Origin of the sequence: Mesorhizobium sp. B2-6-2 (assembly GCF_006440615.1) — a bacterium.
Classification (GTDB): Bacteria; Pseudomonadota; Alphaproteobacteria; order Rhizobiales; family Rhizobiaceae; genus Mesorhizobium.
This window is the reverse complement of the sequence record NZ_VFUG01000004.1, coordinates 1-57671: the sequence shown is the minus strand read 5'-3', so window position 1 is coordinate 57671 and position 57671 is coordinate 1. Positions and strand designations below refer to the sequence as shown.

Annotated in this window: 48 protein-coding genes (1 of these 48 running past the window's edge); 30 read left to right on the top strand and 18 right to left on the bottom strand. The window is 62.4% G+C overall.

What is annotated here, in order from left to right:
* Window positions 1-25, bottom strand: partial view of a response regulator transcription factor gene (locus tag FJ419_RS10825; RefSeq protein ID WP_140630533.1) — the start only. It extends 647 nt beyond the left edge of the window; only the first 25 of its 672 coding nucleotides appear in the window; the start codon lies at window positions 23-25; its stop codon lies beyond the left edge, outside the window.
* Window positions 26-674: 649 nt separating this feature from the next.
* Here FJ419_RS10825 and FJ419_RS10820 point away from each other — a divergent pair.
* From FJ419_RS10820 to FJ419_RS10795, 6 genes are all read left to right on the top strand, one after another.
* Window positions 675-1397, top strand: a complete 723-nt coding sequence (locus FJ419_RS10820; protein WP_140691225.1) for an NDP-sugar synthase — start codon at window positions 675-677, stop codon at window positions 1395-1397.
* Window positions 1398-1447: 50 nt separating this feature from the next.
* Window positions 1448-2584, top strand: a complete 1137-nt coding sequence (locus FJ419_RS10815) for a DegT/DnrJ/EryC1/StrS aminotransferase family protein (RefSeq protein WP_140545351.1) — start codon at window positions 1448-1450, stop codon at window positions 2582-2584.
* The gene (locus FJ419_RS10810; RefSeq protein WP_140691222.1) at window positions 2581-3255 is read left to right on the top strand and encodes a sugar transferase; all 675 of its coding nucleotides are present in this window, start codon (window positions 2581-2583) and stop codon (window positions 3253-3255) included. Before FJ419_RS10815 ends, FJ419_RS10810 begins: the two co-directional genes overlap by 4 nt.
* Window positions 3256-3323: 68 nt before the next feature.
* Window positions 3324-4328 carry an SDR family NAD(P)-dependent oxidoreductase gene (locus FJ419_RS10805; RefSeq protein ID WP_140545349.1) on the top strand — a complete coding sequence of 335 codons (1005 nt, stop codon included), beginning with the start codon at window positions 3324-3326 and terminating at the stop codon, window positions 4326-4328.
* Entirely contained in the window at window positions 4325-5566 is a 1242-nt protein-coding gene (locus FJ419_RS10800; RefSeq protein ID WP_140691217.1) for a hypothetical protein, read from the top strand. The genes FJ419_RS10805 and FJ419_RS10800 overlap by 4 nt, the downstream gene beginning before the upstream one ends.
* Window positions 5567-5581: 15 nt before the next feature.
* Window positions 5582-6844 (top strand): polysaccharide biosynthesis/export family protein, encoded by a 1263-nt coding sequence (locus tag FJ419_RS10795; protein ID WP_140691214.1) that lies wholly within the window; start codon window positions 5582-5584, stop codon window positions 6842-6844.
* Between the two features lie 21 nt (window positions 6845-6865).
* Here the strand turns inward: FJ419_RS10795 and FJ419_RS10790 are convergent, their stop codons facing one another.
* The 8 genes from FJ419_RS10790 to FJ419_RS10755 all read right to left on the bottom strand — a co-directional run bounded on the left by FJ419_RS10790 (window position 6866) and on the right by FJ419_RS10755 (window position 18635).
* Window positions 6866-8221: an HlyD family type I secretion periplasmic adaptor subunit gene (locus tag FJ419_RS10790; RefSeq protein ID WP_246679176.1), complete on the bottom strand. Its 1356-nt coding sequence runs from the start codon at window positions 8219-8221 to the stop codon at window positions 6866-6868.
* 11 nt (window positions 8222-8232) lie between these two features.
* Entirely contained in the window at window positions 8233-9927 is a 1695-nt protein-coding gene (locus FJ419_RS10785) for a type I secretion system permease/ATPase (protein ID WP_140692405.1), read from the bottom strand.
* 336 nt (window positions 9928-10263) lie between these two features.
* Window positions 10264-10977: a class I SAM-dependent methyltransferase gene (locus FJ419_RS10780; protein ID WP_140692402.1), complete on the bottom strand. Its 714-nt coding sequence runs from the start codon at window positions 10975-10977 to the stop codon at window positions 10264-10266.
* Between the two features lie 47 nt (window positions 10978-11024).
* The gene (locus FJ419_RS10775; RefSeq protein WP_140691210.1) at window positions 11025-11291 is read right to left on the bottom strand and encodes an acyl carrier protein; all 267 of its coding nucleotides are present in this window, start codon (window positions 11289-11291) and stop codon (window positions 11025-11027) included.
* Between the two features lie 54 nt (window positions 11292-11345).
* Window positions 11346-12899 carry an AMP-binding protein gene (locus FJ419_RS10770; RefSeq protein WP_181170667.1) on the bottom strand — a complete coding sequence of 518 codons (1554 nt, stop codon included), beginning with the start codon at window positions 12897-12899 and terminating at the stop codon, window positions 11346-11348.
* Window positions 12896-14914 carry an asparagine synthase (glutamine-hydrolyzing) gene (asnB, locus tag FJ419_RS10765; RefSeq protein WP_140691205.1) on the bottom strand — a complete coding sequence of 673 codons (2019 nt, stop codon included), beginning with the start codon at window positions 14912-14914 and terminating at the stop codon, window positions 12896-12898. Before asnB ends, FJ419_RS10770 begins: the two co-directional genes overlap by 4 nt.
* Before the next feature lie 2 nt (window positions 14915-14916).
* On the bottom strand, window positions 14917-15900 hold the full coding sequence (gene nadE, locus FJ419_RS10760) for an NAD(+) synthase (RefSeq protein ID WP_181170666.1): 984 nt from the start codon (window positions 15898-15900) through the stop codon (window positions 14917-14919).
* Window positions 15897-18635, bottom strand: a complete 2739-nt coding sequence (locus FJ419_RS10755; protein WP_181170665.1) for an AMP-binding protein — start codon at window positions 18633-18635, stop codon at window positions 15897-15899. The genes nadE and FJ419_RS10755 overlap by 4 nt, the downstream gene beginning before the upstream one ends.
* Before the next feature lie 1116 nt (window positions 18636-19751).
* Between FJ419_RS10755 and FJ419_RS10745 the strand changes: the two genes are divergently transcribed.
* Window positions 19752-19934: a DUF768 domain-containing protein gene (locus FJ419_RS10745; RefSeq protein WP_140545337.1), complete on the top strand. Its 183-nt coding sequence runs from the start codon at window positions 19752-19754 to the stop codon at window positions 19932-19934.
* A gap of 92 nt (window positions 19935-20026) precedes the next feature.
* Here the strand turns inward: FJ419_RS10745 and FJ419_RS10740 are convergent, their stop codons facing one another.
* Together FJ419_RS10740 and FJ419_RS10735 are read right to left on the bottom strand one after the other, a co-directional pair.
* Entirely contained in the window at window positions 20027-21358 is a 1332-nt protein-coding gene (locus FJ419_RS10740; protein WP_140628899.1) for a UDP-glucose/GDP-mannose dehydrogenase family protein, read from the bottom strand.
* 1145 nt (window positions 21359-22503) lie between these two features.
* On the bottom strand, window positions 22504-23289 hold the full coding sequence (locus FJ419_RS10735; RefSeq protein ID WP_140691199.1) for an SDR family oxidoreductase: 786 nt from the start codon (window positions 23287-23289) through the stop codon (window positions 22504-22506).
* 168 nt (window positions 23290-23457) lie between these two features.
* Here FJ419_RS10735 and uxuA point away from each other — a divergent pair, with 168 nt between their 5' ends.
* The 4 genes from uxuA (at window position 23458) to FJ419_RS10710 (ending at window position 28424) form a co-directional block, all read left to right on the top strand.
* Window positions 23458-24642 carry a mannonate dehydratase gene (gene uxuA, locus FJ419_RS10725; RefSeq protein WP_140691196.1) on the top strand — a complete coding sequence of 395 codons (1185 nt, stop codon included), beginning with the start codon at window positions 23458-23460 and terminating at the stop codon, window positions 24640-24642.
* A gap of 193 nt (window positions 24643-24835) precedes the next feature.
* Window positions 24836-25876 (top strand): proline racemase family protein, encoded by a 1041-nt coding sequence (locus tag FJ419_RS10720; protein WP_140691193.1) that lies wholly within the window; start codon window positions 24836-24838, stop codon window positions 25874-25876.
* Window positions 25877-26098: 222 nt separating this feature from the next.
* A complete protein-coding gene (gene ftsZ, locus FJ419_RS10715) occupies window positions 26099-27091 on the top strand; it encodes a cell division protein FtsZ (protein WP_140691185.1) in 993 nt (330 codons plus the stop codon).
* Window positions 27092-27362: 271 nt separating this feature from the next.
* Window positions 27363-28424, top strand: coding sequence for a maleylacetate reductase (locus tag FJ419_RS10710; protein ID WP_140691182.1), 1062 nt, complete (start codon window positions 27363-27365; stop codon window positions 28422-28424).
* A gap of 35 nt (window positions 28425-28459) precedes the next feature.
* Here FJ419_RS10710 and FJ419_RS10705 read toward each other — a convergent pair whose 3' ends face one another.
* Entirely contained in the window at window positions 28460-29956 is a 1497-nt protein-coding gene (locus FJ419_RS10705) for an aldehyde dehydrogenase family protein (protein ID WP_140691178.1), read from the bottom strand.
* Window positions 29957-30171: 215 nt separating this feature from the next.
* On the opposite strand from FJ419_RS10705, the gene fghA reads away from it, so the two are divergent.
* The gene (fghA, locus tag FJ419_RS10700) at window positions 30172-31005 is read left to right on the top strand and encodes an S-formylglutathione hydrolase (RefSeq protein ID WP_140691175.1); all 834 of its coding nucleotides are present in this window, start codon (window positions 30172-30174) and stop codon (window positions 31003-31005) included.
* A gap of 1 nt (window position 31006) precedes the next feature.
* Here the strand turns inward: fghA and FJ419_RS10695 are convergent, their stop codons facing one another.
* Window positions 31007-32119 (bottom strand): NAD(P)/FAD-dependent oxidoreductase, encoded by a 1113-nt coding sequence (locus FJ419_RS10695; RefSeq protein WP_140691173.1) that lies wholly within the window; start codon window positions 32117-32119, stop codon window positions 31007-31009.
* A 193-nt stretch (window positions 32120-32312) separates the two neighbouring features.
* On the opposite strand from FJ419_RS10695, the gene FJ419_RS10690 reads away from it, so the two are divergent.
* From FJ419_RS10690 to FJ419_RS10680, 3 genes are all read left to right on the top strand, one after another.
* A complete protein-coding gene (locus FJ419_RS10690) occupies window positions 32313-33689 on the top strand; it encodes an aspartate aminotransferase family protein (protein WP_140691170.1) in 1377 nt (458 codons plus the stop codon).
* A 140-nt stretch (window positions 33690-33829) separates the two neighbouring features.
* On the top strand, window positions 33830-34282 hold the full coding sequence (locus FJ419_RS10685) for a DUF2231 domain-containing protein (protein WP_140546089.1): 453 nt from the start codon (window positions 33830-33832) through the stop codon (window positions 34280-34282).
* Between the two features lie 40 nt (window positions 34283-34322).
* A complete protein-coding gene (locus FJ419_RS10680) occupies window positions 34323-35615 on the top strand; it encodes a sorbosone dehydrogenase family protein (protein ID WP_246679190.1) in 1293 nt (430 codons plus the stop codon).
* A gap of 23 nt (window positions 35616-35638) precedes the next feature.
* Here the strand turns inward: FJ419_RS10680 and FJ419_RS10675 are convergent, their stop codons facing one another.
* On the bottom strand, window positions 35639-36844 hold the full coding sequence (locus tag FJ419_RS10675; protein WP_140691165.1) for an ROK family transcriptional regulator: 1206 nt from the start codon (window positions 36842-36844) through the stop codon (window positions 35639-35641).
* Window positions 36845-37057: 213 nt separating this feature from the next.
* Here FJ419_RS10675 and FJ419_RS10670 point away from each other — a divergent pair, with 213 nt between their 5' ends.
* The 4 genes from FJ419_RS10670 to otsB all read left to right on the top strand — a co-directional run bounded on the left by FJ419_RS10670 (window position 37058) and on the right by otsB (window position 43150).
* The gene (locus tag FJ419_RS10670; protein ID WP_140691162.1) at window positions 37058-38116 is read left to right on the top strand and encodes a glycosyltransferase family 4 protein; all 1059 of its coding nucleotides are present in this window, start codon (window positions 37058-37060) and stop codon (window positions 38114-38116) included.
* A gap of 153 nt (window positions 38117-38269) precedes the next feature.
* Window positions 38270-40432 (top strand): amylo-alpha-1,6-glucosidase, encoded by a 2163-nt coding sequence (locus tag FJ419_RS10665; protein ID WP_140546085.1) that lies wholly within the window; start codon window positions 38270-38272, stop codon window positions 40430-40432.
* Between the two features lie 148 nt (window positions 40433-40580).
* On the top strand, window positions 40581-42371 hold the full coding sequence (locus FJ419_RS10660; protein WP_140691159.1) for a trehalose-6-phosphate synthase: 1791 nt from the start codon (window positions 40581-40583) through the stop codon (window positions 42369-42371).
* Entirely contained in the window at window positions 42368-43150 is a 783-nt protein-coding gene (gene otsB / locus FJ419_RS10655; protein ID WP_140691156.1) for a trehalose-phosphatase, read from the top strand. The genes FJ419_RS10660 and otsB overlap by 4 nt, the downstream gene beginning before the upstream one ends.
* A gap of 355 nt (window positions 43151-43505) precedes the next feature.
* Here otsB and FJ419_RS10650 read toward each other — a convergent pair whose 3' ends face one another.
* On the bottom strand, window positions 43506-44537 hold the full coding sequence (locus FJ419_RS10650; RefSeq protein ID WP_140546494.1) for a hydroxyacid dehydrogenase: 1032 nt from the start codon (window positions 44535-44537) through the stop codon (window positions 43506-43508).
* 145 nt (window positions 44538-44682) lie between these two features.
* On the opposite strand from FJ419_RS10650, the gene FJ419_RS10645 reads away from it, so the two are divergent.
* From FJ419_RS10645 to pobA, 11 genes are all read left to right on the top strand, one after another.
* A complete protein-coding gene (locus FJ419_RS10645) occupies window positions 44683-45759 on the top strand; it encodes a LacI family DNA-binding transcriptional regulator (RefSeq protein WP_140691153.1) in 1077 nt (358 codons plus the stop codon).
* A gap of 60 nt (window positions 45760-45819) precedes the next feature.
* Window positions 45820-46809 carry a substrate-binding domain-containing protein gene (locus FJ419_RS10640; RefSeq protein WP_140691150.1) on the top strand — a complete coding sequence of 330 codons (990 nt, stop codon included), beginning with the start codon at window positions 45820-45822 and terminating at the stop codon, window positions 46807-46809.
* A gap of 144 nt (window positions 46810-46953) precedes the next feature.
* Complete coding sequence (locus FJ419_RS10635; protein ID WP_095769797.1) at window positions 46954-47940, top strand: ABC transporter permease; 987 nt, start codon at window positions 46954-46956, stop codon at window positions 47938-47940.
* Window positions 47937-48713: an ATP-binding cassette domain-containing protein gene (locus FJ419_RS10630; protein ID WP_140691147.1), complete on the top strand. Its 777-nt coding sequence runs from the start codon at window positions 47937-47939 to the stop codon at window positions 48711-48713. The genes FJ419_RS10635 and FJ419_RS10630 overlap by 4 nt, the downstream gene beginning before the upstream one ends.
* 1 nt (window position 48714) lies before the next feature.
* The gene (locus FJ419_RS10625; RefSeq protein ID WP_140692389.1) at window positions 48715-49569 is read left to right on the top strand and encodes a sugar phosphate isomerase/epimerase family protein; all 855 of its coding nucleotides are present in this window, start codon (window positions 48715-48717) and stop codon (window positions 49567-49569) included.
* Window positions 49570-49668: 99 nt separating this feature from the next.
* Window positions 49669-50481 (top strand): 3-oxoadipate enol-lactonase, encoded by an 813-nt coding sequence (gene pcaD / locus FJ419_RS10620; protein WP_140691145.1) that lies wholly within the window; start codon window positions 49669-49671, stop codon window positions 50479-50481.
* The gene (gene pcaC / locus FJ419_RS10615; RefSeq protein ID WP_140691142.1) at window positions 50474-50872 is read left to right on the top strand and encodes a 4-carboxymuconolactone decarboxylase; all 399 of its coding nucleotides are present in this window, start codon (window positions 50474-50476) and stop codon (window positions 50870-50872) included. Before pcaD ends, pcaC begins: the two co-directional genes overlap by 8 nt.
* Window positions 50865-51617, top strand: coding sequence for a protocatechuate 3,4-dioxygenase subunit beta (pcaH, locus tag FJ419_RS10610; protein WP_140691139.1), 753 nt, complete (start codon window positions 50865-50867; stop codon window positions 51615-51617). The genes pcaC and pcaH overlap by 8 nt, the downstream gene beginning before the upstream one ends.
* Window positions 51617-52231 (top strand): protocatechuate 3,4-dioxygenase subunit alpha, encoded by a 615-nt coding sequence (gene pcaG / locus FJ419_RS10605; RefSeq protein WP_140691136.1) that lies wholly within the window; start codon window positions 51617-51619, stop codon window positions 52229-52231. Before pcaH ends, pcaG begins: the two co-directional genes overlap by 1 nt.
* Window positions 52232-52242: 11 nt before the next feature.
* Window positions 52243-53295 (top strand): 3-carboxy-cis,cis-muconate cycloisomerase, encoded by a 1053-nt coding sequence (locus tag FJ419_RS10600; RefSeq protein WP_140691133.1) that lies wholly within the window; start codon window positions 52243-52245, stop codon window positions 53293-53295.
* Window positions 53295-54467, top strand: coding sequence for a 4-hydroxybenzoate 3-monooxygenase (pobA, locus tag FJ419_RS10595; protein ID WP_140691130.1), 1173 nt, complete (start codon window positions 53295-53297; stop codon window positions 54465-54467). Before FJ419_RS10600 ends, pobA begins: the two co-directional genes overlap by 1 nt.
* A gap of 13 nt (window positions 54468-54480) precedes the next feature.
* Here pobA and pcaF read toward each other — a convergent pair whose 3' ends face one another.
* Genes pcaF through FJ419_RS10580 form a run of 3 tightly spaced genes read right to left on the bottom strand, consistent with a single transcriptional unit; the run spans window position 54481 to window position 57344 of the window.
* Window positions 54481-55686, bottom strand: coding sequence for a 3-oxoadipyl-CoA thiolase (gene pcaF, locus FJ419_RS10590; protein ID WP_140691127.1), 1206 nt, complete (start codon window positions 55684-55686; stop codon window positions 54481-54483).
* Complete coding sequence (locus FJ419_RS10585; RefSeq protein ID WP_140691124.1) at window positions 55687-56490, bottom strand: CoA-transferase subunit beta; 804 nt, start codon at window positions 56488-56490, stop codon at window positions 55687-55689. It abuts the gene before it with no gap.
* On the bottom strand, window positions 56487-57344 hold the full coding sequence (locus FJ419_RS10580; RefSeq protein ID WP_140691121.1) for a CoA transferase subunit A: 858 nt from the start codon (window positions 57342-57344) through the stop codon (window positions 56487-56489). The genes FJ419_RS10585 and FJ419_RS10580 overlap by 4 nt, the downstream gene beginning before the upstream one ends.
* Between the last annotated feature and the right edge of the window lie 327 nt (window positions 57345-57671).

Genomic DNA, 57671 nt, shown 5'->3' with positions numbered 1-57671 from the left:
CGTCCGCAATGACGACTCGATACATTTGCATTCCACCCCAACGCAGGCCCTACAAAGCGGGCCCTGAAACGCCTAATGCGGCTAAACGATCAATCGGGGAACGGCCTTGGCGGTGGCCAACCACTCGTCGAACGCCCAGAAATCCGCATCACTTGCGCGCCGTACCGCTAATATATTCCTCTATGGCGGAAAAATCTCTTTCTTTTTTCCGAGGACCGTTCAATCGGCCAGAATCGCACCGTCTCTGCCTTTGTCAGAACGCTAATGTCGCGATCATGCGTGTCTATGGCCAATTACCAAAATTCCATGTGGCATCAGCTGTTTGAGCGGTAGCGAGACGTAAATTCCAGCAGGTGGATTCTGAGGTCCGCACTGGGGCATTTGAAGGTCTCGTGGCTAAGCAATTTTGCAGATGCAGGTCGGCATATTCGGCGCCATCGTGCCTCGCGGCGGACGGGGGCGGACCGGCCTAGTCGCTGAACCTGCGGAGGCAATGGATTGGTGCCATTCGATTGCACGACGACATCCTTCGAACGCTCACATACCGTTCCCCATAAGATGCTCGGGACGGACACGTAGCGACTTTTCTATCCGACCCACCCTGGTCGAAAGAGGTCTGAACGCGTCTACCCAGGCACCAACCATTGACGCGGCGATGAACTATGGAGGATCGGATGAAAGCGGTTATTCAATGCGGTGGGATGGGAACACGACTTCGTCCCTTTACGTCGGTGTTGCCGAAGCCGCTGATGCCAATTGGTGCCCGGCCCGTGCTCGAGCTGCTTCTCAAGTGGCTGCGACGCAATGGCATTGAAGAGGTCTACATCACGACTGGGTATCTCGGCCATCTCATCCGCAGCGTGTGCGGCGATGGTTCGCAATGGAATCTGAAAATACGGTACACTCAGGAGATGGAGCCGCTGGGCACCATCGGGCCACTGTCGCTTATCCGAGATGAACTGACCGAACCCTTTATCGTGCTGAACGGCGACGTTCTCACCGATCTTAGCCTCAGCCGATTCACAGCTGCCCACCGCAAGCACAAGGATCCGGTGACCATCGCTACCGCCAACCGTCTTATCAAGATGGATTTCGGCGTCATCGACGAAGTCGACGATGCAGTGCAGATGTTCCGCGAGAAGCCGACGCTTTCTCATCTCGTCAGCATGGGCATCTACTGCATGAATCCGGATGTTCTGAATTTTATTCCCTCCGGCATTCCATTCGGATTCGACGACTTGATGCTGCAGATGATGCAGCAAGGCACGGTCGTCCATGTCTACAAGCATGAGGGACTCTGGCTCGATATCGGCCGCGTCGACGATTTCCAGAATGCTCAAGCCATTTCCTGGGAAGAGCAGTCGGCTTCGATCGAAGTCGCGGCAGCGGCTGCCTGACAAACAGCGAGAAACTCAAACACGAATGATGATTTGGGAGTGAGGTCACCATGCTCTTGGTCAGTGCCCCGATTTTGGGTGTTCCGGAGAAGGCGGCTCTATCAAAGGTCATTGATAGCAGCTGGTTGACCATGGGCGAGCAGGTTCGATTGTTCGAAGAGTCGTTTGCCCGCATGCATGGCGCGGACGATTGCGTTGCGGTGAGTTCCTGTACTGCGGCGCTTCATCTCATTTTGCACGGACTGGGCATTGGCCCGGGCGATGAGGTGCTGGTTCCGTCGCTAACTTTCGTGGCAACCGCGAACTCAGTGCTCTATGTCGGTGCAACTCCCGTCTTTGTCGACATTGAATCGGCCGACTTGCCGTTGATGTCGCTGGCGGAAGCCGAGGCCCGATGCACGCCGCGAACGAAGGCCATTATTCTCGTTCACTTCGCCGGGTATCTGGCCAATCGAGAACAATGGCAAAGGTTCGCCCGTGTACGGGGGCTGCACATCATTGAAGACGCGGCGCATGCTCCTGGCTTGAGAGAAGTAGGGACCTTCGGCGTTGCCGCGGCCTTCAGCTTCTACGGCAACAAGAACATGACAACCGCCGAGGGCGGCGCCGTAATCGCCCAAGATCACGAACTGCTCGAAAGGATTCGCCAAGCGCGCGGGCACGGGATGACAACCGGCACACACCAGCGGCTGAACAGCCGCACGCCGCAGTATGACGTCACCATGCTTGGGTTCAATTACCGTATGGACGAGATGCGGGCCGCAATCGGACTTGTCCAGTTAGGAAACCTGCAAGAATGGAACGAAGTAAGGCGTATCCTCGTCGTCCTTTATCGGCGACTCATTGCAACACACTGCCCGGCAATAGCCGTTCCATTCAGTGAATCGCGGAGGTCGGCGCACCACATCATGCCGATACTTTTGCCGCGATACGCCGACAGGCAAGCCGTTATCGACGAACTGCGCAACCAGGGAATCCAAACAACGATCCACTATCCGCCCGTGCACCGGATGACGTTGTACCGCGAGCTTTTTCCCGGGACCCAATTGCCGCGAACAGAAGACTTTGCCCAGCGGGAATTGACGATTCCACTTCACCCGCAGATGACCTCAGCGGTGGTCGAAGCGGTAGTGGAGGCACTGGCAACTGCGGTGAGCGGCTGTACTAAAGCGGGAACGGCCGCATGAATGCGACAGATCAATCCCTCCACCGACACTTCGTTGCAGTCTCGGCCCATGGGTCTGTGCGGCGTTTGATCGACATTGCTATTGCGAGCGTTGCTGCGGTCTTGTTTGCGCCCCTGATGCTGCTGATCGCCATCGCCCTTCTGGCCGAGGGCGGTAGGCCCGTTTTGTTTGCACAAACCCGCTTGGGCGCCGGGGCTCAGCCTTTTCGCATGTACAAGTTCCGCAAGTTCGACGTGCGATGCGATCCCCACGGCCTCGCGCTGACGGTCGCCGACGACAAGCGCATGACAACGATAGGGCGCGTGCTCGCCGCGACAAAGTTCGATGAACTCCCGCAACTGTGGAATGTGATCATAGGCGACATGGCAATCATTGGGCCGCGACCGGAGAGCCTGGCGTTCGCCGATTGTTTCCACGGCGGCGCCGAGGCTGTTTTGCAGTACAAGCCTGGCTTACTCGGTCCGAGCCAGGTTCTCTTCCGCAACGAAGCGAATTTCTATCCGAAGTTCACGGATCCGGTGCTGTACTATCGCGAAACCTTGTTTCCCGCCAAGGCCAGGATCGACCTTTCCTATTATCCGCAGCGAACTCTGGTGGCTGACGCCGTCTGGATGGCCCGCGGTTTTCTAGCCGTTGTCGGCCGGGTACCGCCGTCGCCGATCGCGACTTAGGCGCAGTCGGGCTGACACTCCGGTGAGTGTCACCGTCAGAGTGGACATGGCAAGAGGGACGATTGGTCATGGACTACAAAGGCAAAAAGGTACTGGTCACGGGCGCCGATGGATTTATCGGATCGCATCTCACCGAGGCGCTGGTCCGCAACGGAGCGGATGTCACAGCATTGGCGCTCTACAATTCGTTCGACAGTCACGGCTGGCTTGACGATTTGCCGGACAACATCCGAGGCCACCTGAAATCCGTGCGTGGCGACGTGCGCGACAGCGCGTTCCTGAACAGGATCATGCGCGGCCAAGCTGTGGTTTTTCATCTGGCTGCCCTAATCGCGATTCCATATTCGTACGCGGCTGCCCAGTCATACGTAGAAACCAATGTCATGGGTACGATGAATGTTCTCGAGGCAGCGCGTCAGTGGGACACGGAACGTGTCGTGCACACCTCGACTAGCGAGGTTTACGGCACGGCGCTGACCATGCCTATCAAGGAATCTCATCCGCTGCAGGGCCAGTCGCCATATTCGGCATCCAAGATCGGGGCCGACATGATGGCCGAAGCCTATGCCAGGTCATTTGATGTTCCCGTCGTAACTCTGCGGCCATTCAACACCTACGGCCCACGCCAGAGCGAGAGGGCGATAGTGCCGACCATAATCAGGCAGGCCCTCGACAAGAACTGCTCGGCTATCATGGTCGGGGATACGAGCCCTATCCGCGATCTAACCTTTGTCGAAGACACGGCCGCGGCATTCCTGACCGCAGGCGTGGCGGAACTCAAATTCGGCCATGCCTACAATGCCGGAAGCCAGCGTGCCGCGACGATCGCGGAGGTCCTGGACCTGGTGGTCGAGTTGAGCGGATCGAAGAAGCCTGTCTATCGAGATGAAAGCCGCTTGCGCCCACAGAACTCCGAGGTTCGCGCGCTGCTTGCAGACTCGACGCAATTCGAAACGCAGACCGGATGGCGAGCCCGTACCAATCTGCGAGATGGGTTGGAGCGCACCATATCATGGTGGAAAGCGCGTCTCAGCGAGGGGCGGGTGCGCCGGGAAATGGGCTACATGACATGACTTGTCGTCGCCGACTAGCGTTGTCGATGATCTTCGCTGTCGCGTGCCTTGGTCCGCATGCTGCCGCAAGCCAGGCGAGCAATACGTCAACGCACTTTGTTGCGACGCCGGCGATGCAGTTGCCGGACTATCTGCGTCCTACGGTCGATCCCGCGTTTGGGGAAACATTCACCCGGATCACAAAATCCGGGCCGCTTGGAAATGGGGTCGCGTGTATAAAAGATTATTGCAGCCACCGTTATTCCAGCGCCCAAGCCTGGAATGCGGACCAGAGCCTTCTCGTTATAACCAACGGCTGCAACGGAATGTGCTTTTTCGACGGACACACATTCCTACCGCTGCTGATGCGCGATCGATCGGGCGAATGTGAGTGGCATCCCCAAAATGCGGATCTGATGATCTGCGTTGGAGGCCAGCGAATATCGACCTGGGCGCCGCGGAGCAATCACGAGGATGTGCTGTTCGATTCAAAGGACTATCGGGATCTGCACTTCGGACCAGGCAAAGGCAACCCGAGCCGAGACGGTAACCGCCTGGCAGTGCGTGCACTTCGATCGGACGGTGCCGAGGTCGTCTTCGCGTACGATCTCAAGCAGCATAGCAAGTTTGCCGATATCGCACTTGGGCAGCTTGCTGGGGTCAATGAGAACTGTTCGATCTCTCCTCTGGGCGAAAATATTCTCTGCATCCAGGCACTGGCGGACGGCACCGAACAGGCGTTTATTTTTTCGATCGACGGCGCTCCAGGCCAGCAGTGGACAGAGCATCATCGGCCGGGGCATGGCGACATGACGGTCGACGCCGATGGGAGCGAGATCTACGTCGGCATCAGCAAATCCTATCCGGACAGCTATCAGGTGATCAAACGCCGGCTGTCTGACGGGAAAGTAACTGCGCTTATGAAATACGGCGAGGCCTCGCATGCTTCCCTGCGTGCTTTGAACAAACCTGGCTGGGTGTTCCTGAGCTACGGCGGCGACCCGAATGAGGTTTCGGCCCGTCCGGAAATGGCACCCTATGCACGAGAGGTTATCGCGCTGCGCCTCGATGGCAGCGGAGAGGTTCGGCGCATAGCGCAAACGCGCAGCGTTGATTTCGACTACCGCAGCGAGACCCATGCCTCGCCGTCGCCCGATGGCTCGCAGGTAATCTGGTCCAGCAACTGGGGTGTGCCCGGCGGACCTGTTTATGACTTCGTCACCCGCGTCGACTGGTCGGAAGAGGCGAAGTCGAACTGAATGGAGATGTCACCGATGGCATTCATGAACCGAAATCTTCTTGCAGCGATAGGTGTGCTGGCTGCGGTTGATGCTGCCTCCGCTGCGGACGCACGGCCAGCCTACCATCTCTCCCCCGGCGACATCGTCGAAATAGGAATCTCTTCGATACCGGAACGAACTCAACGTGCGGTAATCCAGATGGACGGCACGATCGCGCTTCCCCAAGTCGGGAAGATATCAATCGGCGGTCTGACGCCTGCCGAACTGCAGGCCCGCATGGAAACGATCTTGCCTACCAAGATATTTCACCAGCGTTTGCCCGATGGGCGAGAGCAGATGATCGTTGTCCAACCTGGCGACGTGACCGCGATAGTCGCGGAATATCGTCCGATCTACGTGACTGGCGAGGTGCTCACTCCCGGCCAGCAGGCATATCGGCCTCTCATGACGGTGAGACAGGCGATTGCGGTGTCTGGCGGTCTCAGCCTTTTGCGCTCACGCGTAAATCAGACTGGTCCCGACCCGGTTGATCTGCAGCGCGACTATGAATCGCTTTGGGGGGAATACACCCGCGACTACTACCACAGTGCTCGCATTCGCGCCGAACTGCAGGATCAGCCAAGTTTCGATACCAAGCCCCCCCAAGGGTCACCATTGTCTGCCGCCTTCAGCTCGGCCATTGCCGACGCCGAGGGAGAGGCGCTGAAGATCTCTCTCGACAACTTCCAGCAGGAGCAAAGCTACGTTGATCAGGGCGCAAAGGATGCCGCGGCGCAGATCGACGTTCTGACCAAGCGCCAGCAGGTCGAGAGCGACGGGGTCAAGGCGGATGAGGATGATCTGGCTCGGGTGACGAAATTGTTTCAGGCGGGCAATCTGACCAACGCCAGGCTGTCTGACGTCAGGCGCTCCGCGCTTCTCTCTTCCAATGGGCAGCTTCAGACATCGGTCGAGCTCATGCGGGCGCGACGTCAGCAGGAAGATTATCTCAGGCAACGCGAGCGCAATGAAAACCTGCGAAGGATCGGTTTGCTGACCGAGTTGAAGGATACCGATGTCCGTCTTGCCGACACCACCGCAAGGCTCCACGCCACTAGCCAGAAATTACAGCCCGCTGGCGCGACCGCTCTGCCGTTGCCGGTAAGCGGAGAAGCCATTCAGACCCAGATCACCATCGTGCGTAAGATTGGTGAAGAATGGCGCAAACAACTCGTCGAAGAAGATTCAGAAGTGTTTCCGGGAGATACGATCGAGGTGAGGTTCAGCAGCGATCTAGGACGTGCAGCAAGCCAGTAGGGGGCCGCGTTTGCGGTCCCGCTATTGTTTGAAGGCCCGGGAAATCTGATCGGTCAATGGCTTAAGCAAATACGACCAGACGCTGCGCTCGTTGGTGCTTATGTGAACTTCGGCAGGCATGCCTGGTTTTAGGATTTTCTCACCCTTCAGGCAGGTGGCCTGGTTGTCGACGTGGATGCGAGCCGAAAAATAGGAAAGCTGGCGTTCCTGATCCTTGATCAAATCTGCAGAGATACGCTTCACCGAACCCTCGCAGACAGGTGTCGTTCCGACGTCGAAAGAGGGAAAGCGGATTGACACCCGCTGCCCGGGCTGGACATCATCCATCCGGGTCGGCGGAATGAGCGCATCCACAACAAGGTTGTCGGTATCGGGTACAACCACCATGAGCACCTCTCCCGGTCCAATTACGCCTCCGACGGTATGGATAGAGGATTCCTGTACCGTGCCGGTCTGGGGAGATCGGATATCCGTCCTTGCCAGCTCGTCGTCCGCCACTATCTTGCGCTCTTCGAGTTCTGTGCGCTTCGCTTCGTTTTCGCGGAGCTCGCTTGTCACGTCGCTGCGCATCTGCTCGTCGAGCTGAAGCACCTGCAAGTCCGTTTCACTGATGTGGGCTTGCACCTCAGCGATTGCTGCAACAAGTCGCCCCGACTCACCGCGAGAACGAGCCTCTTCCAGGCTGACATTGCTCAGTCGCTCCTTGGACACCAATTTCTTGGAGTAAAGAGCTTGGACGTCGGCAAGGCTGTGGGTAAGGAGATCCAAGGAGTCGTTCGTCGCGGCAAGCTGAGCCTTGAGACCGTCAATCTGATGTCGGAGTTGCATCGAGCGGCTCTGCAACTGCGCCTTTTGGCCAGCCAATGCCGTAGCCCGGCTTTCAAACAAGGCACGTTCTCCGTTGACAAGAGCAGCCACCCGCGGGTCGCTCATCCTCACACGCAGACTGGGTGGAACCTGCATTTCCGGCAGTCCTTGCCGCTCTGCCTCGAGCCTGGCCAGACGGATGGTTACCCGGTCGAGATCTTCACTGACGATCTGCAGGTTTGAGCGTGTGAGCGTGTCGTCAAGCCTGACCAACACGGCGCCGGCACGCACATGATCACCATCCTGGGCGAAGATCCCGCCGATGGTGCCGCCGGTCCGATGTTGGACCTTCTTTACACTGCTTTCGACCACAACGGTCGCCGGCGCGATCACAGCGCCGGCGATCTTGGTTAATCCCAACCAGGTCCCTCCACCAACGATCAGAAAGGCGGTGGTTGCCACGCCCAGAACCAGATTGGCACGGATGCCATCCGGATCGTTGGTCAGCCTGGTTCCGAGCCAACGACTTGCGTCGTCGACACGAGCATAGGAAATCGTCGCGTCAGACACGGAATAAGACCTCAAGCGTTGCCTGCATTTTTTTGCAGCGGAACGACTGCTGGATGGGGGAAGGGGCGGACGACATTCGAGAGAACATCTTCTCGCGGGCCAAATGCGTGGACCATCCCGTTCGACATGACCAATACCTGGTCAATATTGACGAGCGCAGAGGGGCGATGCGCCACGACGATCACGATACCGCCACGCTGGCGCACCGCCAGGATCGCTCCCGCCAACGCAACATCGCCGTCTGAATCCAAGTTGGAATTCGGTTCGTCGAGCACGACAAGAAACGGATCGCCATAAAGTGCCCTGGCCAGTCCGACTAGCTGCCTCTGCCCGGCCGACAGGGCCGTTCCGCCTTCGCCGATTCGTGTTTGGAATCCCTGAGGCAATCGCATGATCATCTTGTCGACACCCGCCGCTCGAGCGGCTGCCATGACGCCTTTTGGGTCGCTCTGGCCACCAAACCTCGAGATGTTGTCGGCAACCGTTCCATCGAACAGTTCGACATCCTGCGGCAAATAGCCGATATGAGCACCGAGCAGTTCCGAACTCCACTGATCGAGAGCAGCCTCGTCCAATCGAACGGTTCCCCGAATTGGCTTCCATACTCCGACCAGGGCACGCACCAGCGTTGTCTTCCCGGAACCGCTAGGGCCGACGACCGCCATCCCAGCGCCGCTCGCCAGGCGAAAGCTTACATTGAGAACCGTGGGCCGTTGTGCGCCTGGGGGGGCTATCGTCAACTCCTCGACCGAGAGCTGCCCCTGCGGGCTGGGAAGCTCCATGGGAGCGCTTTGGCTACCGAAAGCATCCAGCGCTGCAGTCAAGTCGGAATAGCTTCGGCGCGCGGCCAGAAATCCTCTCCAGTTTGCGATCGCGGCGTCGACCGGCGCCAAAGAGCGGCCAAGCAATATCGAAGATGCGATGATCACACCCGGGGAAGCGTCCCCCCCGATCACCAGATAAGCGCCCAGCCCGAGCACACTCGATTGCAAGGCCATCCTGAGTGTCTTCGACAATGATCCAGTTCCGCCCACGATGTCGGAGAGCCGTTCCTGGTTCTTGAGATAGGCATGGCTGACTTCTTCCCAGCGTCGGCCAAGCCTGGCGGAGAGACCCATCGCCTGAACGACTTCCGCGTTGCGGCGGCCTGCATCTGCAAGGATGCGTTGCGCGACCAGTGTTTCGGAAGTTCGGGCTGCGGGGCCACGGCCGGCAATTTCTGCGACCACGGTCAAAAGCACGACAACAACGGCGCCGACGGTTGCCAGTAGCCCAAGGGAAGGGTGCAACAGGTAGATGACCACCATATAAAACGGCATCCACGGGGCGTCGAAAAAAACGGTCGGCCCCAGGCCGGAGAGAAAGCCGCGCAACTGATCCAAGTCGCGAAGCGGCTGCACCCGGTTCGCCTCCTGCCCGGCGACCAGGGGTACCGACAGCGATATGGTGAAGGCCTTGTGCTGCAGATTTCTGTACAGGCGATTGCCGATTCGAACCAGCAAGCGAAGCCGCACGAAATCGAGCAGCCCGTATATGGCGTAGAGGCCCAGCATGCCGACCGTAAATCCCACGAGCGTCGGAACGCTCTGCGAGGGAAGCACACGGTCATACACCTGCAGCATGTAGACGGAGCCGGTCAGGGCTAGAATGTTTATCACCGCCGAAAAGAGACCAATGCCAACCAGCCCGGACCAACAACCCGACATGGCTGAGAGCAAATGTTGCGTACGATGTTCCCTCACGACGCGCGATCTCTCACTCGAGATTGCCGCACGGCCTCGTGGACGCTGTCAGCGTAGGACAAGATCTTACCTTTCGTTGTGACCCGCCCACCCCGAACATTACATCAAGCTAACATTCGTCAAATTTTATCAAAATGCAGCAAAATCGTGACGCTCAGACGCTAAATCGTGAATCGCCACGAACAAGCTGGGGATAACCGGCCCTGGAAAGCGGGCGTTTATTGATCATTTGAAGGTCGACGCGGTTTGCCCTTTGTCTAATCACGTTTTGATGTCTGTTGGATGAGGAAAGTGACCCGATCAGACATTCGACGCGCGTGGTTCATCGGGGTTCTTCATATGGGCGACAACCACACGGCCCTCGCCAGCTTCGTTCGAGATCGTGCCAATATTCTCGTAAGCCTTTGCGCGGTTGAGCAGACTCACGACTTGCCGGTCCTGGCCAAGGCCAACCTCGAACAGCAGCATGCCACCTGGACGCAGGTATTGCGGCGCGTCTCTTATCACCCGCATGTGGATGCTCAGGCCGTAAGGGCCAGCCGCAAACGCCTCGCGCGGCTCGAGCTCTGTCAAATGAGAGCGGTCGCCCTCGAGCCGCTTTTCCGAGATGTATGGCGGGTTGCAGACGATCACGTCGATCCTGCCGACAAGTTCCGGGCCGGAGAAAGGCTCAAACAGGTCGCCCTGCAGCACCGAAACACGGTCTGCCAGTCCATGATGGTCGACGTTGCGGCGTGCGGCTTTGACGCACCCATCAGTTAAGTCGCTCGCCCAGATCCGAGCGGTGGGGGCATAGTGCGCTATGGCGCATGCCAGATTTCCGGCGCCGCAGCACATGTCGATAATGCGGGGTTCGGCAGTCCTCAACTGATCCAAGGCGTCGAGGGCGGCTTTGCCCAGCAGTTCCGTCTCCGGGCGCGGCACAAGCGCGCCAGATGCCACGAGCAACTCCAGCCCCATGAAGATGGTGCGCCCTTTGCTGTAGGCATCCTCGACGCTGATTTCTTGGCGCACGACAAACCCCGCTTTTTCCAATGCTGTCGTTCGGGAGACAGCTATGATCAGTTCTTTTTTCGGATGACGTATTGTGCAATCCCTTGGATGGAATCGAGGTTCTCAGGCAGAAGCTCGCTGTCTTCGACGATAATGCCAAAGGTTTCCTCAATGAATCCGATGACCTCCAGGACTCCCGTCGAGTCGACGATACCTTGGTCGAGCAGGGACGTGTTGTTTTCCAGAGCCTCAGCGTCGGCAACATAGAAGTTGGACGCCAGGAATCCTCGAATTTTCTCGCTGTAAGTCTCTATCCTGTCTTCGCTGGACAACATTTTGCTTCCCCGATTAAAACAAGAAAATTGACATCAAGTCTCGTGAAAAACGGCTCATGCTAAAGCCGTCTTCTTAAGTTTTCCCGTATCTGTCATTGGCAGGCTGGATACAATAACAATTGATTTTGGCACCATGAAATTTTCCAGCCGCCTTTGACATTCCTTCTGCAGTTGTTTCTCGTCGATGGACCTCCCTTGCTCCATCACGACGAACGCCTTCACCGCCTGGCCAAGAAGTTCGTCCGGAACGCCTATCACTGCGGCCTCCCGCACCCCTGGAATGCCAACAAGCGCGTTCTCAACCTCTTTGGGCGCGACCTTCTCGCCACGGGATTTGATGATCTCATCGCTACGACCTACGAAATAAAGGTACCCTTCCGCGTCGATCCGGCAGTAGTCGCCGGTGTAGAGGACCTGTTCACCGGGCAGAGGACCAGGTTTAAGCTTCCTTGCGGTCGCCTCCGGCTTGCCCCAGTAGCCCTTCATCACGGTCGCGCCCCGGATGACGAGCTGGCCGACGACGTCGGGGCCGACCCGCTTGTCGTCGTCGTCGACGATCCACATTTCCGTGTTCGGGATGGCTATCCCGACGCTCGACGGCTTTCGCTCGAGGTCCTCCGGCGGCAGGTAGGTGCAGCGCTTGCACTCGGTGAGCCCGTACATTGAATAGATGCGCGCGCTCGGAAAAAGGTCCTGGAGCATGAAAATATGCTTCAACGGCAGGGCGGCCGCGGTATTCGTAACGTAGCGAATGCTCGAAAAATCCTGGTCCTTCAGCGATTTGAGCTCCGAGAGCGCCGCAAAAATAGTAGGCACGCCCGGGAAGCCTGTAACCCGCTCTTGCTTGACCAGTCCGAGGATCTGCGCTGCAAAAGCAAACGAGCGTTCAAGCACCAGACGGGCGCCAGTGCGGAACGCCATGATCATCTGGTACAGGCCGTAGTCGAATGCCAAGGGCAGGACATTCAGGATCACTTCGTCCTCGCCGAGCTCAAGGTACGATGCGATCGAGGTGCAAGCCGCCATCATGTTTGTGTGCGTCAGCATCACGCCCTTGGGCTCGCCGGTAGAACCTGACGTGTAGATTATGGCGGCGAGATCAATGTCGATGCATCGGCGCGCCGGTGCCGCCCTGTTGCCGGCAATCGCAACGTCCCAGCGAACCGCATGGGGCAGTTGCATCAACTCGGCGTCATCTATAGGCCCGGAGACAATCATCCGGCGCAGTGACGGACAGTTGCGGGCCGGCTCGCTGAAGACCGAGGTCAGATGGTTGTCCGTTATCAGCGCGGCCGGCAGGCAGTCGTTGAGCAGGTAAAGAAGCTTGTCGCTCTTGGTCAGCGGATTGACGATGCACACCACGGCGTTCGCTTTGAGCACGGCCCAGAAGCTGACGACCGTCTCGACGGTGTTGTCGGCGAAGATCATCACGCGATCGCCGCGCGTCACTCCGGCGTCCGCCAGGTGTTGCGCAACGCTGTTGGCACGGGTCTCGATCTCGGCATAGGTCACGCGTTGCCCGCCACAGACCAGCGCCACCTTGTCACCCAGCCGGTCGGCCGAGTGCCTGAGATAGTCGTGCAACAGCGGTATGGCTCCATGCATCATGCCAACACCTCTTCCTTAATCTCATGGTCAACGTCGACGCTGAGCTCGATCTTCTGCCTGCCGATGGGGCGGCTTGCGATAAACTGCTGGTGAAGAAGCTGGGTGGAGAGCACGCCCACCAGCGCCATGTTGTCGGAATTGGAAAGATCTTGGTCCACGGTCCTGGCTCGGCACTTGCCCAGCAGGCGCGCGACCGACTCCGCATCGAAGACGTTTGCCTCGCGCAACGCTCTTTCCGAAAGTGCCTCGTGCACATAGGCTGGTGCATTGTCGGCAACGAAGCATTGGGCATTCGGCGCCCTGTAGGGCTGTTTCTTGCGGGCGATGATTTCCGGCGGCAGGATCGGCTCGGCCACCCGCTTCAGCACGTGCTTCTCGTCCAGAACGCGCAGCTTGTATTTGGCTGGAAGCGAGTTCGCGAGTTTTACAACGTCATCGTCGAGGAACGGGAAGCGCCCTTCGACAGAGTTGCCCATCAGCATTCGGTCTCCCTGCGAGGAGAGCAGATAGCCGGACATCAAAGTCTGGATTTCGATATACTGGTCTTGTGCCAGAGCGTCCCAGCGCGAAAATTCGGCGGGCAGGCGCGCCAGGAACGCGGCGGCCGCGTTGTTCGGTTGCGTCTCGGCTTTCATGTCGGCAGAAAACAACCGCTTGAGAGCGCTCGTCGTGCGCCAACGGGTGCCATGTGCGAAGCCTGGCGCATCATGGGTGTGGATATCATGTCCGAAGAACTGACGCGCCATTGCTTGCTGATGCACCGGAGAACGAGTGAGATAGGGGTACAGGCGCTCCAGCAATCGCGCGCGTCTCGTCGAGGATGGTTGATGCCCCCAGAAGCGGCGCACCTTCCCTTCGCGGAACAGGTCGTAGCCGGCGAACATTTCATCCGCGCCTTCGCCCGTCAGCACGACCTTGATTCCGTGCTCGCGTACCAATCTTGAAAGCAGAAGCAGTGGCGCCGGCGCGGTCCTCAGGATCGGACGCTCGGTGTGGGAGATCACCTCTGGAAAGACATCGGCGATATCGCTGCGAGAAACCGTCACCTCGTGGTGCTCGCTGCCGGTCGCGCCTGCCACCAATCGCTGGTAGCTGGTCTCGTCATATTCAGCATCGGCAAACCGCAGCGAAAACGTCTGGAAGCGGTCGCCGGCGATGCGGCTTGCCATCATGGCGACAAGCGAGCTGTCGAGTCCGCCAGACAGGTAGCAGCCAACAGGCACATCTGCCTGGTCGATCCGCAGCGCCGTCGCCGACTGCAGAGCCTCGCGCACTTTGTCCACGGCATCATCGAGCGACCCTGGGAATTCATGGTGTTCGTCGAACGCCTCGGGATAGCTGGGTTTCCAGAATGCCTGCTCGCGAACGGTTCCGTTCTCATAGACGCGAATGTGTCCAGGCTTGAGTTCCCGAACCCCCTTGAATACGCCTTGCGGCGGCACCACCGTCCAGAGAGTGAACGTCTGATCGATGCCGGCTGGATCGAAGGCTCGCGGCAAAGCCGCGTCGGCTGCGAAAATGGCCTTCACTTCGCTGGAAAAATAGAGGCGCCCGGCGTGCTCGCAAAAATGCAGGGGGCATATGCCGAACCGATCGCGCGATAGCACGAGGCGGCCGGCCAGCGAATCCCAGATCGCGATTGCCCATTGCCCGTTCATGCGCTCAAAAGCGGAGTCACCCCATTCGCGATATGCATGAACCGCCACTTCGGTGTCGCTGCGGGTGCGGAAGCGATGACCGAGCGCGATCAGCTTTTCGCGAAGCTCAACGTAATTGAAAATCTCGCCGTTGAAGACAATCCAGGTCTTGCCGCCCGTGTCGGCAAGCGGCTGTTGCCCACTCGAAAGGTCGACAATTGAAAGGCGTGCATGGGCCAGCCCCGCGCGATTGTCGCGGTAGAGGCCGTGTTCATCCGGACCGCGATGCACGAGCGACCCCGCCATGCGCAGGAGCGCCTCGCGTGAAGGCCGCGCCGCGGTTGCGTCCAGTGCCACGATTCCGGCTATGCCGCACACGCTCAGCCCTCGTCCATCTCGACAGCGGGCAGGGGTCTCGCGTGAAGATAACGCGCTGCGCGCCGCTTGCTTTCAATGTCCTTGAAGACTTTCTGAACCTGGTCGGGAGTGAGGCCGGCGACCGCTGCGATCTCGTTGGCAGAAATGCCGTGGTTCAGGCCATAGAGACACAAATCCGTCAGGTGATATGGCAATGCGAAATAGAACTCCTCCTGGCTTTGCGCCATGGAGAACGTATCCGTGGTTGGTGGCCTGCGCCGCACCTCGGGGTCTATCCCGAGATACTCCGCTAGTTGATAGACTTGCGTCTTATAGAGGTGGACGATCGGCAGCACATCGGCGATTCCATCGCCCTGTTTGACGAAAAAGCCTTGGTCGTGCTCCAGCCGGTTTGGCGTGCCTGCCACCGCGTAGTTGAGACGGTCCGCATGGTAATACTCCGTCATCTTTCGCACGCGTTGCTTGTAGTTGGTGGCGGCGACGATCTGCAGATAGGTTGCGGGTGGCAGTCTGACCGTGTCGACTTTGCCATCCGGATCCTCGACCGTCAGCCTGGTAATGTTGATGCCGTTGCTTTCCAGAACCGACGCCATCACCAGCTTGCACTTCCAGCCTTGACCGTACGCGGGAACGACGGTCCGGATCGCCTCGATCTGACGTGAATAGGCACCGATGCCCTCCAGGGCAGGCGTGATGTCTTCAACGATCGAGTCGATACCAAGTTGCGATGCAACCGTTCGGCCAAGCCGCAGCGAGTCGCCGGAAGAATGGGATTCCGGCATGAACAGGCCGAGGACCTTATCTTTCCCGAACGCGCCGACGCAGAGCGCTGCGACAACGGAGCTGTCGATGCCCCCAGAGAGGCCGACAACGACGCCTCGGCGCCGGAGTGTACCAAAGACCTGTCGGCGCAAGGCTTCTACGATGCGATCGACCTCGGCACGAGCGTCGAGCGCCAGGGCATCCTTGCCAAACCCCGAGATCACGTCGATGACCGTTCCTCCCCCTGGCGAGATTCTTCTGGCAGATAAGTTCGGGCCACGGCCGCCTCGATGAGCGGACGGTTGGAGGCCACGTTAGGCTCTGAGACCATGTCGATGTGGGTGCCAATGATCGGGATCACATCCAGGTCTTCGAAAGCATTGTCCCACCCGATGGCGCGAGGCATTCCAGGACGGGCGCAGCGAAATAGGGTGCCGGTGATCGGCAGTCGAGGTCTTGGCGTCTGGAGCCACTGAAAAAACGCTTTGGCCCTCAAAACTTCCTGGAGCTCCAGCTTGGCCCTAAAGCTGGTCGCGTTGAATTTCTCCTGCGCATAGCGATCAAGCAAGCGGGCCAGTTGCATCTCGTAGCCCATTCGGACCACGATTTTTGCAAGGGCGCGGCAAGCCATTCTGTAGGCGGTAATACGATTGGTTCGGATTCGATGAATTGTGCGGACGACCGTCTCTCGGTAAGTGCTCCGTTCACCGAGCAGGCTTGTGTCGAGGATGCCCAGAAATTTCACATTTCGCCCGACAGCCAGCAGCCTTGAAGCAACTTCAAAAGCAACGACGCCGCCAAGCGAATGGCCGAGAAGTCGTACGTTACCTTCAGGCTGGGCGCGGCGTATCTGGTCGAGCGCGGCCTCGGCCATATCTGCGACCGAGTTTTTTCCCTGCAGTATCATTGCCAGGGCTGGATACCTGATCGGGACAACCCGGGCGGTTCTACCCATGGAGGCCGCGAAGGCGGCAAGGCTAGGGCCATAGCCGACAGACCCCGGGAGCAGGAAGAGAATTGGCGGATGCTCTTTGCGCGAGCTGGCCTGCTCGTTACCTGCTTTCGCGGCCGCGACGGCCTTCACCATTTCGTCGAAATTCATTCCGACGGTGAAAGGCTCAAGGTCGATCTCCAGGCCGAGGACGCTTTCGATCTCCATGACACAATGCAGCAGCTTCAGCGAATCGCCGCCGGCGTCATCCCAACGTCCTGAGGCAACGCGCGTGTTCAGAATCTTGGTCCAGGCACGTTGCACGATCTGCTGGATAGTCCGTTCCGGTCCTGTATTCGGAGCCTGGACAATGCGGTCCTGCCTCACGCTTGCGCCGTCCAACTCGGCGAGCCTCGCCATGTCGACCTTCCCGCCCGGCAGGCGTGGAATTTCGGCAATGGCGTGCAGTCTCAATGGGCACAGAGGCGGCGGCAGCGTCGTTCGGGCAAGATGGCGGAGATCGTCCGCGAAGTTGGAAGTGGCCGGCCCGCGAGGTACGGCGAAGGCGATGAGTTCCGTTGACGCCGTCACAATCGCCACAGCGTCCTCAACGGAAGGCGCGCCACGCAAAACCCGCTCCAGCTCCGCGGGCTCAACGCGTCGACCATTGATTTTTATCTGACGTCCCTTGCGACCCATGATCTGCAGCAGGCCATGGTTGTCCAGTTGAACGAGGTCACCCGTTTCAAAGATGCGGACGGACGGGTTCTCGGGGTCTGCAGCCACGGGCACGACGACGCCGTTCTCCCAATGGCCAAGCAAGACATACGGACTTTTTATGACAAGCTCTCCAGTCCCGCCGGGCGGCACCGGGCGTCCTTGCTCGTCGATGATCGCAAAACTAATCCCTGGAAGAAGCCATCCAACGGGAACCGAGGCAGCCTGCTCCGGCCAATCGGTCGGTACAAACCATTGTGATCCTGTCGTCTCGGTTGACGAGTAGCCGATCTGTACCAGGCAGTTGCTTGAAACAGCGTCGCGTAGCAGCTTGATGTCAGACCGTGAAACCTTTTCGCCGCCGATACGAGCCACCCTGAGACTGCGGAATGCGTCTTCTGATTTGTTCGCCATAAGCGCACGCAGGAGAGCCGGCACCAGGTAAGTGACAGTCACTCCCTCGGCTTGCATCCGGTGTAAAACCGCGCGCAAGCCTACGGCTTCGACCTCAAGAAGATGCAATGTGGCGCCGGTAAGAAGGGCGGCCAGCACCTCTCGACACCCGGCGATGGTGGCCGGTCCCGTGAGAGGCAGGAATACGTCCTGCGCATTGATGTGACAGGCGTTTACATATTGCTGAACACGCCATAGCAGGCTGCGTTGACTGTTAACGATGCCTTTTGGCCGACCTGTACTGCCCGAAGTGTAAAGGACGATCGCGGGGGCATCCACGGATACCGGATGGAGCTGGGGAACGCGATCGCTCTTCGGTTCGCCGCGGGGCGAGACATTTATCCAGCCGACAGCTCGCGGCAGGCCCGTGGGTCGGACATCTCCATCCCCTATGATGGTCGATAACCGCGCCTCGGACACGATCGCATTGATCCTGGTGTCCGGATCCCTCGTGTTCAGGGGTACCAAAGGCCGCCCTGCGGCCATGCTCGCCAGCATCGCCAACGGAAAGAAGGCCGTATTCGCAAGAAGAATACCGACGGCGTTGCCGGCGGGAGTGATGGCGAGGATGCGGCTAGCCAGTGCTTCGACAGCCGAGACGAGTTCCGAATAAGTGAAGCGGTTGGTTGCGTCGGTAATCGCCAGCTTTTCGGGATACTGGCCGGCCACATTTTTCAAATGATCGACAATGGCGACATCGGCATAATCAGCGTCCATCCGCTGATAGGGGCGCAAGACAGGGCCGCCTTGGTCGAGAGCGTATTCCGGGACGTTCGTCCATTTGTTATATGCCGCCGATTGAGAATCCGTCCGCGGATATTCAATCGCGAGTTCCGATCCTGAGTAGGCTGGTGACATGACGGGCTCACGCTATGGATAGCGTCAGTTATCGCCGCCCGCACAAACCATTTCATCGATCATTCTGATGATGCTGGCGACGCTAGAGGTGTACATCGAAAAATTTCGCGCCCGCCTCGTGACGGCGGCCGTCAGACTTAAAGAACAGCCGTACGACATGGAGAGCTGATGCCGCGGCGCGGGGTGGGGCAGATTTGCATTCTGAATGGCTCGTCTAGCGCCACGGTCTGTGTTGCCAAAAGGCATGTCGCGCTCAGCGGTTCGGTACACGATATCCACTGAAAAAAGTTTTGAAGATAGTTACAGCGCGCAGCGCGCGATCGACTCGGTTGCTGTCCTTCGGACGGTCTTTTGGAAATACCGCAGTCTATACGACCGGCTATACGACCCGGTTTTGCATCGACGGCACTTAGCGAGTTCCGCCGGCAGCGGACCCGATCATCCGCATGTGAAGAGGTTCACCTAGCCAGGCGTTTAGTTGCGCTATGTACGAGAGGAGAGTCGCAACGGTTTGGGGAACACGGCGTCTGGTGCAGCGGGTGGCAGCGGCTAGCCGCCAGGCCTAGCCAGCAAGGTTTTCGCAATCTCGCCAGAACGAACATATCCATTCGGACCAATTGTGGGCGAAACATGCGAACGAACCGCGTGGGTATCTGAATTTGCGAACGACGGCATCTGCTACCCTGTGCGTGCTCTCGGGACGGCAGGTGTGCAAGCTGGCGCGGAGATATTCGTGGAAGAAACGGCTGTCAACAAATCACTTCACCCTACCAGGGGAGTGTCACTTGGAACGAGGAAGCCGCCTTCTAGCAGGTCCAGAGCGTCCAGCGCTTCTTCGACCCGCAAATGCGCCAAAGGAATTCCGTCAACGAGCAAAACTTTTTGGTCGCCTACGTTGTAGACTTCCCAAAGCCTGCCCATTCCCCGCCGGATGGCGTGCCGTCTTTCCATGCGCCGACAATATGAGCCATATGCGAGTTTGAATAGGGAACGATCCCGGCGGTGACAAATTATAGCGTGGATAAACTGGTCAAGCTTGATTGTACTTAATCATGGATACAACCCTGGAATGGTTTTACAGTGAGTGAACGAGGCCTGAAATTCCTTCAGGAGTGGATGGATAGCAATCTGCCGCATCATTCATCATCTGACACAATCTTAGCGCAAGAGCTTGCAAGGCGATTAACCAGCGACGCAAAAAACGCTGGAATTCGATCAGAAGAGATTTCGGAGGAGGTCGGCAGCATCTTCTCAACGATGCTCGAGGCGCTTGGAAATAGGGATCCCGTGCCGGATTGAGAGCAGAACGGGGGCTGCGCAACCGAAGAAGCGCTCCGGCCCACAACGATAGGAACTACAGCTGCCCTGCCGGACATGTTGATTTGGCGCCCTCATGCCGCCATCCTGCCGATCGAGAAGTATTCGATGCCGTAGCGCGCGATCACCTTGGGATCGTAGAGATTGCGGCCGTCGAAGATGACCGGCGTGGTCAGCGCATCCTTGAGCGCATCGAAGGACGGCGCGCGGAAGCTCTTCCATTCGGTGCAGATCAAAAGCGCGTCGGCGCCGCGCAGTGCCGCCTCCTTGGTGCCGCACAAAAGCAGATCCTCGCGCAGGCCGTAGATCGCCTGGCACTCCTGCATCGCCTCGGGATCGTAGGCCTGCACCTTGGCGCCGGCCGCCCACAACGCTTCCATCAGCGTGCGCGCCGGCGCCTCGCGCATGTCGTCGGTGTTGGGCTTGAAGGCCAGCCCCCAGACGGCGAAGGTCTTGTCCCTGAGCGCGCCCTTGAAATAGTGGTTGACCTTGTCGAACAGGACCGACTTCTGCGCATTGTTGCGCTCCTCGACGGCGCGCAGCAATTTGGCGTCGAACTTGACGCCCTCGGCGGTCTTGATCAGCGCGCGCACATCCTTCGGGAAGCACGAGCCGCCATAGCCGAGGCCGGGATAGATGAAGTGGTAGCCGATGCGCGGATCCGAGCCGATGCCCTTGCGCACCTCCTCGATGTCGGCGCCCAGCTGCTCGGCCAGATTGGCCATCTCGTTCATGAAGCTGATCTTGGTCGCCAGCATGCAGTTGGCGGCGTATTTGGTGAATTCGGCGCTGCGCACGTCCATCACGATCATCTTCTCGTGGTTGCGGTTGAACGGCGCGTAGAGCTCGCGCATCACCATCTCGGTGTCCTCGCTGGAGGTGCCGACGATGATGCGGTCCGGCTTCATGCAATCGGCGACCGCCGAGCCTTCCTTGAGGAATTCGGGGTTCGAGGCGACGTCGAAGGCGAGATCCTCGCGGCCGCGCTTCTTCAGCGTTTCGGCGATCCTGGCCTTCACCTTCTCGCAAGTGCCAACCGGCACGGTCGACTTGCCGACGACGATCTTGGCGCTGTCCATCTCACGGCCGATGGTCTCGGCGACGGCCAGCACATATTTCAGGTCGGCCGAGCCATCCTCGCCGGGCGGCGTGCCGACCGCGATCATCTGGATCTGGCCATGCCTGACCGCCGCTGCCGCGTCGGTGGTGAAGCGGATGCGGCCGGCCGCGTGGTTTTCCCTGACGAGGGCCTCCAGGCCCGGTTCGAAAATCGGGACCAAGCCCTGGTTGAGCCGCTCCACCTTCTTCTCGTCGATATCGACGCACACCACCTCATGGCCGACCTCGGCCAGCACAGCGGCCTGGACGAGACCGACATAGCCAATCCCAAACACCGTCAAATTCATTTGGTTCTATTCCTGTCAAAGGCCGGGCCGCGGTCCGGTAAGCTGGATATGCCGAAAAGGTGGGCTGTTCGACAACACTCCGCGTCATATCCGCTCTTAAGACGCTGCCGACCAGAGCGGCCCGACAGTCCGCCGTTTTGGGGTGGATCGGAATGAACCGCCGGGCCTAACCGACTTTAAAAAAGTCGGCTGGCGGCCTCTATATCAACTCTGGCTAATGGTTACGCCCTTTGAACGAAGGACGTCGGGCAGCTCCTCTACTGCTGGGAGTGCTGCACCATCAGGAGAGGCAATGCTTCCCGTGATTAAAATTCGGCGTAACAAAGAGCCCGTGACCAAAGCCGACGGGCAGCTACTGGGGTGCCCAGGAATGCGCAAACTGGCAACGTGTGCGGCAGGCGATTTGGCAATGAGGGAGAGCCTGCGCTGTTGCGCGAACAGCTGTGCCTTGTCCGTCAGTCGGACCGTGCGTGAGACCAACGTCTTACCCGGCAACTCATAGGTCCCGGCCACGAAACATCTTCCAGAGAAGTCCATTGGTGGGTGCTGGCGAGCATAGTCTCTTCATTGCCAGTTCGTGGATGCCCACCATCGCCTGAGATGGGGCATCTGCATCAATCCGGGGGTGTTTTGATTGCCGATCCCAGAGAGCCTAAATCACGAATATCTCAGATTTGATTGTCCAAGATGCCAGCATCCAATCATCCGGAAGGGTTCATGGTTCAAGGTCATTGCCACTTTCAGATGCCCCCAATGCAACACGACGCTGCGGCTGGGATATCCTGAAAAGTTACGCATTTTCGAGACTCACAGGCATCTAACGGACGGACCACCGGCCGGAGCCAGCGGGTGAAGGCGGTTGGCGTCGCCCGACGGCGCCGACTCGTGGCCCGATCCGACAGTCGGGGTGCAGCAACAGCAACGCTGACCCCAGACAAACCCACTGTTGCGGTTTTGCCGTTCTCGATTCCAAGCGACAAATCCTGAACAGGAGGGCCGGGCCGCGGACCTAGGCAGGTCGGCCGCAGCCCGTCACATGATGCCGAAGGTCTTGTAGGCATCCGCTGTGCTCATTCCCTCGCGGGGCAAATCGGAAATTGTCTTGAGTCAGCGACTCCCGGTAAAGCCAAGCCCGATCTTCATGGTCATTTCACACCGATGCCGGCGGTCAAGCCGCCGTCTATCTTGTAGTCCGCGCCGGTGCAGAAGCCGGCCTTGGAAGAGCACAGAAAGGCGATCAGCTCCGCCACTTCCTCGGGCTCGCCGATGCGGCCGAGGGGATGGGCCGCGCCGAAGCGCCTGTAGGCTTCCTCGACATCGGCATCGCTGCCGTTATCGCCGCGCGCGGCCTTCTCGAGGATCGGCGTGCGGATCGAGCCGGGGCTGACCGAATTGACCCGGATGCCTGCGGCCGCATAGTCGAGCGCCAGCGAACGCGTCAGCGTATGGATGGCGCCCTTGGTCGTGGCATAGGCGGCGACGTTCTGCTGGCAGGCGAAACCCTGCACCGAGGCGACGTTGACGATGGCGCCGCCGCCGCGCTTGATCATTTCCGGAATGCCGAAATGGGCGGTCAGATAGATCGAGCCGACATTGACCGTCATCGCCTTGTTCCAGGTCTCCCAGTCGGTTGTCGTCGCGGTTCCATAGGGATGGACCGCCGCCGAATTGACGATCACGTCGAGGCCGCCGAAACGCTCGACGCCGGCCGTGACGGCGTCTCGGACCTGGTCCAGCACGGAGACGTCGGTGTCCACGACCAGCGCGCCGGCCCCGGAGCTTTCCAACTGCGCTCGCATCGCGGCATTGGCCGAACGGTCGATGCCGCAGGCGACGATCGCAGCGCCCCCGGCGGCCAGGCGCCTGGCGGTTGCGAGACCGATCCCGGTCGTTCCGGTCACCAGCGCGACCTTGCCGTCAAAATCTTTCATTGATGAACTCCTTTGGTCACGTCTCGGAAGCCGGCTTTTCCGGCAGGAGGCGCAGGGCGAAATCGAGATGGCGGCTCATCGGATAGGCGCGGGCCAGCCTGTCGCGCGCGTATTTGACTCTCGTTGTGGTCCAACAATAAGTTGCGCACCTCACAGAGGAAAGCGGCAATGGAACAGTGCTGGCGCTGGTATGGCCCGGACGATCCGGTAACACTCGATCATGTCAAGCAGGCGGGTGCGACAGGCGTGGTCTCGGCCCTGCACGACATCTATGACGGGCGTGTCTGGCCGCTGGAAAACATCCTAGAGCGCAAGCGCATCATCGAGGCGGCGGGGCTGACCTGGTCTGTGGTCGAGAGCATTCCGGTCCACAACTCGATCAAGATCGGTTCGCCGGAGCGGCTCCGCTATGTCGGTTTCTACAAGGACACGATCCGCGCCCTAGCGAAGGCCGGTATCGCGACGATCTGCTACAATTTCATGCCGGTGGTCGACTGGACGCGGACGGATCTGGCCTACCGCTTGCCGACGACGGGTTACGCGCTGCGCTTCGATGCGATCGATTTCGCGGCTTACGATCTGTTCGTGCTGAAGCGCCGGAATGCCGAAGCCGGCTACACGCCTGCGCGCATCGCCGAGGCGGAAGCGCGGCTGAAGGAGCTCGGCGACGAGAAGATCGACAGGATCGAGCGCAATCTCATCGCCGGCCTGCCCGCCACCGAGCGCGCCTACAACCGCGACAGCTTTCGCGAGGCCTTGGCCGAATACGATACGATCGGGCCGAAGGAGTTGCGCGACAACCTGGCCTGGTTCCTGCGCGAGATCATTCCGATGGCCGAGGAGGAGGGGGTGCGCATGTGCATCCACCCCGACGATCCGCCATTCTCGCTCTACGGCCTGCCGCGCATCGTCTCGACCGCCGAGGATGCGCGCTTCATCCTCGATGCCGTCGACAGCCCGGCCAATGGCCTGACCTTCTGCGCCGGCTCCTACGGCACGCGCGCCGACAACGACATCGTCGCCATGGTCAAGGAGTTCGCGCAGCGCATCCATTTCGTCCATTTGCGCAACGCCACCATCGAGGATGACGGCTCGTTCCACGAGGCCGAGCACCTCGAGGGCGGCACCGACATGGCGCATGTCATCCTCGCGCTGATGCAGGAGGAGGCGCGCCGTCGCAAGGAAGGCCGCGCCGATTGGCGTATTCCAATGCGGCCTGACCATGGGCATCTGCTCGCCGACGACATCGGCAAGACCAGGATCAATCCCGGCTACTCGCTGATCGGCCGGCTCAAGGGCCTTGCCGAGCTGCGCGGCATCATGCGCGCCGTCGAGCGGTTCGGACTGGCTTGACTTCCAGACGGGCTGGCCTTCGCTCCCGGCCCTTGAACCTGTAAGGACATAATGGCGCCGCCAAGGGGCGTTGGGTACCCTTCGGGCCGCCATTGGCAAGCAGGCTCAAGCGCGCGTGTCAGGTCGGGGTTGCGGCATCGATCCGCCGGAACATGAAACAGGCCGATAGTTCGCGGCGGACGGGGAGAAAGCAATGCGCACCAGAACCAGCATCCGCGTCGTCGGCTGCCACGCCGAGGGCGAGATCGGCGACGTTATCGTGGGCGGCGTGCTGCCGCCCGCAGGCCGCACGATGATGGAAAAGATGATCACGATGGAACGCGATCACGACCATATAAGGCGCATGCTGATCTGTGAGCCGCGCGGCAGCGTTGCCCGTCATGTCAATCTGCTGTTGCCATCGACGCGCGAGGATTGCGCCGCAGGCGCCATTATCATGGAACCGACGGAATATCCGCCGATGTCCGGCTCCAACACGATCTGCGTGGCCACGGTGCTGCTCGAGACCGGCATGGTGCCGATGCAGGAACCCGTGACGCGCTTCAAGCTCGATATGCCCGGAGGCGTCATCGAGGTGCGCGCCGAATGCAGCGACGGCAAATGCCTGTCGATCACGCTGCGCAATGCTCCCGCCTTCGCCGAGCGCCTCGATGCCGACATCGAGGTGGAAGGGCTCGGCACGATCAAGGCCGATATCGCCTATGGCGGCATGTTCTACGCGATTGTCGATGCGCCCGCGCTAGGCTTCTCGGTCACGCCCGACGAGGCCCGCGACTTGGCCGTGGTCGGCGAGAAAGTCCGCCGCGCGGCGCGCGAGCAGCTCGATGTCGTGCATCCGCAGTTCGACAATGTGCGCGGCGTGTCCATCGTGCAGTTCGCCATGCCGTTCCAAGGGCCGGGCAACGTCACGCGCAACACCTGCATCGTCTCGCCAGGTCGCTCGGACCGCAGTCCGACGGGAACCGGCACCTCGGCGCGCATGGCCGTGCTGCAGGCGCGGGGCCAGATGAAGGAAGGCGAGGTGCTGATCCATGAATCGATCATCGGCTCGCGTTTCACCGGCAAGATCCTCGAACTCACCGAAGTCGCGGGGCGCAAAGCGATCGTGCCGCAGATAACGGGCAGGGCCTGGATCACGGGAGAGCACAATTATTACCTCGATCCGACGGATCCGTACCCGCAAGGCTACGTGCTGTCGGACACCTGGGGCACCTCCACTTCGGTGACGCAATAGAATTTTCTGCAGCGACGCCGGCTCGGATCATCCGAGCGTCCAGACGCTTTTCCGGCTCCTGGCCGGGGCGTTTGCGCTTGCAGAATGTCAGCGGACCTTGCAGGGAGGCGCCTGCTCTGATTCCCTGCGGTTGGTGGGGATCGCCTGATTCGTGTGCTCGTTGTTCCGTTTCCGCATGATCGTGCGGCGGAGCAGCGGGTACCTCGGTAGAAAGATGAGAAAATGACCGCCAAGCCGGAAATCCTGGAGATGAGGCCCAAGATCACCGTTGTCGGGGTCGGCGGCGCCGGCGGAAACGCCGTCAACAACATGATCGCCGAAGGGCTGCAGGGCGTCGAGTTCGTCGTCGCCAACACCGACGCGCAGGCGCTCACCATGTCGAAGTCGTCGCGGCTGATCCAGCTGGGCGCGCACGTGACCGAGGGCCTCGGCGCAGGATCGCTGCCCCAGGTCGGCAGTGCCGCCGCGGAGGAATCCATCGACGAGATCATGGATCACCTGGCGGGAACGCATATGTGCTTCATCACCGCCGGCATGGGCGGCGGCACGGGGACCGGTGCTGCGCCCGTGATTGCGCGTGCCGCGCGCGATGCCGGCATCTTGACGGTGGCCGTGGTCACCAAGCCTTTCGTGTTCGAGGGCAAGCGCAGGACCCAGGCGGCCGAGGAAGGCATAGAACGGCTGCGCGAGAGCGCCGACACGGTGATCGTCATCCCGAACCAGAACCTCTTCAGGGTTGCCGACGCCAGGACAACATTCGCCGACGCCTTCGCCATGGCGGACCGCGTTCTCTATGCGGGTGTCGGCTGCATCACGGACCTGATCGTCAAGGAAGGCCTGATCAATCTCGATTTCGCCGACGTGAAGTCGGTGATGCGCGACATGGGCAGGGCGATGATGGGAACCGGCGAGGCCTCCGGGGAGGGGCGCGCCAAGATCGCGGCCGAGGCGGCGATCGCCAATCCGCTGCTCGATGAAGCCTCCATGTCCGGCGCCAGGGGGCTGCTGGTATCAATCTGCGGCGGCATGGACATGACGCTGTTCGAGGTCGACGAAGCCGCGACACGGATAAGGGAAGAAGTAGACGCCGATGCCGACATCATCGTCGGCGCCATCTTCGACCACGCACTGGCGGGAAAGTTCCGCGTGTCCGTCGTCGCGACCGGTCTGCGCAAGAGCGCGGACGTCGCACAGTTCGAGCAGCGGATCGCCTGAGACCACGGCGATCTCGCGGCTGCGCTTGTTCCCGAGGGCACGACGCAATCGGTCGATATCCGCTTCCGGCCGCGAACAATCCCGGACCGCGCACGCTGTCGGTCAGCGCATTTGCGCGCCTCTTCGTCGTCACGACGGCATCCGGCTAGTGTCTGTCCATATTGGACACTAATTGACCGATCCGTTCAATGCCGCCAATGTCTGGCAAAGCGTCGGCATCAATCCCTTCCTGCTGCGTGTCGACAAGCGCGGCTGACGGAGGAGAGGCTCGTTGAAAAGCTTCGTCTATAACGGCCAGCCGGCACGCGTCGTCTTCGGATCTGGCACCATCGCAAGATTGCCGGAAGAGATCGACCGGCTCGGGCTGAAACGCGTGCTCGTGCTGGCAACGCCGCCGCGCGAGGCCGATGTCCGGCGTCTTGCCGGATCGCTGGGCGGCATCGCGGCCGGCGTCTATGCCAAGGCGACGATGCATACGCCGGTGTCGGTGACCGAGGACGCGCTGCGGGTCGTGACGGAACTCAAGGCCGACGGGCTGGTTGCGGTCGGCGGCGGCTCCACGACGGGCCTCGCCAAGGCGATCGCCTTGCGCACCGACCTGCCGCAGATCGTGATGCCGACGACCTATGCCGGCTCGGAAATGACGCCGATCCTCGGCGAGACGAAGGACGGCGTGAAGGTCACCCAGTCGAGTCCGAAGCTATTGCCGGAAGTAGTGATCTACGATGTCGACCTGACGATGACGCTTCCTGCCGCGTTGTCGGGAACGAGCGGCATGAACGCCATCGCCCATGCGGTCGAGGCACTCTATGCCAGGGAAAGCAACCCGGTGATAAACCTGATGGCCGTTGAGGCCATCGGCGCATTGGTAGGCGCCTTGCCGGTCATCGCCGAGAAGCCGGATGACCGCGATGCGCGCTCCGAGGCGCTTTACGGCGCTTGGCTCTGCGGCATCTGCCTCGGCTCGGTCGGCATGGCGCTGCACCACAAGCTCTGCCACACGCTCGGCGGCAGTTTCGACCTGCCGCATGCGGAGACCCATACGATCGTCCTGCCGCATGCGCTGGCCTATAACGCGCCCGCCATTCCGGCCGTCATGGAGATCCTGCGGGCCGTGCTGAAAGCGGACGATCCTGCCATGGCTCTCTACGATCTCGCCGGCCGGATCGGCGCCAGGCGCGCCCTGTCCGAGATAGGCATGCCGCCCGACGGGATCGACATCGCGGCGGACCGCGCGCTGGCCAATCCGTACTGGAATCCACGGGCGCTGGAGCGGGAACCGATCCGGGCTCTTATCGCGCGCGCCTATGCCGGCGAGCCGCCGCAGGCCTGAGAAACCGAGCGTCGCAGGCCGGTCGCACCTGAATATCAGTCGGTCTGGATCCAAATCGCCTTCGTCTCCAGATATTCGTGCAGGTGCTCGACGCCGCCTTCGCGGCCGTAGCCGGACATCTTCATGCCGCCGAACGGCACGGCCGGGTCGATGGCGTGATACATGTTGACCCAGACCGAGCCGGCCTTGATGCGACGCGCGAGCTTGTGCGCGGCGCCGAGATTGGTGGTGAAGATGCCTGCCGCCAGGCCGTAAGGCGTTGCATTGGCGCGCGCGACGGCCTCGTCCAGCGTGTCGAACGGCATCGCCGAGATGACCGGCCCGAAGATCTCTTCGCGCGCGATGGTCATCTTGTCAGAGACCGCGCCGAAGACGGTCGGGGCGATAAAATTGCCGCCGTCATAGAGCTCGCCCGTCAGCCGCGAGCCGCCGGCGACCAGCCGGGCACCTTCGTCGCTGCCCGCCTTGATGTAGCTTTCCACCTTGCCGGCTTGCCTGGCATTGATCAGCGGCCCGATTTCGGTCTCCGCCTCGATGCCGTGGCCGATGCGCAGCTTGCCGGCGAATTCGGCGACACGGCGCACGAACTCGTCATGGATCTCGCGCGCCACGAACAGGCGCGAGCCGGCGATGCAGATCTGGCCGGAATGCACGAACACCGCCATCGCCGCGACCGGCACGGCCTTGTCGATGTCGGCGTCGCGGCAGACGATGATCGGCGACTTGCCGCCGAGCTCCAGCGAAACGCGCTTGAGGTTGGCGACGCCGGCGCGGGCGATCGCCTGGCCGGCCAGCGTCGAGCCGGTGAAAACGATCTTGTTGACGTCCGGGTGCTCGGCAAGCCGCGCGCCGGCCTCGGCGCCGGTCCCGGTGACGATGTTGACGACGCCGTCTGGAACGCCGGCCTCCTGCATCAGCTTCGCGATCAAGAGCGGCGTCAGCGATGCCTCCTCCGACGGCTTCAGCACGATGGTGCAGCCGGTAGCCAGAGCCGGCGCGATCTTCCAGATCGAGGCGGCGGTGGGCGCATTCCACGGGATGATCGCGCCGACGACGCCGACCGGCTCGCGCCGGGTGAAGGTGACGATCTCGCCGGGGATGGAATTGTCGATCGTCTCGCCATGCAGCGTGGTCGCCATGCCGCCATAGAAGCGCAGCATGCCGATGACCCGGCGCCGGTTGGCCAGCGTGCGGGTGATCGGCAACCCCATGTCGAGCGTGTCGGAGACGCTGAGCTCTTCCCAATGCTTCTCGAACAGGTCGGCGATCCGCAGAAGCACGCATTGCCGTTCGTAAGGCGAGAATTTCGACCAGGGGCCCTCGAAGGCCGCGCGTGCCGCGGCCACCGCAGCGTCGATATCCGCTGCTCCGCCGCGCGGCACCGTCGCCAGCACTTCGCCGGTCGCCGGGTTCAGAGCCTGCATCTGCTGGCCGGATTGCGCCGCGACCCACTTGCCGCCGATGAACATCGGCCGGAATTCGCCATGGTAGAGCGTCGCGGCCTTCGCCCTTGGGTCGAAGTTCAGCGTCATTGTCTCCTCCTCACGGTTCCGCCGCGACTATTACTCCCGCGGCCGGCGACCTCAAACAAGGAAAGCCAAAAGGGCGTTCAGATAATCGGACGTGCAACGCGCGTCTTCCCCGATGTTTCCGGCAACGGAGGAACAGATATGCAAGGCGCAAGGTTGCGCGAGCCCCCAGGTGGCGGTTATGCCAGATCGAGATTTGCTGACGAAAGGCAGAACCGATGAAGGTCGTTTCCATCTCCAAATCGCATGGCGGAATCCAGGGCGTCTATTCGGACGCTTCCGAAGTCTGTGCCTGCGACATGACCTTTGCGGTCTTCGTGCCGCCGCAGGCCAAGGACGGGCGGCTCCCGGTCCTGTGGTATCTGTCCGGCCTTACCTGCACGCACGCAAATGTCATGGACAAGGGCGAGTACCGGCGGATGGCGTGCGAGCTCGGGCTGGTCGTCGTGTGCCCCGACACCAGCCCGCGCGGACCCGACGTTCCGGACGAAAAGGACAATTGGCAGTTCGGCTGCGGCGCCGGCTTCTATCTCGACGCGACGCAAGAGCCTTATGCGAAGAACTACCGGATGTACTCCTATATCACCGAGGAACTGCCGGCGCTGATTGCCGCCAACTTTCCGGTCGACATGTCACGCCAGGCCATCTTCGGCCATTCGATGGGCGGACACGGCGCGCTGACGATCGCGCTCAAAAATCCCGAGCGTTACCGGAGCTGCTCGGCCTTCGCACCGATCGTGCAGCCGTGGACGGCCGGCTGGTCGCGGCCGGCCCTCGAAAAATATCTTGGATCGGACGAAAGGAAATGGCGCGCCTATGATGCGACACTGCTGATCGAGGACGGCAACCGATATCCGGAATTCCTCGTCGACCAGGGCGCCGCTGACGGCTTCCTGCAGGATGGGCTGCGCCCATGGCTGCTCGAAGAGTCCTGCAAGAAGGCAGGGATCGACCTCACCCTGCGCATGCAGGAAGGCTACGATCATTCCTACAACTTCATCGCGACCTTCATGGACGATCATCTGAAGTGGCATGCAGCGCGGCTTACGTGATCTACGACGCGACGACGCGCGCCACATGGTCGGCGATCGCCAGGCTGGAAGTCAGGCCGGGACTTTCGATGCCGAAGAGGTTGACCAGGCCGTCGATGCCATGCGTCGCGGCACCCTGGATCACGAAGTCGCCGTTGGCGTCGCCCGGCCCTGACAGTTTCGGCCGGATGCCGCTATAGGCTGCCTGCAGGCTGTCGTCGGCCAGATCGGGCCAGTATTTGCGGATCTCGGCATAGAAGCGCTCGCCGCGTGCCGGATCGACGCGATAGTCGATCGTGTCCGTCCACTCGACATCAGGCCCGAAACGGGCGATGCCGGCAAGGTCGAGGGTCAGATGGACGCCGAGCCCGCCGGGCTCGGGCACGGGATAGACAAGATGTGAGAACGGCGCGCGCCCGGCAATCGAGAAATAATTGCCTTTGGCGTAGCGAAGCGCCGGCAGGAATTGCCGGCCGAAGCCTTCGATCGAGCCGGCAAGCGTGACCGCGCCGAGACCGGCCGCGTTGATGAGACGCGGTGCGGCGATCTCGAACTCTGCGCCGCTCGCGCAATCCATCGTCCGCAGCACGATGCGGTCGGCCTCGACGCGGCCGGAAACGATGTGGGTGTTGAGCGACAGCATTGCGCCGCTCCCCTCGGCATCGCCGAGCAGGGCAAGCATCAGCCCGTGGCTGTCGACAATGCCGGTCGAGGGCGACAGCAGCGCCGCGGTGCAATGCAGCGCCGGCTCCAGCGCTTGCGCCTCCTCGGCGGTCAGGAAGCGCAGGTCATCAACACCGCAGGCGTCGGCGTTGGCGCGAATGGCGGCCAGCACCGGATCCTGCGTCTCGTCGGTCGCAACAATCAGCTTGCCGCAGCGGCGATGAGGGACCGAATGGTCGGCGCAGTAGCGATAGAGCATATCGCGTCCCGCGACGCAGAGCCGGGCTTTCAGCGAACCCTGCGGGTAATAGATGCCGGCGTGGATGACTTCGGAATTGCGCGAACTCGTTTCGGTGCCAATGGCGTCCGCCGCTTCGACGATCAGGGTTTCGAGACCAAGCGCCGCCAATTTGCGCGCGATCGCCAGACCGATCACGCCGGCGCCCGCGATGATGCAATCGACCTGTTCCATGTCCTGATCCCTCCTGCGCCCATTGCCGAGACAGGCCGCGGCGTGTTGGCGCTATCGATCCCGACGTCGCGGCTCTTGCGATCAGCCAGCGCGATGAGGCATCAACCGCCACAATGCAAGGCGGAATCTTCGGACTTCTCGATCAGAGGAGCGGTCTTATTTCCGCTTTGACGCCTGCACAGGAGCCACCACGATGGACGCAACACCGAATTCGCCTGAAGCCCGCGACATCCGCTATCACATGCATGGCTATACCAACGCCCGCAAGCACCAGGAAACCGGTCCGCTGATCATCGAAAAGGGCGACGGCATCTATGTCGAGGACATTGCCGGCAACCGCTACATCGAGGCGATGGCGGGCCTGTGGAGCGTCGCCGTCGGTTTTTCGGAAAAGCGGCTGGTCGAAGCGGCGACAAGACAGATGTCGAAGCTGCCCTTCTACCACGACTTCGGCTCGAAGGCGCATTCGCCGCTGATCGATCTCGCGGAGAAGCTGGTGCAGATGGCGCCGGTGCCGATGAGCAAGGCCTATTTCACCAATTCCGGCTCGGAGGCCAACGACACCGCGATCAAGATGATCTGGTATCGCTCGAACGCGCTTGGACAGCCGGCGCGCAAGAAGATCATCAGCCGCAAGCGCGGCTATCATGGCGTCACCATCGCTTCGGCGAGCCTGACCGGCCTGCCCAACAACCATCTCTCGTTCGACCTGCCGATCGCCAACATCCTGCACACCTCGACGCCGCATCACTGGCGCGACGCCGAGCCCGGCGAGAGCGAGGAGCAGTTCTCCGCACGGCTCGCCGACGACCTTGAAAAGCTCATCCTTGCCGAGGGACCCGAAACGATCGCCGCCTTCATCGGCGAGCCGATCATGGGCGCCGGCGGCGTCGTCGTTCCGCCCGCCGGCTATTGGGAAAAGATCCAGGCGGTGCTGTCGAAACACGACATCCTGCTGGTGGCCGACGAGGTTATCTGCGGCTTCGGCCGCACTGGCGAGATGTTCGGTTCGCACACCTTCGGCATCAAGCCCGACATCATGGTGCTGTCGAAGCAGATTTCCTCGTCGTACCTGCCGATCTCGGCGCTGCTGATCAACGATCGTGTGTTCGAGCCGATCGCGGACGAGAGCGACCGCATCGGCACCTTCGGCCACGGCTTCACCGGCGGCGGTCATCCGGTCGCAGCCGCCGTGGCGCTGGAGAACATCAAGCTGATCGAGGAGCGCGACCTGGTCGGCAATGCGCGCAAGGTCGGCGCGCATCTGCAGGCGCGGCTCAACAAGCTCGCCTCGCATCCGCTGGTGGGCGAGGTGCGCGGCGTCGGTCTCATCGCCGCCGTCGAGCTCGTCGCCGACAAGGCAACCAAGGCTCCCTGGGGCAAGCCGGCAGCGCTCGGCGCGCTGGTCAACGGCTTCTTACAGCAGAACGGCGTTATCTCGCGCAATATGGGCGACGCGATCGCCTTCTGTCCGCCGTTGATCATCACCGAGGCGCAGGTCGACGCCATAGTCGATGCATTCGAGCGCTCGCTCGACGAGGCGATACCGCAGGTCCATCCGCGGAGTTGACGAGGCCGCGAGGGCCTGGCCGGCAGTAGCCTGGGCTGACAAACGGACGTTCACCTTCCGGTGAGCGCGAGAAATTCCGGCGGAACATTCGCCTTTTTGCGCTGTTACATCAAAGCTGCAGCGCGGAAAGGAGCTTCCGCATGGAAAATCCGCAATCCACGGCAAGCATTGCCGGCCATCCCATACATCCGATGCTTGTCACCATCCCGATCGCCTGTTTCGTCGGGACCTTGCTCACCGATATCGCCTACTGGCGGACAGCGGAAATGACCTGGGCCAATTTCTCGGCCTGGCTCCTGACCGTGGGTGTCATTGTCGCCATCTTGGCCGCCATTGCAGGGCTTACCGACTTTCTTGGGGACCGCAGGATACGCGCTCAGCCGACTGCATGGCTGCACATGGGGGGTAACGCCGTCGTGCTCGTGCTGTCCTTCTTCAACATGCTCGTCCACACGCGCGACGCCTGGACATCCGTGGTGCCGACCGGGCTGATCTTGTCGGCGCTGGTGGTGATCATCCTGATCTTCACCGGCTGGCTCGGCTGGGCTCTGGTCTATCGCCATCATGTAGGAGTGGCCGATGAGGCGACTTGACAGCGCAATCAAATGGACGACCGCGGCGCTTTGCTGCGCAATGGCGCTCGGCGTTGCCGGCTGCAGCGACGACAACACCGACCCGAACGCGCAGATCGGCCCGAATCCGAAGCTGCCGGAGATAAACCAGTACCTTTTCCCGCCGATGCATCTGGCCTCGGTGGTCGGCTGGAAAAACGATGAAAAGCCGACGGTCGCGCAAGGCCTGCAGATCGAGGCGATGGCCAAGGGGCTTCAGCATCCGCGTTCGCTTTACATGCTGCCCAATGGCGACATCCTGGTGGTGGAATCCAAGGCGCCGAAAGAAGCGTCGGTCAAGCGGCCGAAGGACATCGTCATGGGTCTGGTCGAAAGCTGGGTCACCTCCGGCGGCGACACCGGCCCGAGCAACCGCATCACGATCTTGCGCGACACCAATGGCGACGGCAAGCCGGATTACCAGGGCGTGTTCCTCGACCATCTCAACGCGCCCTTCGGCGTGGCGCTGGTCGGCAACGACTTCTATGTCGCCAATACCGATGCCATCATGCGCTACCCCTATCAGCCGGGCGACACCAAGATCACGGCGCCGGGCAAGGTGCTGACGGAACTGCCGGGCGGGCCGATCGATCACCACTGGACGAAGAGCCTGGTGGCGAGCCCGGACGGTTCGCTGCTCTATGTCGGCGTCGGCTCAAACTCCAACATCACCGAGAACGGCATCCAGGCCGAGAAGGACCGCGCCGCGATCTGGGAAGTCGACCGCGCCACCGGCCGCTCGCGCGTTTTCGCCAGCGGGCTGCGCAATCCCAACGGCCTGACGTTCGAACCTGAAAGCAAGGCGCTTTGGACGGTGGTCAACGAGCGCGACGAGCTTGGGCCGAACCTGGTGCCGGACTACATGACCTCGGTGAAGGACGGCGCCTTCTATGGCTGGCCCTACAGCTACTATGGCCAGCATGTCGATCCGCGCGTGATGCCGCAGCGCCCGGACATGGTGGCTAAGGCCATCCCGCCGGACTACGCGCTGAGCTCGCATGTCGCGCCGCTTGGGCTTGCCTTCTACACCGCGAACAACCTGCCGCAATCCTATCGCGGCGGCGCCTTTGTCGGCGAGCATGGCAGCTGGAACCGCTCCCGCTTCAACGGCTACAAGGTGATCTTCGTGCCGTTCAGCGGCGGGCATCCCAACGGCATGGCGCAGGATGTCGTCACCGGTTTCCTCAACGACAAAGGCGAGGCGAGGGGCCGTCCGGTCGGTGTTGCCGTCGATAAGTCCGGCGCGCTGCTGATCGCCGACGATGTCGGCAACACGGTGTGGCGGGTGACCGCTGCGGCACCCGGTTCCTCGTAGGAACCTGGCTCAACGCCAGCGTATCAGCCGACCGGCTTCTGCAGCACGTCGAATTGCGGGTTGGTTTCCGAGAAGATCGGCAGGGCCGCTGCGCCGAGGACGGATGTGTCCTTTCCCGCGGCGCCGACCACGACGCGCGGCGTGGTACGGGCGCTGGTCGAGCTCACCGAGAGATGGAGCGGTTCCAGCCGGCCGGCCAGTGCCTCGAGCACCGGCAGCGGCATGAAGCCGCCGAGTACGACGGTCTCGGGGTCGAGCGCCATTTCAAGGACGTCGATCGCCTGCCGCAATGGCTCGACCGCCTCTGCGAGCCATGCTTCGAAGCGGCTGTCGCCGGTTGCCAGAAGCTCTTCCAGCAGGTCGGGTGAGGCATGGTCCGGATCCGGCAGGTCGAGCCTGTCATAGGCGGCGCGCAGCGAGACGTAGCGCTCCAGGCAGCCGCGCTTGCCGCAGTCGCAGGGCAGGCCGCCCGGCCGCACGATGATGTGGCCGATCTCGCCGGCATTGTGGCGGCTGCCCTTGTAGAGATGGCCGTCGAGGAAGAGGCCGGCGCCGAGGCCTGTTCCGATGAAGAGATAGACGAAGCTGTCGAGCTTGCGGGCAACGCCATAAAGCCGCTCGCCTACTGCCGCTGCTGTGGCGTCGTTCTCGACGATCACGGCGATGCCGGTCAAGCGCTCCAGTTCTTCGGCCACCGGAAAGTCCTGCCAGCCGGGAAGGGCCGTCGGCCCGACCGAGGTCATGCCTTCGACGCCGAACGGCCCAGGCATCGCCATCCCTATGCCGAGCAGTCTCGTGCGGTCCAGCCGGCTGGTTGCGATCAGGTCGCTCGAGATCGCGGCTAGCAGCGGCATGGCCTGCGTGGGAGTCGGTCGGTCGACATTTCTCTCGATGCGCGCGCGCACGGTGCCGGAGAGATCGGTCACGACGCCGACGGCCAGCTGGTGGTCGAGCTGCAGGCCGATCGAATAACCGCCATCGGGGTTGATCGAGTAGGGGACGGCGGGTTGGCCGCGCGCGCCCTTCAGCGTTGCTTCAGGTTGCAGCAGCCCGGCCGCTTCCAATTCCTCGACGATGTTGGAAATGGTCTGCGACGATAGCGCCGTCAGCCTCGCGATCGCCGCCCGCGACAGCGCGCCGTTGATGCGGATCGCTTCGATCACCACACGCCGGTTGTGCGATTTCGCCTGCTCGAGATTGGTGCCGGAGATGGCTTTCTTGGGGATCATGAGATAGTTACCAGCCACGGCAACCCTAGAGTGCCACTTTAGAAAATCAAGTTGATTTAGTTACTTGCCGACCCCGGAGAGAGCGGCGAGGTTGAAAGCCGTGCGGGCCTGTCTTGCCCAGTCGAGCGGATATCGACCGGGCCAGCGACCAATTGGGCAGGAACGATCTCGCGGCTGACGCATTTTGCCTCGCGTCAACAGCTGAGGGACCAGATGCGCATAGCCCATGTCGCGCCGCTTTATGAATCCGTGCCGCCGAAACTTTACGGCGGGACGGAGAGGATCGTCTTCTACATCACCCAAGCACTCGTCGAGCTCGGGCATGACGTCACGCTGTTCGCGAGCGGTGACAGCGAGACATCGGCGCGACTGGTGCCAGGCCGCGACCAGGCGATACGCCTCGACCCGCGGCCAAAGAAATCGGAAATCGCCGCGCATCTGGCGATGCTCGCCGATGTGCGCGAACGCGCCGGCGAATTCGACGTCATTCATTTCCACCTCAGCCATTTCCTGCATTTTCCGTTCTTCGAGCAGATCGCAGGTCGCACGGTGACGACGCCGCATGGCCGGCTCGACTATGTCGACCTGGCGCCGGCCTACAGACGCTTCCCGCGTTTCCCGATGATCTCGATCTCGCACAGCCAGAAGCGCGGTTTGCCGGATGCGAACTGGCTGGCCACGATCCATCACGGACTGCCGCTCGATGCCTACCGGCCGACCTATGAACCACATGGGGAAGAGCCGTATCTCGCCTTCCTCGGCCGCCTGTCGCGCGACAAGCGGCCGGACCGGGCCATCGAGATCGCGCGCCGGTCCGGGTTGAAGCTGAAGCTGGCAGCCAAGATCGGCGACGACGACCGCGCCTATTTCCGCGATAACATCGAGGCGTTCATAGATGGCGACCGCATCGACTATGTCGGCGAGATCACGGAGGACGAGAAGGCCGAATTCCTTGGCAACGCGGCAGGCCTGCTGTTCCCGATCGACTGGCCGGAACCGTTCGGCCTCGTCGCGATCGAGGCCATGGCCTGCGGAACACCGGTGATCGCCTGGAACAACGGCGCCCTGCCGGAGATCGTCGACAATGGCGTCACCGGCTTCGTCGTGGACAATGTCGACGATGCGGTCGCATCGATGCCCGCGCTTCTCAAACTCGACCGGCGGCAGGTGAGGGCGGTCTTCGAGAAAAGGTTCTCGGCGACAAGAATGGCGCGCGACTACCTTTCTGCCTATATGCGTCTGACCGGCATGCCGGAGGCCAGGGCCTCCTGACCTTGACTGCCTAGAGCCGGATGATTTGAGGTCTGTTCGATCTGAAATCTGAATCCGGCACTAAATCAAAGAGATAGAGCATGATGTCGTCCGAAAACCGCTTCACACTTTTCGGCATCATGCTCTAGGGTGGGGCAACCGAAGAGGTGACGAATGACGGAGCTCGACGAGCGCAAGCTCGATCCTGCCGTGGCCCTTTCCTCGCTCGACGAGACGGCGCCGCGAGAACCGCACCGGCTTTTTGCCCTCAAACAGGGCGATTGCTTCGCCGTCGCCGACGCCTATGGCGACATCAGGGGTTCGGGCGACGGGTTCTTCCGCGACGACACGCGCGTGCTGTCCGAATTCCGGCTGACCATCGGCGGCAGGCCGATGTCGCTGCTCGGCGCATCACTCAGCCAGGATAATGTGCTGTTCACGTCCAACCTGACCAACCTGCCTATTCAAAGCGCTGCCGGCCGCGATATGCCGCAGGGCGCGATCCATATCGAGCGCGTCAGGCTGATCTGGCAGGACAGGCTGTTCGAGCGCATCACGCTTTCCAACTACAGCCGCGAGCATTCCACCATAACCGCGTCGCTGCATTTCGCCGCCGACTTTCGCGACATGTTCGAGGTGCGCGGCTCGACCCGGGTGAAGCGGGGCACCACGCATATCGCCAAGACCGACAAGACCACGGTCCTGCTCGGCTATGACGGCCTGGACGGCTTGCCGCGACTTTCGGCAATCTCCTTTTCGCAGGCGCCAGACCAGTTGAGCGACAATCGCGCCGATTTCCTCATCGCCGTGACCAAGCGCAGTCGAAAGGTGCTTTATGTCGAGGTCGGCCCCGCGATCGCCGACCCGCCCGATCGCGACCGCTTCCGCGCCGCGGCGGCGCGCGCGCGGTTCGGCATGCGCGCCAAGCGCAGGCACGGCGCCACGGTGCACAGCTCGGGGCGCGTGTTCAACGATTGGGTCGAGCGCGCCCGCGCCGACGTGGCGCTGCTCACCACCGAACTTTCGACCGGACCTTATCCGTATGCCGGCATCCCGTGGTTTTCGACCGCGTTCGGCCGCGACGGCGTGATCTCGAGCCTGCAGATGCTTTGGCTCAATCCTGGACTGGCGCGCGGGGTGCTTGCCTTTCTGGCCGAGCACCAGGCGACCGAAACGTCGCCCTTTTCGGATTCGCAGCCCGGCAAGATTATGCATGAGACGCGCAAGGGCGAGATGGCGGCGCTGCGCGAGCTTCCTTTCGGCCGCTATTATGGCGGTGTCGACACCACGCCGCTCTATATCCATCTGGCGTCCGCCTATGCCGACCGCACCGGCGACATGGCCTTCATCGACAAGCTTTGGCCCTCGCTGAAGGCCGCCGCCGAATGGACGGAGGAGGCGAGCCGCGCCACCGGCTTCGTCACCTACCAGCGCGCCGCCGAATCCGGCCTCGCCAACCAGGGATGGAAGGACAGCTTCGATTCGGTCTTCCACGCCGACGGCCGCATCCCAAAGGGGCCGATCGCGCTGGTCGAGGTGCAAGGCTATGTCTTTGCCGCCTTCCGCGGCCTGGCGGCGCTCGCGCGCCGCCGCGGCGAATTCGCGGATGCCGAGCACTGGGAAAACCGCGCCGAGGAAATGCGGGTCGCCGTGGAGCGCGATTTCTGGCTGGACGACCTGAATTTCTATGCTTTGGCCATCGATGGCGAAGGCCAGCCCTGCAAGGTTCGAACGACAAATGCCGGGCACCTGCTCTTCGTCGGGCTGCCGCAGCCCGACCGCGCCAAGCTGGTCGCCGAGCAGCTGCTGTCGGCCGCCTTCCACTCCGGCTGGGGACTGCGGACGCTCGCCGACGATGCGGTGTTCTTCAACCCGATGTCCTACCACAACGGCTCGATCTGGCCGCACGACACTGCGCTTTGCGGCGTGGGCCTCGCGCGCTACGGCGAACGCGACAGCGTTGTGCGGCTGATGAGCGGCACTTTCGAATCGGCCGTTCATTTCAATATGCGGCTGCCTGAATTGTTCTGCGGTTTCGCCCGGGCGCCGGGCGAAGCGCCGATCGCCTATCCGGTGGCCTGCCTGCCGCAGGCCTGGTCGGCAGGCTCTACCTTCATGCTGATGCAGGCCTGTCTGGGCCTGGAAATCGATGGCTGGAAAGGCGAACTGCATGTCACGCGCCCGAGGCTGCCGATCGGTATCGACACCCTGATGCTCAGGCATCTGAGTGTCGGGGACAAGGTCGTCGATGTGACCTTCCAGCGGGTCGGCGACCGTGTCGCCGCCTTCCTTTCCGATCGTCATGAAGGCCAGGTGCCGCTTATCGTGCGGACTTAGAAGAAGGCGTCGCAAGCCCGCGTTCAACAATCGAAAAATGTCGGAACCCATGGCCGGCTTGTGCGTTGCACAGGTGGACCGGTCTGCCGTCCGCAGCCGGCAAGAACGAAAACAATGAGCGGACAGCCGGAGGCAGCCTGGCATTTCAATGACACAATATAGCGTTCTGTTACTGGTCCTTATTCTCGCAAGCCTTGGACTTTCCGCATTCGCGATTTTCATTTCGATATCCCGGTACCGTCGCAATCACCCGAGGGTACCGGCTATGGCAGGCTCCGGCGACGACTTCGCCACAGAGGCTGCGCGCAAGGTGCTGCGCGAATTCGAAAAGAATGGGCAGTCGGTCGACGCGGCCCTGGTCACATGGTCGCCGGAGACGTTGCGCAAGATCCTCGCGGACGAGTTGCCGGATGCGCAGGTCATCATTGTCTCCAATCGCGAGCCTTATATCCACAACGAAACCAGGGACGGCAACGTCGAGCTTGTCGTGCCGGCGAGCGGGCTGGTCTCGGCGCTGGAACCGATCACGCGCGCTTGCGCCGGCACCTGGATCGCCTATGGCGGCGGCACTGCCGATCGCACGGTGGTCGACAGGAACGACCGCGTGCAAGTGCCGCCCGGCAATCCTTCCTACACGCTGCGCCGCGTCTGGCTGAGCGACGACGAATATCAGGGCTATTATCTTGGCTTTGCCAATGAGGGCCTGTGGCCGCTCTGCCATATCGCGTTCACGCGCCCGATCTTCCGCGAATCCGACTGGGAGGCCTATGAGGCCGTCAACCGCAAATTCGCCGAGACGGTGGTTGCCGAAGCGCGAAACGAGCGGCCGATCGTGCTGGTCCAGGACTATCACTTCGCGCTTCTGCCGCGCATGATCCGCGAGCGCCTGCCGGAGGCGATCGTCATCACCTTCTGGCACATACCGTGGCCGAACTCGGAAGTGTTCAGCATCTGCCCGTGGCGCGAGCGCATCCTCGACGGCCTGCTCGGCAGCTCGATCGTGGGCTTCCACACCCAGTTCCACGCCAACAACTTCACCGAAAGCGTCGACCGTTTCATGGAAAGCCGGATCGAGCGAGCCGACGCGGCCATTTCCTATGGCGGCCAGGTGACGCTGGTGCATTCCTATCCGATCTCGATCGAGTGGCCGGTCGAGCTGCTGAAAACGCTTCCGAGCGTCGAGGAGTGCCGAGTGCGCGTGCGCAAGCGGTTCAGAATTCCAGCTGGCGCCAAGCTTTGCGTCGGCGTCGAACGCCTCGACTACACCAAAGGCATCCTCGATCGCTTCCATGCGCTTGAGGAACTGTTCATCCGTCATCCAGAAACGATCGGCAACGTCGTATTCCTGCAGATCGCCGCACCAAGCCGGGGCACGCTGCCTGCCTACAAGCAGCTTCACGAAGAATGCCTGCGCTATGCCGACGAGCTCAACCAGCGCTACGGCAGCAAATTCTATCAGCCGGTCGTCATGGTGGCCGAGCACCATTCGCAAGCCGCGGTCTATGAGCTTTATCGCGCCGCCGACATCTGCCTCGTCACCAGCCTGCATGACGGCATGAATCTCGTCGCCAAGGAGTTCGTGGCGTCGCGCGACGATGAGCGGGGCGTGCTGCTGCTCAGCACCTTCGCGGGCGCCTCGCGCGAATTGTTGGAGGCGCTGATCGTCAATCCGTACGATGCGGCGATGATGAGCGAGGCGATGCTGCAGGCGATGACCATGGGGCCGGACGAGCAGCACGAGCGCATGCGGCGCATGCGCGACATCGTGCGCGACAACAATGTCTATCGCTGGGCCGGCAGCATGCTGCTCGACGCGGCGCGGCTCAGGAAGCGCGGCGACCTCGACCGGGTCACGGCTTTATACGATCGGCCTTCGGGCCCCACCGGCGACAACGTCGTTTCCATGTTCGAACGCAAACAGGCAGTCGGATTCCGATGAATAGTCAGGCAGACCTTACCCCGCCGCTTCCCGAAGGCCGGTGGGCGCTTTTCCTCGACATCGACGGCACCTTGCTGGAGCACGCGGCGCATCCCGACAGCGTGTCGGTCAGCGCCGAGTTGCGGCAATTGCTGCAGACGATCGAACGGCGGCTGGACGGGGCGCTCGCCTTCATCACCGGCCGCTCGATCGCGGCCGTGGACCATCTGTTCAATCCCTTGAAGCTCAGGATCGCCGGCCTCTATGGGTTGGAGCACAGGCTTGCGCCGGATGGCCGGATCGAGGCCGCCGACGAGCCGGCGGACATGGCGGCGCTCGCCGACGAGATCGAGCTGGAGCTGGCAAGCAAGGCCGTCTATGTCGAGCGCAAGGGACCTGTGCTCGCCATCCACACGAGGGCAGCGCCCGAGCTTCTGACACGGGCGACGGAACTGGTCGAGGCAGCGCTTGAGCGCCTGCCGAAAGGTTACCGTGTCATCGCCGGCAATGCCGGCGTCGAGTTGATGCCGCTCGAAGCAGCCAAGGGCGCCGCGATCCGGCGCTTCATGCAGACTGGTCCGTTCAGCGGCAGGCGTCCTGTGTTCCTTGGCGACGACACGTCCGACGAGAACGGCTTCGAAACGGTCAATGCCGCCGGGGGAATTTCGATCCGCGTCAAGCCGCAGGGCGAGACCACCGCGCGCTTCGCCATCGAGGATGTTGCGAGCGCAATTGCCTGGCTCGAGGCCAATTTCGGAGGGCCGGCCATGCAAACGCCAAGGAGCGATCTCGTCGCTTAGGCCTCTGTTTGCGTTTGCAGGTGGCATGCGTTGGAGATTGGCCGAAACGCCCATCGCGATCGTCATTCCAGGGCGGAGCAGGAGCGAAGCTCCGTCGCGGAGACCCTGGAATCCATTCCGTTACTTTCGCCAAGGCGTGCAACGGAGCAGAATTCTGCACCGTAGCGGCGCTTCCAAGTCACGGAATGGATTCTATGGTCTGCGCCGCGTCGCTTCGCTCCTTGCTCCGCCATAGAATGACGACGTTGCCGCGGCTTCAACCAATCTCCGGCGTTTGCGCTGACTTTCACGGACATGAACGGAAAATCTCACACCAAGACAGACGGAAACCGTCAAAATCCCCTGTGCAGTGCCACTAGTTCCTGTCGACCGGCTTGGAGCGCATGCGCGAAACCGTCTCGCGCTCGGCGCGCTTGGAGCGCAGGGGCGGCAGGCCGCGGTCGATAAGGTCCATGTCCTCCAGCACCATGTCGCCCATGCGCTTGAAGGCAACGTCGAGCGCGCCGGCGCGATGCGCCGAACGCAGGAAGCCGGGCAGGGTGCGGACGGGATGGTCCTTTGCCAGCGGCTCCTCCGGGAAGACGTCGCTCGCGGCGACGATGTGGCCGCTCTTCACCGCTTGCATCAATGCCGGGAAATCGACGACGCCGGCGCGGCTGAGCAGGATGAAGGCTGCGCCCTTGCGCATCCTGGCAAAGGCGTCGGCGCCCAGGAAACCCTGATTCTCGCTGGTCACCGAGGCGACGACGAAGACGAAATCGCTTTGCGACAGCACCTCGTCCAGCGAGGCCGGCTCGACGCCGTTGTCGATCAGGATCGACGGTGGCAGCCACGGATCATAGACCTTGGTGCGGGTGCGAAAACCGGTCAGCAGGCGGTTGAGCGCCCGGCCGAGATCGCCGAAGCCGATGATGCCCACATCGGCGCCGGAGAGAAGCCGCGCCGTCTGGTTGCCGTCGCCGCCCCAGAGCTCCTTGCCCTGCCGGAAGGCGAGGTCGGCGTCGACAATGTCGCGCGCAAGGTTCAGCGCCATTGCAAGGCCGAGTTCCGCGACCGGCTCAGCAAAGACCAGGCCCGTGGTGACGACATGGATGCCGCGCGCAAACAGCGTCTCATAAGGCATGTTGTTGAGCAGGTTGGTCTCGACATTGAAGATGCAGCGCAGCGCCTTCAGCTTCTCCAGCGTCTCAGCTGAAATCGGCGGCTGGCCGATGATAAAACGCGCCTCGGCCAGAGTTTCGGCGGGCATGGCGGCAACGCCTTCCGGGGTGGTCTCGACAATGCGATAGTGTTTGCGCAGGCGCGCCAGCTGCGGCGGCGTGAAGATGAGCTCCAATGTGCGCGGTTCGGGCGCGCTGATGACCAGCGGCAAGGCTTTGTCGGGCATGTTTTTCCTCCGGGCGCGATTGGATCGCGTCAATCACGCATTCAAGTCTTACTCCCGATGAAACGATTTACAAGAACGAAAAATCGATTTATCGATTACAATAGCGAGGCAGAAAATCGGCTGCCTGCCCCTCGGGAGGAGGTCAATGGCACAACACCAAACCCGGCAGCGGCGTCCGTCGATCCACGACGTCGCAAGCCATGCCGGCGTGTCCGCGGCCACCGTCTCCAAGGTGCTGGCCGGCGTCACCACGGTCAAGCCCGAAAACGCGCAGCGTGTATTCGATGCCGTCGAGCATCTGGGCTATCGCGTCGATCCTTTAGCCTCTGACATGCGCAGGGCCAAGCGCCGTATCATCGGCGCCATCATGCCTGAGTTCGAGAGCGAGTTCTTCGGCCAGATGGTGACCGAGCTCGAAGGCCTTGCCGAGCAGCGCGGCTACACGTTGGTCGCCGCATCGAGCCGTGAATCGGAGGCGCGCGAGAAGGAAATCCTTGCCCGCATGCATGACTGGCGCGTTGCCGGCGTCGTGCTGGCGCCTGTGCGCAACGAGCATGGTCCGGCGGCCGCCTTCATGAAAGCCCACGGCATGACCGGCGTGCTGATCGACCGCGTCTTGTCCGACGACGCTTTCGACACGGTATCGGCTGATAGTTTCACCGCCAGCGCCGAAGTGGCGCGGATGCTGGTCGGCAAGGGCCATAACCATATCCTGGTCATCGGCCTTGCGGAGCAGGCGGCGACGGTGCGGGCGCGCCTGGAAGGTTTTCGCAGCCATGCGCTGGCGCTCAACCCATCGGTGCGCATCGACGTCATCACCTCGGAGGTCAGCGTCGAGCCGCTGAGGTCCTCGCTGCGCGAATACTTCGCCAGGGGAGAGCGGCCGACCGCCGTTTACTCGCTGCTTTTGAAGGGCACGCTCGTCGCGCTGTCCGAATTCCGCCGGCGCGGCTGGCATTGCCCGAACGACATCTCGCTGGTCGGCTTCGACGATGCCGAATGGATGCAGGTGACATGGCCGGCGATCGCCGCCGTGGTGCAGCCGGTGCACCGGATCGCCAGCGAGGCGATGAACCTTTTGTTTCGCAGGGTCGAGGGTGATGTGGGACCACCCACGGCGCGGCTCGAGCCCTGCCAGGTGTTGATGCGGGAATCCGTTGGCTCGCCAGGCAGCGGTCCGCATTCCGGGGGAGGAGACCGACAACAGCCCCCATTGTCGTGAGCGGAAGCATACGCCGGCCCTGGCCGTGGCATCCGGCGCCAAGGATCAACGGAGGATAGAATGATATCGCATTTCCCAAGGATAAATCGATTTACCCTTGCCATCGGCGTCGCGCTTGCGTTTTCCGCCGTCGGCGTTGCCAACGCCGAGGACGGCGAATATGGCGTGCTGATGAAGACACTGGCCAACCCGTTCTGGGGCGCGATGGCGCAGGGTGTCGCGGACGGCGCCAAGGAAGCCGGCGTGAAATATTTCCAGCAGGCGGCCGAGAGCGACCAGGCAGCCGAACCGCAGCTGAACCTCTGCAACACCATGCTCGAGCGCAAGCCGGTGGCGATGATCACCGCAGCCATCAACTCGACCAACCTTCTACCTTGCCTGAAGTCGGCGCAGGAGGCCGGCATCAAGATCGTCGACCTCGACAACAATCTCGACCAGGCGGTGCTCGACAAGGAAGGCGTCAAGGTCACCTTCCATATCGGCTCCGACAACATCGCTGCCGGCGCGCAGGGCGCCGAATATCTGGCCAACAAGCTCGGCAAGGACGCCAAGGGTCCGGTGCTGGTGATCGAAGGCCTGTCCGGCAACATCACCGGCGAGAAGCGTGCCAAGGGTTTTGCCGACAAGCTGAAGGAGCTGGCGCCCGGCCTCGAAATCGTCGCTTCGCTGCCGGGCGACTGGGACCGCGGCAAGGCCGCTTCGATCGCCACCGACACGCTGACGGCGCATCCCGATCTCGTCGCCATCTTCTGTGCCAATGACGGCATGGCGCTTGGTGCAGTCGAGTCTGTCTATGCGGCGGGCAAGGGTTCGCAGGTGACGATCATCGGCGTCGACGGCAATGTCGATGCGGTGAAATCGATCAAGGAAGGCCGCCTCAATGCCTCGGTGGCGCAGCTTCCCTATCTGGTCGGCAAGCAGGCGGTGGAGAACGTCAAGAAGGCGCTGGCCGGCGAGAAGGTTCCGGAAAGCATTGCCGTGCCGACTTTGGTGCTGACCAAGGACGTGCTCGACGCCGGCAAGGAACCGATGCTGCAATATGTGAAATAGTGAAAGGAAGGGAGTAGGGGAGTAAGGCAGTAGGGGAATAGGGGAAGCGATGTCTGCGCTTCTCCGACCAGCCTCCATCTTCCTTGCCTTCGCTACTCCCCTACTGCCTTACTCCCCTACTCCCTTACCCGAAGGGTAGAAAACATGGCTTCTGAACAGCCCGGCTTCTGGGCTCGGGTGCAGCGAGCATCCGTCGAAAGGCTCCACATCCGGCTGGAGTCGCTGGTGGTGCTTCTGGCACTGAGCACGGCGATGGCGCTCTTGTCGCCCTATTTCCTGTCGCTCAGCAATTTCCTCAACATCCTTTTGGCCACCTCGACGATCGGCGTGCTGGCGATCGCCGCCACTTTCGTTATCGGTTCCGGCGGGCTCGATCTGTCGCTCGGCTCGGTCATGGGGCTTGCGGGCGTCGCAGGCGCCTTCGTCGCCGTCAATCTCGGCTGGCCATCGGTCTTCGCAGTGATCGCCTGCATTCTGGCCGGCGGGATCGCCGGCTACATCAACGGGCAACTGGTCACCCGCGCCTTCGTGCCGGCTTTCATCGTCACGCTCGGCATGCTTGGCCTGGCGCGCGGTCTGGCGCTGGTCATCTCGAAGGGCAGGGCGATCTACGGACTGCCGCCGGAGATCGTCTATATCGGGCAGGGGCGGCCGTTCGGCGTTCCGATGCCGGTGATCATCCTGGTGCTGACGGCCATCGTCGCGCATGCGGTGCTTGCCTATACGCGTTTCGGCCGCCACACGCTGGCGTTGGGAGATAGCGAAGGTGCAGCGCGAGCCGCGGGCATCCGGGTCGAGCATCACCGCCGCATCATCTACACGCTGTCGGGTGCGCTGGCCGGGCTTGCCGGCCTGCTGTTCACCGCCCGCGTCAATGCCGGCGATCCGACCGCCGGCATCAACTACGAGCTCACCGCCATCACGGCTGCGATCATCGGCGGCACCAATCTGTTCGGCGGCCGCGCCTCGATCCTCGGCACCATGATCGGCGCGCTGATCATGGGCGTCTTGCAGAACGGGCTGACGTTGCTTGCCGTGCAATCCTATTACCAACAGATGGCGATCGGCGCGGTGCTGATCCTCGCCGTTTTCATCGACCAATACCAAGTGCGGAAGGAGTCGCGCGTATGACCCTGCTTTCGCTGCGCGGCATCCGCAAAAGCTTCGGCGCGGTCGACGTGCTGCATGGCGTCGACCTTTCGGTCGCGGCCGGCGAGGTGGTCGGGCTGGTCGGCGACAATGGCGCCGGCAAGTCGACGCTGATGAAGACCATCACCGGCATCTACCGCGCCGACGCCGGCTCGATCGAGTTCGACGGCAAGGATATCCTGGCGCTGGACCCCGGTCAGCGGCGGCGCCTCGGCATCGAAATGATCTACCAGGATCTTTCTTTGGCCAAGCAGCAGGACGTGGCGTCGAACATCTTCCTCGGTCGCGAACCGACGAAAAAGTTGCTCGGCCTGTTCCCCGGCTTCGTCGACAAAAGCGAGATGGATCGCCAAGCGTCGAAAATGATCGAGCGGCTGGGCGCGCATCTGCCGTCGATAAACCGGTCGGTCGGTTCGTTTTCCGGCGGCCAGCAGCAGACGGTGGCGATCGCGCGGGCGCTCACCTTCAATCCAAAACTCGTCATCATGGATGAGCCGACGGCCGCACTTGCCGTGCGCGAGGTGCAGAGCGTGCTCGACCTCATCCGGCGGCTGAAGTCGGAAGGCATTGCCGTCATCCTGATCTCGCATCGGCTGAACGATGTGCTGTCGGTCACCGATCGCATCGTCGTGCTGCGCCACGGCAGGGCGGATGCCGATCTCGTCACCGCCAGGACCAACATGAACGAAGTCGTCAGCCGCATCGTCGGCGGCGGCGATACGGCCGCAGCGGCGGCGCATGAGCAACGAGGCTGACATGAACACCTTCGGACTGCACACTTTCGCCATCGCACCGGTCTGGGACCTTGCCCGGATCGAGCCGCAGATGGACAGGCTCAAGGAATACGGCATCGGGCTGATGGAGATCCCTTTGCTTCGGCCTGAGGAGATCGACACCAAGCGGACGCGCAGCTTTGCCAATCACTATCGTGTTGAATTGGTCCCCTCGCTTGGCCTGCCGCGCGCCCTCGATGTGGTCGAACGGCCGGACGAGGCGCTGGATTTCCTCGAACCGGCTTTCCGGGTCTGCAATGAGGTCGGCGCGGAAGCGCTCGGCGGCGTCACCTACGGCACGATCGGCAAGACCACCGGCCGCGCGCCGACGCAAAGGGAAATCGACGGTATGTGCCGTTTCCTCGAACGCGCGGCGAAGGCGGCGAAGTCGCGCGGCCTGAAGCTCGGCATCGAGCCCTGCAACCGCTATGAGACGCATCTGATCAACCGCGGCATCGACGCGGCAAAGATCATCGAGCGGATCGGCGCGCCCAACATCTTCATTCATCTCGACACCTACCACATGCATATCGAGGAAGAGAGCTTTGCCTCCGGTTTCGAGGCGGCGGCGCCCTATCTCGGTTATCTGCATGTGTCGGAAGCCAACCGCGGCGTGCCGGGACGAGGCATGCTCAACTGGGCAGCCTGCATGAAGGCCATCGCCGACATCGGCTACCAGGGCGCGATCACGCTCGAAAGCATGAACCATGTCGATGTCGACATTGCCGGCGGGCTCGCCGTCTGGCGGCCGGTGGCGGAAGACCCGCGCGACGTGATCGAGGTCGGCCTGCCGTTCCTGCGCGAGGAGGCAAAGAAGGCGGGGCTGACGCTCGGATAGCAGCAAGCTCCCGCATGGGGAGCCGCCGAAGCAACCCTGGACGGTTTCGATTTACCGAACCAAATAGCTGGTGCAATGTGGGTTCGGAGGATCGGAACCGTGCCATTCGTCAGCATAGGCGGCGTCACGCTGCACCACCGTTATATCGAAGCGACCGGCACGTCGCGTCCGATCATCTTCATCAATTCGCTCGGCACCGACTTCCGGATCTGGGACGATGTCGTCGCGCGTCTTGAAGGCGAAATGCCGATGCTCGTCTACGACAAGCGCGGTCACGGCCTGTCCGACATCGGCAACGGGGTTCATTCGATAGACGACCATGTCGACGACCTGCTGGGTCTCATCGATCATTTCAGTTTCGACAAGGTCGTGCTGTTCGGCCTGTCGGTCGGCGGCCTGATCGCGCAGCGGCTCTATACCCGTCATCCAAAATGTGTCGAGGCTCTGATCCTCAGCGACACCGCGCACAAGATCGGCACCGCCGAGAGCTGGAACACGCGCATGGCGACCGTCGAGCGCGACGGCATAGAGGCGATCGCCGACGGCGTGCTGCAAGTGTGGTTCACCCCCGATTTCCATGCCAGGCGCGCCGCCGAGCTGGCCGGCTGCCGCAACATGCTGACCAGGCAGGCGCTGCCTGGTTATATCGGGACATGCGCGGCGGTGCGCGATGCCGATCTTACCGACGCGGCGCGGCGTATCGCTGCGCCGACGCTCTGCATCGTCGGCGATCAGGACGGCTCGACGCCACCCGACCTTGTTCGCTCGCTGGCGGATCTGATCCCCGGCGCACGCTTCGAGGTGATCCGCGATGCCGCGCACATCCTGTGCATCGAGCAGCCCGAAGCGCTCGTCACCTTGATCCGCGATTTCGTCGCTTCGTTGCCTGGGGGAAGGTCTGCTCATGGATGATGTCGCGAAGGACCGCTACCGGATCGGGCTCGAGGTCCGTCGCGCCGTGCTCGGCGATCCGCATGTCGACCGCGCCGAGGATGCCGCGACCGATTTCGACCGGCCGTTCCAGCAATTGATCGCCGAGGCTGCCTGGGGAACGGTGTGGGCGCGGCCCGGCTGGTCGAAGCGCGAACGCTCGATCGTGACGCTGGCGCTGCTTGCAGCACTTGGCCATGACGAGGAGGTCGCCCTGCATGTGCGGGCCACCGCCAACACCGGCGCCTCGCGCGACGACATCTGCGAAGCCTTCCTGCATGTCGCGATCTATGCCGGAGTGCCGGCCGCCAATCGCGCCTTCAAGATCGCCAAGGAGGTGTTTGCGCAGATGGACGGGGCCGCTCATGGCTGAGACCGGCTCCAACCGGGCGCCGGAAACCGGCGCCTTCTTCCAGCGCGACCGCCAATGGCATCCGCCGGCGTTGACGCCGAGCTACAAAAGCTCGGTGCTGCGCTCGCCGCAGAAGGCATTGGTGTCGTTCGACAACACGCTGTCGGAATCGACCGGCCCGGTGTTCGGCCATGCGATGCTCGGCGAGCTCGACAACGACTTGATACACAATTTCGCCAGACCCGGCGAGAGCGCCATCGGCGAGCGCATCATCGTTCATGGGCGGGTGCTCGACGAGCGCGGCAAGGGCGTGCCCGGCGTGTTGCTCGAATTCTGGCAAGCCAATGCAGGCGGCCGCTACCGGCACAAGAAGGACGCCTATCTGGCGCCGCTCGATCCGAATTTCGGCGGCTGCGGACGCGCGATTACCCGCGAGGACGGCGGCTACACCTTCCGCACCATCAGACCCGGGCCGTATCCCTGGCCCAACGGACCGAACGACTGGCGGCCGGCACATATCCATTTTTCCGTGTTCGGCCACGGCTTCGCGCAGCGCCTGATCACGCAGATGTATTTCGAGGGCGATCCGTTGATCTGGCGCTGCCCGATCGTCGGCGGGATCTCCAACAAGGCAGCCATCGAAGCGCTGATCGCCGCGCTCGACATGCAGTCGACGATCCCGATGGATGCGCGCGCCTACAAGTTCGACATCGTGCTGCGCGGGCGACGCTCGACGCTGTTCGAGAACAGACCGGAGGGCAATTGATGGCACAGCCGCTCGACCGGTTGAAGGAGAGCCCTTCGCAGACCGCCGGACCTTATGTGCATATCGGGCTCACGCCCAATTTCTGCGGCATCGGCGGCGTCTATGCGAGCGACCTCGGCTCGTCGATGGTCAACGACCAGACCAAGGGCGAGCGCATCGAATTGCGCATTCGCGTGCTCGACGGCACCGGCACGCCGCTGAGGGAGGCGCTGGTCGAGATCTGGCAAGCGGATGCCCAGGGCCTCTACAATTCGCCGGCGGAGATGCGCGGCGCCGCCGACCCGAATTTCTTGGGATGGGGCCGGCAGCCGACCGATATGGAAACGGGCGTCTGCCTGTTCCAGACGATCAAGCCGGGCCGCGTGCCGTTCCGCGACGGGCGGCTGATGGCGCCGCACATCACGCTGTGGATCGCGGCGCGCGGCATCAATGTCGGCCTGCATACCAGGCTCTATTTTTCCGACGAGGAAAGGGCCAATGCCGAGGACCCGATCCTCGCCCGCATCGAGCACCGCCTGCGTGTGCCGACGCTGATCGCCGAGCGCCGGGGCGATACTTACGTCTTCGACATCCACCTGCAGGGCGAAAAGGAGACGGTCTTCTTCGACAGCTGACCGTGGCCGCCATGACCGTTTCGCCCTTCGATCACCCGCTGCTTTCCGGCCTGCTTGGCGACGAGGAGGCGGCCAGACATTTTTCCGTCGAAGCCGACATCGCTGCGATGCTCAGCTTCGAGCGGGCGCTGGCCGAGGCAGAAGCCGAGTGCGGCGCGATACCCCGCGATGCGGCGGCGGCGATCTCGAAAGCGCTGGCGGCGTTCCGGCCGGACACGGCGAAGCTGCGCGCCGGCGTCGCCACCGACGGCGTCGCCGTGCCGGAACTGGTGCGACAGATCAAGGCTGCCGTTGGCGCGCCGCACGATGCATACGTTCATTTCGGCGCCACCAGCCAGGATGTGATCGATACGTCGCTGGTGCTGCGCCTGGGCGGGGCGGTCGAGCATGTCGGCCTGCTGCTCAGCGAGAACGTCGTGCGGCTCGCCGGACTCGAACAGGATCTCGAGGGCAGGGCGATGATGGCGGTGACGCGCATGCAGCCGGCGATACCGATCGCCGTGACGGACCGGATCGCTTCATGGCGAGCGCCGCTCCAGCGTCACCAGGAGCGTTTGAAGGAGCTCTCCGGCCGGCTGCTGGTGGTGCAGTTCGGCGGTGCCGCCGGCACGCTGGAAAAGCTCGGCGACAAGGCCGCCGCAGTGCGCGCCGCGCTTGCCGGCAAGCTCGGCCTTGCCGACGCGCCGCAATGGCACAATCAGCGCGACGCGCTCGCCGAGTTCGCCGGCTGGCTGTCGCTGGTGACCGGCAGCCTCGGCAAGTTCGGGCAGGACGTTGCGCTGATGGCGCAGGCGGGCACCGACATCAAGCTCACCGGCGGCGGCGGTTCATCTACCATGCCGCACAAGCAGAACCCCGTGAAGGCGGAAGCCCTGGTGGCGCTCGCCCGCTTCAATGCCGTCCAGCTTTCCGGCATGCACCACACGCTGGTGCATGAGCAGGAGCGCTCGGGTTCGGCCTGGACGCTGGAATGGCTCATCCTGCCGCAAATGGTCGTGGCGACGGCGGCCGCGCTGAGGCTTGCGGCCGAGCTGGCCGGACAGATCGAGAGCCTCGGTCATTGATGCGCACGCAGGTCGCCATCATTGGCTCCGGGCCGTCCGGGCTGCTGCTCGGTCAGTTGCTCGCAACCATTGGCGTCGAGACGGTCATACTCGAGCGGTCGAGCCGCGAGCATGTGCTTGGCCGCGTGCGCGCGGGCGTGCTCGAGCAGGGCACGGTGGACCTGCTCGGCGAAGCGGGCGCGGCGGAGAGGCTCTATGCCCAGGGCCTGCAGCATGCCGGTATCTCGCTCGCCTTCGGTGGCCGCACGCATCGCATCGACATGACGGCGCTCACCGGCGGCAAGCATGTTACCGTCTATGGCCAGACCGAGGTGACGCTCGATCTGATGCAGAAGCGCGAAGCGGCGGGTCTCCCGACCGTCTTCGAAACGTCCGATGTCGCGCTGCATGATTTCGGCGGCGCGTCGCCCTTCGTCACCTACGACAAGGACGGCCTCACCCATCGCATCGACTGCGACTTCATTGCCGGTTGCGACGGCTATCACGGCGTCAGCCGCCGCTCGGTGCCGGAGGGCGCGCTGAAGACGTTCGAGCGGCAATATCCGTTCGGCTGGCTGGGCGTGCTGGCCGAGGTGCCGCCGGCCGACCGCGAGCTGGTCTATGCCAACCATGAGCGGGGCTTTGCGCTCTGCTCGATGCGCTCGCCGCAGCGCAGCCGCTACTATGTGCAGGTTCCGGCCGAGGAGCGCGTTGAGGCCTGGTCCGACGACCGGTTCTGGGACGAGTTGCGCCGCCGCCTGCCGCCGGCGACGGCTGCCGCCGTCACCACCGGCCCATCGTTCGAGAAGTCGATCGCGCCGCTGCGCTCCTTCGTCGCCGAGCCGATGCGCTTCGGCCGGCTGTTCCTGGTCGGCGACGCCGCCCATATCGTGCCGCCGACCGGCGCCAAGGGCCTCAACCTCGCTGCCAGCGACGTGCGCTATCTGTTTGCCGGGCTTCGTGAATTCTATCGCGACGGCTCGCAGACAGGACTCGACGCCTATTCGTCAAAAGCGCTGGCGCGGGTGTGGAAAGCGGTGCGCTTTTCCTGGTGGATGACGACGATGCTGCACCGTTTTCCGGAGACGGGAGAGTTCGGCCAACGCATCCAGGAAGCCGAGCTCGATTACCTCGTGCATTCGAGAGCCGCATCGACCGCACTCGCCGAAAACTATGTCGGCTTGCCCTATTGATCTGCCTGGGCGGTCAAACCCGCTCCAGCGCGATGGCGATGCCCTGGCCAACGCCGATGCACATGGTGGCCAAAGCCAGCTTGCCGCCGCGCTCGCGCAGTTCGAGCGCCGCCGTGCCGGTGATGCGCGCGCCCGACATGCCGAGCGGGTGACCGAGCGCGATCGCGCCGCCGTTCGGATTGACGTGCGCGGCGTCCTCGGCGATGCCGAGCTGGCGCAGCACGGCAATGCCTTGCGAGGCGAAAGCTTCGTTCAATTCGACGACATCGAATTGCTCGGGCGTCAGGCCAAGGCGAGCGCAAAGCTTCTTGGTGGCCGGCGCCGGACCGATGCCCATGATGCGCGGCGCCACACCGGCGACGGCACCCCCGAGGATGCGGGCCATCGGCGTCAGGCCATGCTTCTTCGCCGCCGCTTCGGAGGCGATGATCAGCGCGGCCGCGCCATCATTGACCCCGGAGGCGTTGCCGGCGGTCACCGTGCCGCCGTGGCGGAACGGCGTCGGCAGTTTGGCCAGCGCCTCTATGGTGGTGCTGGCGCGGGGATGCTCGTCCTTGGTCACAACGACCGGCTCTCCCTTCTTCTGCGGGACGGTCACCGGCGTGATCTCCTTCGCCAGCCGTCCATTTTCTTGCGCGGCCACCGCCTTGTCCTGGCTGCGCACGGCGAAGGCGTCCTGGTCCGCGCGGGAAACGGAAAAATCCTCGGCGACGTTCTCGCCGGTCTCCGGCATGGACTCGACGCCATATTGCTTCTTCATCAGCGGGTTGACGAAGCGCCAGCCGATGGTGGTGTCATAGATCTCGGCGTTGCGCGAGAAGGCGGTGTCGGCCTTCGGCATGACGAAGGGCGCGCGGCTCATCGATTCGACGCCGCCGGCGATCATCAGCTCGGCTTCGCCGGACTTGATGGCACGCGCGGCGATGGTGACGGCATCCATCCCCGAGCCGCACAAGCGGTTGACGGTCGAGCCCGGGATGTCCTGCGGGAGGCCGGCAAGCAGCAGCGCCATGCGAGCCACGTTGCGATTGTCCTCGCCGGCCTGGTTGGCGCAGCCATAGACGACATCATCGACGGCCGCCCAGTCGACGCCCTGATTGCGCTCAACGAGCGCTCTCAGCGCGATGGCGCCGAGGTCGTCGGCGCGGACGGAGGACAACGAGCCGCCGAAGCGGCCGATGGGCGTGCGGATGTAGTCGCAGATGAAGGCGTCGATCATCTAGGCAGCTTTCCCTTGGGCGATCCCTTGATGCGCCGCCTTGGTGCGGGCGTGCAGGTCGCGCAATGTCTTCAGCTCGAGTTCCGTCGGCGCCGGCGTCTCGTCAAGAGCCTCCGCGAACTTGACCGTCCAACCACAGGTCTCCTGCACCTGCTCGCGCGTGACGCCGGGATGCAGCGACACCACGGTGAACTCCTTGGTCGCAGGGTCTGACTTCCAGATGGCGAGGTCGGTGATCAAAAGCGTCGGGCCGGCGGTATCGATGCCGAGCCGCTTGCGATGATCGCCGCCTTCGCCATGGCCGAAGGAGGTGAAGAAGTCGATCTTTTCGACCATGCCGCGCTTCGACTGCGCCATGGTGATGTAGACCTGCCTCGACGAGGTGGCGATCTCCGGCGCGCCGCCGCCGCCGGGCAGGCGGGTCTTCGGGTGCGCATAGTCGCCGATGACGGTGGTGTTGATGTTGCCGAATTTGTCGAGCTGGGCGGCGCCCAGGAAGCCGATCGAGATGCGGCCACCCTGCAGCCAGTAGCGGAACATCTCCGGCACGGAGACGGTGGTGACCGCCGTCTCGCACAATTCGCCGTCGCCGATCGACAGCGGCAGAACGTCGGGGGCGGCGCCGATGGTGCCGCTCTCGTAGATCAGCGTGATGTCGGGCGCATGGGTCAGCCGCGCGACGTTGCAGGCGGCCGACGGCGCGCCGATGCCGACGAAGCAGACATCGTCGCTCTTCAAGGCGCGGCTGGCGGCGATCGTCATCATCTCGTTCGGGGTGAAACCGATATCCTTCGCGTCGCTCATGCGGCTTTCCTCAGATGTTCGACGCGGCCGGCAAAGTCATCCGGGCTGCTCTCGATGACGTTCTGCTGCATCCACGCCTGGAAGCGGCCGCGGTCGGCGGCGATCTCGTCCCAATCGAGATAGGCGGCGTTGTCGCGCTCGTAATAGCCATGCGTGTAGGAGGGATGCGAGCCGCCGGGCACAACCGAAATCGCCGCGATCGTCCAGTTCGGCAGCACCGTGAGATTGGGGTGGAGGTCGTCGAAATTGTCCACCATTTCCTCGACCGTCACAACAGCGCGCTTTGCGGCAAGGACGGCCTCCTTCTGGATGCCGATGATGCCCTCGACCAACACATTGCCTTTCCGGTCCGCCTTCTGCGCGTGGATGAAGGTAACGTCAGGCCTTATCGCCGGGACGGCGGCCAGCACCTCGCCGGTGAAAGGGCAGGTGACGGATTTGATGTTCGGATTGACCGCGGCAAGGCCGGCGCCGCGATAGCCGCGGAACACCGCGCAGGGCAGGCCGGCGGCGCCCGCCTCGTAGGCATTGGCCATGCCGGCGTGGCTGTGCTCCTCGATCTCGATGGCGCGGGGAAAGCCGTTCTCGATGGCGTCGCGGGCGCGCCTGAGCAGGCCGACGCCAGGATTGCCGACATAGGAGAAGACGATTTTCCGCGCCATGCCCATGCCGATCATCTGGTCGTAGATCAGGTCGGGCGTCATGCGGATCAGCGTCAGGTCGCGAAAGCCCTGGCGGATCGCCTCATGCGCGGCGGCGGTCGGGATCAGATGGGTGAAACCCTCGAAGGCGACCGTATCGCCGTCATGCAGGTTTTCCGCGACCGCCTCTTTCAGCGGCAGGAACTTGACCATCGGGGCGGCTCCGGAGATGCAAGAAAGTTCGCATTGCGAACATAGTCTTATCACCGGTCGTGCCGCTCCGGGCAAGCCATCGACAAAGCGAGGGCCGGTGCCTTCGTCATTATCGACGAGCAAGTGGAGACTGCGCTAGATCGCCGTGCCGATCACGGACCGCCGGCACGGAACGCCCCACCGTCGTCATCCACGGGCGGAGCGGGAGCGAAGCGGACGCGTAGACCCGAGGATCCTGTGTGTTGATTCCGGTGTATGGTTGAAGTGGGAAGGAGGCCGAGTGGATCTTGGTCGTCCTTTCGGACAGGCCGTGGAATGGCCCGGTCC

Excerpts from the sequence above, each read along its gene's own strand:
- FJ419_RS10650 (WP_140546494.1), bottom strand. The coding sequence starts at position 44,537 with ATGCCCGACAAAGCCTTGCCGCTGGTCATCAGCGCGCCCGAACCGCGC.
- pcaG (WP_140691136.1), top strand. The coding sequence starts at position 51,617 with ATGGCACAGCCGCTCGACCGGTTGAAGGAGAGCCCTTCGCAGACCGCC.
- pcaH (WP_140691139.1), top strand. The coding sequence starts at position 50,865 with ATGGCTGAGACCGGCTCCAACCGGGCGCCGGAAACCGGCGCCTTCTTC.
- FJ419_RS10645 (WP_140691153.1), top strand. The coding sequence starts at position 44,683 with ATGGCACAACACCAAACCCGGCAGCGGCGTCCGTCGATCCACGACGTC.
- FJ419_RS10795 (WP_140691214.1), top strand. The coding sequence starts at position 5,582 with ATGGCATTCATGAACCGAAATCTTCTTGCAGCGATAGGTGTGCTGGCT.
- FJ419_RS10820 (WP_140691225.1), top strand. The coding sequence starts at position 675 with ATGAAAGCGGTTATTCAATGCGGTGGGATGGGAACACGACTTCGTCCC.
- FJ419_RS10720 (WP_140691193.1), top strand. The coding sequence starts at position 24,836 with ATGCGCACCAGAACCAGCATCCGCGTCGTCGGCTGCCACGCCGAGGGC.
- FJ419_RS10805 (WP_140545349.1), top strand. The coding sequence starts at position 3,324 with ATGGACTACAAAGGCAAAAAGGTACTGGTCACGGGCGCCGATGGATTT.
- FJ419_RS10755 (WP_181170665.1), bottom strand. The coding sequence starts at position 18,635 with ATGTCACCAGCCTACTCAGGATCGGAACTCGCGATTGAATATCCGCGG.
- pobA (WP_140691130.1), top strand. The coding sequence starts at position 53,295 with ATGCGCACGCAGGTCGCCATCATTGGCTCCGGGCCGTCCGGGCTGCTG.
- FJ419_RS10680 (WP_246679190.1), top strand. The coding sequence starts at position 34,323 with ATGGCGCTCGGCGTTGCCGGCTGCAGCGACGACAACACCGACCCGAAC.
- FJ419_RS10815 (WP_140545351.1), top strand. The coding sequence starts at position 1,448 with ATGCTCTTGGTCAGTGCCCCGATTTTGGGTGTTCCGGAGAAGGCGGCT.
- FJ419_RS10670 (WP_140691162.1), top strand. The coding sequence starts at position 37,058 with ATGCGCATAGCCCATGTCGCGCCGCTTTATGAATCCGTGCCGCCGAAA.
- FJ419_RS10770 (WP_181170667.1), bottom strand. The coding sequence starts at position 12,899 with ATGATGCATGGAGCCATACCGCTGTTGCACGACTATCTCAGGCACTCG.
- FJ419_RS10625 (WP_140692389.1), top strand. The coding sequence starts at position 48,715 with ATGAACACCTTCGGACTGCACACTTTCGCCATCGCACCGGTCTGGGAC.
- FJ419_RS10640 (WP_140691150.1), top strand. The coding sequence starts at position 45,820 with ATGATATCGCATTTCCCAAGGATAAATCGATTTACCCTTGCCATCGGC.
- FJ419_RS10630 (WP_140691147.1), top strand. The coding sequence starts at position 47,937 with ATGACCCTGCTTTCGCTGCGCGGCATCCGCAAAAGCTTCGGCGCGGTC.
- FJ419_RS10695 (WP_140691173.1), bottom strand. The coding sequence starts at position 32,119 with ATGGAACAGGTCGATTGCATCATCGCGGGCGCCGGCGTGATCGGTCTG.
- FJ419_RS10735 (WP_140691199.1), bottom strand. The coding sequence starts at position 23,289 with ATGAAAGATTTTGACGGCAAGGTCGCGCTGGTGACCGGAACGACCGGG.
- FJ419_RS10660 (WP_140691159.1), top strand. The coding sequence starts at position 40,581 with ATGACACAATATAGCGTTCTGTTACTGGTCCTTATTCTCGCAAGCCTT.
- FJ419_RS10665 (WP_140546085.1), top strand. The coding sequence starts at position 38,270 with ATGACGGAGCTCGACGAGCGCAAGCTCGATCCTGCCGTGGCCCTTTCC.
- FJ419_RS10675 (WP_140691165.1), bottom strand. The coding sequence starts at position 36,844 with ATGATCCCCAAGAAAGCCATCTCCGGCACCAATCTCGAGCAGGCGAAA.
- FJ419_RS10585 (WP_140691124.1), bottom strand. The coding sequence starts at position 56,490 with ATGAGCGACGCGAAGGATATCGGTTTCACCCCGAACGAGATGATGACG.
- FJ419_RS10810 (WP_140691222.1), top strand. The coding sequence starts at position 2,581 with ATGAATGCGACAGATCAATCCCTCCACCGACACTTCGTTGCAGTCTCG.
- FJ419_RS10635 (WP_095769797.1), top strand. The coding sequence starts at position 46,954 with ATGGCTTCTGAACAGCCCGGCTTCTGGGCTCGGGTGCAGCGAGCATCC.
- FJ419_RS10775 (WP_140691210.1), bottom strand. The coding sequence starts at position 11,291 with ATGTTGTCCAGCGAAGACAGGATAGAGACTTACAGCGAGAAAATTCGA.
- fghA (WP_140691175.1), top strand. The coding sequence starts at position 30,172 with ATGAAGGTCGTTTCCATCTCCAAATCGCATGGCGGAATCCAGGGCGTC.
- FJ419_RS10580 (WP_140691121.1), bottom strand. The coding sequence starts at position 57,344 with ATGGTCAAGTTCCTGCCGCTGAAAGAGGCGGTCGCGGAAAACCTGCAT.
- FJ419_RS10690 (WP_140691170.1), top strand. The coding sequence starts at position 32,313 with ATGGACGCAACACCGAATTCGCCTGAAGCCCGCGACATCCGCTATCAC.
- FJ419_RS10740 (WP_140628899.1), bottom strand. The coding sequence starts at position 21,358 with ATGAATTTGACGGTGTTTGGGATTGGCTATGTCGGTCTCGTCCAGGCC.
- otsB (WP_140691156.1), top strand. The coding sequence starts at position 42,368 with ATGAATAGTCAGGCAGACCTTACCCCGCCGCTTCCCGAAGGCCGGTGG.
- FJ419_RS10785 (WP_140692405.1), bottom strand. The coding sequence starts at position 9,927 with ATGTCGGGTTGTTGGTCCGGGCTGGTTGGCATTGGTCTCTTTTCGGCG.
- ftsZ (WP_140691185.1), top strand. The coding sequence starts at position 26,099 with ATGACCGCCAAGCCGGAAATCCTGGAGATGAGGCCCAAGATCACCGTT.
- FJ419_RS10800 (WP_140691217.1), top strand. The coding sequence starts at position 4,325 with ATGACTTGTCGTCGCCGACTAGCGTTGTCGATGATCTTCGCTGTCGCG.
- FJ419_RS10705 (WP_140691178.1), bottom strand. The coding sequence starts at position 29,956 with ATGACGCTGAACTTCGACCCAAGGGCGAAGGCCGCGACGCTCTACCAT.
- FJ419_RS10600 (WP_140691133.1), top strand. The coding sequence starts at position 52,243 with ATGACCGTTTCGCCCTTCGATCACCCGCTGCTTTCCGGCCTGCTTGGC.
- uxuA (WP_140691196.1), top strand. The coding sequence starts at position 23,458 with ATGGAACAGTGCTGGCGCTGGTATGGCCCGGACGATCCGGTAACACTC.
- FJ419_RS10685 (WP_140546089.1), top strand. The coding sequence starts at position 33,830 with ATGGAAAATCCGCAATCCACGGCAAGCATTGCCGGCCATCCCATACAT.
- pcaC (WP_140691142.1), top strand. The coding sequence starts at position 50,474 with ATGGATGATGTCGCGAAGGACCGCTACCGGATCGGGCTCGAGGTCCGT.
- FJ419_RS10745 (WP_140545337.1), top strand. The coding sequence starts at position 19,752 with ATGGATAGCAATCTGCCGCATCATTCATCATCTGACACAATCTTAGCG.
- pcaF (WP_140691127.1), bottom strand. The coding sequence starts at position 55,686 with ATGATCGACGCCTTCATCTGCGACTACATCCGCACGCCCATCGGCCGC.